Raw genomic sequence first — 56,720 nt, 5'->3', positions numbered from 1 at the left:
CCCGCCCGTGACAGCCGATGGTTATTGGCAGGTCGCAACCGCCAACGGAGACACCACCGCGGCCAGGAGAATCGATGTCAAGACGGCATACCGGTAGCCCCTCACGTGACAGGTGCGGAGAGAAGTAAAACTTTTCCCCCTCACCCGGCTACAAAGCAACGAGAAGCCCGAGGCGGTGGCAGCGAAGCTTTGGCGCCTGTTCGACGCCGGGAAGGACGGTGGCTGATGGCCCGGCCACCCTCATCCATCTGGCCTCGCGCTACATCCTCAGGAACGCCGCGACCGTTTGACCTCGGGCAAGACCCATGCGATGTCTTCATCGGCGTCCCATACTTCCTGTCCCCCGACTGCAAGTACAACCCCGCTAGCAAGATCACTCTGCTCTACCCCCGCAGGACGGCGCCCGCGTCGACACTGAGGAAGGGTTGAACCGACTCCGGCAGATCCCGGGCAGGGCACGGATCGATTCGATGCGTCAATCCAGTCCTGGGTCGCGGCCGGGCCACGGTTCAAGCCGACCCCGCGCGCGAAACGGTTCCAGCCCTCCTGTTAGGGCCGGACGCCTATTTCGCCTCGTTCAGGACCACGTCCAGCCCGGTATTCGGGTGGTAGGTCCAGCTGGCACTGATCTTGTCCCAGCTTGCGTGTTGGGTGCCGTCCAGAGCCCGGGTGCTGCCCATTTGTGACCGTACGTAATCCGGTGTCTTGGCGGCCTTCAGAATGCAGTCGAACATACTGTCCGGCAGGCCGGTGAGAAGGTCCTCCTTGCCTTTTCCATTAAGGGTGAGGCTGGTGTCATTGTCGCCGAGCTTGGCATCAGCATCGTGCGGTACGCCGCAGTGGGTGGCGGCCTCCTTGAGGATATATGCGGCTGCGACGGTGGTTATCGGGGTGGCCGACGATTCGGCAGCAGCGGTTGCATTAGACCCAACCATGGACCCAGCCAGGAGGGTTCCGGCTGCGCCGAGTACGACCCCGGCAACCAGGGCGGCGGTGGCTGCGATTGCTGTCTTCCGTTGCGGCTTTCGGGACCTGCCTGGCAGCAGGCGAGCCCGTACCTCCTCCGCAGGTGTTGCTGGCTGCACTGGTGGCCGGTTGGGTATCTCGGGCATCGTCATTGTCTCCCCCAGGTGATCGTGAGAAACCGCCCTCCCGAGCGGTTGCGAGATAATACACACAGCCCCCGCAACATTGGCTCAAGATCAACCAAGGGCTTCCGTGGTGACGGTTTGACCTGTGCCCCACACATAGGGCGCATGGAAACTGATCCGAACCAGAAGAGCGCGTACATCGACACTGTCCGCTCCTAGGGTGTACTGAGTCAGGACGTTGGTTACATCGTGAATAGGTGAAGACCTCTTAGGTTGGTGGTTACCACACACAGCCAACGACTAAGAGGTCTTCATGGTCCACCGTAATGCCCGTTTGACTCCGGATGGTAGGTGGATCATCGTCGAGCGCGTCCTCGCCGGCCGTCCAGTAGCTCACGTGGCCAAAGAACTGGGCATCTCAAGGACCTGCGCGCACCGCTGGATCAGCAGGTACCGGACCCACGGCTGGGCCGGCCTTGAGGACCGCAGCTCCCGTCCGAGGTCGTGCCCGCATGCGACCTCCGCGGAAGTCGTTGACGATGTCCTGACCCAGCGCATGAAACACCGCGAAGGCCCAACGGACCTGGCCTTGCGCTGCGGCACGAGCGCCAGGACGGTCTCCCGGATCCTGGCTAGGGTCGGGATGCCCAGGTTGTGGGACCTTGACCCGGTCACCGGGGAACGGATCCAGGCTTCCCGGGCCACCGACCGCCGCTACGAACGCGACGTTCCCGGCGACATGATCCACATTGAGGTCAAGAAACTTGGCCGTATCCCCGACGGTGGCGGCTGGCGGGCCGACCCTTCGCAGAGCCCGGCCAATCACCGCTCCTCCGGCAAAAACCTGGGCTTTGACTACGTCCATGTCGCTGTCGATGACCACTCCCGCTTCGCTTACGCCGAGGTCTTGTGGACGAGAAAGGCCCGACCTGCGCCGGGTTCCTCACCCGGTCAGCCGCCGCCATGGCAGCCCAGGGCGCACCGGTGGTACGGGTCATGACGGACAACGCTTTCGCCTATCGGCTCTCCCGCGACTTCCAAACCGCCTTGACAGCTTTGGGGGCCACACACATCCTCATCAAGCCCAGGCATCCCTGGCAGAACGGCAAAGCAGAACGCTTCAACCGCACCCTCCAAGAAGGCTGGGCCTACCGTCAACCCTTCACATCCAACCAAGCCCGGACAGATGCCCTGCAACCATGGCTAGACTTCTACAACAACCACCGGCACCACGGCAGCCTCAGAGGCAAGCCACCAATCAGCAGGTGCAACCAACCTACTGACTGAGTACACCTAGGCGCGGGACCTGCTCGACTACCTGAACAAGGTCGGCATCGAACCGGGCGGCTTCACGACCAAGCTGTTGGAGCTCTGGGCCAAGGCCGACTTTGTCAACAAGGCGATCATCGCCCAAGCATGCCGAATGTCGCTCTGGTTCCTCGGGCCAACGATGACGGCGGCGAAGCGGCCGTCCGCGACATCGGCGGAATCTAGGGCCACCACGACTACTCACATCACGCTCCCCGAGATCACACCGCTGGAGGACCAGCCATCCGCCGGTTCGAGCACGGCCGCGAGCTCTACCTCCGCAGTTACGCCCGGGCGAACAGCTGGAGGGGATCCGGCAGGCAACCGAGCCCTTGGAGTACACAGCAGACCTCAGTGGGCGCCCACAGGACGCCATGCGCGAGCGACGGCGGCCAGCTCCGCACTCCTTTAAGCCGGATGGACGGGATGAACTATTGGCAGGAGTACCCGTTGGATGAGGGCGAATCCAGCTCCACCGAACTGCTGCCCCACTTCGCAAAGATCGGAGCCGAGCCGACGTTCACGCTTATCAGGGGGGAGCCGGCCAGTCCAAAAAAGGGATTTCCAAGAGCAGGCGTCCTCAAAATCGGCCGTATAGCCTTTGACTGGCGGCGGGTTCCTCCACTACGAGGGGAGCCTTGGCACTACCTAATTAACTGGGTCGCGAATACCTAATGCTCGAGATTTGAAGGGGGCCAGTGGGGGTGTACAAGCTGTTGCCCCATCGGACTAGGCTCCGTATCGTTGGTCCCACTCTCGTCAAAGAGCAGAGCCGTAGCCTGCCTCTTTTCCTGGTCCTCCAGACGATTCTTCATCCTTTGATCACATGAGGAAATTCCATGAACAAGGCATCTCGTCTTCTTGCCTCTGCTGCACTCACTGTCGGTCTGGTCCTCGGCGGAATTGTACTGGCAGCAGGCCCTTCATCCGCTGACAGCACGAAATCGAAAGACAACAAAGTATGCACAGTGGTCCGAATTGATGACCGAGTGACGGTGGTCTGTAAGAACGAGCACCATAAGCAAAACCAGGTGTAGGCAGTCCTGCCTCGGCTCAATGGCACAGACTCACCCCCAGAACTATGCGGACGTTGTCGAACACATGGGGGCCCATGACGCTTCACCAGGCCGTTGAACAGGTCATCGCCGAAATCGGCTGGTTCTGCTGACCCCGACAAAATCGGTATGAGGGGGTACTGGCTCACGAGCCCTAATGCCTTCTCCGCGTTGAGGGCTGGGATAGCGTCCGCACACATGACGTCCATAACAGACCAGCTTGCCACCCTGGCAGACGGTGCCCCGGCCGCGGATCCCCGACTGAACTGGAGTGAATGGGCCATGGGCCTAGCGACGGCCGTCGCTGCCCGCGCCGACTGCTCGCGTGCCCACGCCGGCGCCGTCATCATGACCGCCGACATGCGGATCGTCGCGACCGGCTTCAAGGGGCTCCGTCGGGCACGCCCGGCTGCCTGACCAGCGGCGCCTGCCCGCGGGCCACGGTCGGCAAAGATTACCCCAGCTCCTACGACACAGGTCCGGGTGCCTGCATCAGCGTACACGCCGAGGCCAACGCCATCATCCGTGACAGCTGGACGGACATGGACGGCTCACTGCTCACCACCACGAAGAAGCCGTGTGACGGGTGCTGGAAGCTGATTCGGGCAACACCGCTGGCACGGCCGAGCACGTCCTCTCCGAGGAGTTCCTCAACCTGACCGCCGCCTTCGCCCTGGGTGCCGGCACCGGCCCTGACCGCTGGGTCCAGCGCCACCTGCTCTCCGACTACGACTTCACCCCATGGGAAACGTTCGACCCGATTGCCGTCGGGGACGACGCTCCGCTGCTCGCTGCGAGCCCGCACTGGTTGCGCACCGGCGACCACACCCACCTGATCGGATCGCCGTTAGGGCGATCCGGCACCGGCGTCCCGCACCCGGCGCCGCTCCCGCCCGAGTTGGTCAGGGGCCTCCCGGTCGGGCAGCGGCGCCCGCGCCAGACTCCCGCCACGCCTGCGCATCGAATACTGACGGCTGAGCGGTACGCGAGTCGGTCCCGAACTTCATTCTGCGCCGGTGCATACTGCAGTGATGACAGGGAGCTCCGCTGGCGACGCGCAAGGGAACAGTGACGGCCAGATCGCAACTTCACCGCAGAACAAGCGTCGAGCTCTGCGGGTGGATGTTGCCTGGCTGGGTGCAGCCGGAGTAGCGCTGTACGTCTTCCTGCGCATTCCATTTGCAATCTTTTACGAGCATCTAGGAACCTCCCCTGAGGAAGTTGGACTGGGATACGCGCAGCTCCTCGCCCAGTCTTCGGTGCTGGTCGTCGTCGTCGCAGCGGCAGCAAGCATCCTTTCCTTCTACCTGCTCTTTGGCCCCGTCCCCACCGCTGTAAACATTGGAGCCAGCTACCGTAAGTGGAACGGCGGCGGACGCGCAGCTCTGGCGCGAATGACCGATTCTGAATTCGATGCATACGTGGTTGCCGCACAAGCCGCTAATGAGTCGAGATTTTTCGGCCGCAAGCTGATGGCCTACGCGCTCCGCCGCCAATCCCGGCTCCGCGAACTGGACCGGAAGGACATCCTGGACCGGGATGAGGTCAAAGAGCGCCGCAGACTCTACTACGGCATCGCTGCGATCGTCAGCCGCCCTCTCCTTGGCTTTGTCTACGAGGCGAATGAAAAGAGGTACCGGCTTCTCGCACTGTTCCTCTTCTGGACTCTTGCGATCATGGCGGTCGGACTGCCGCTGCTGGCGAACGAAGAAGCACTCTCCGTCAAGGATTGCCAGACCCCGGATACCGTTCCCGGGATGAACTATAGCGGCACCAAAGTGGAACTGCTCGACAGCACAACGCTGAGCCCCCGGTTCCCGGAACGGAACCTCCTGCTGCTCGGCGGGGACTCGAACCGGTACGTGCTGTTTGACTGCACGGATGACACCACACTCAGGCTGCCAACCTCCAGCTATGTAGCCATCCACCGGGGCCAGTAGTAGGTTCGGCCAGCCGCGCCAAGCTCCCAGCCCTGCTCCGCATCGATTCCTAAGATCAATGCCGGGCGTGGAACTGCAAGGCCTCCACTAGGGTCTTCTTATTGGTGACGAGCGGGCCACGGAACGAGCCGTCCGACTTGACCCGCACGTATTGAAGGCTTGCGTCTCCGCCGTTGTAGGCCATAACGTCCGCGCTGAAGGCAATGTCTTCCAGCTGGAACTCCACCCCGGCCAGAGATGAAGCCGCCTGGGCCTCGAAGTTGCCCAAGTCTTCACGACGGTTCAATCACTGCCTGGGGGTAGGCAATCGGCCTCAATACGAGGCCGTGCTGTCCCGACTGCCACCGTTGCGACAACGAAGTCGCATCATCACAGGGCAACCGGCGGCATCCGGACCCCTCCAGGGGCCGACGCGCCGCGTATTGGCATGTAACCGATCGACGGTGTTGACTGCTTGGCTTATCGCTTCTTCTCCACTGAAGCTGAACCGGCGGAGCCGTGTTCAGCGGGTGACCCTCTTTTATAGTGACATTTGGCCCAGGACTGGGCCGCCTCCGGGGACCATATCGCTCGCGCAGCTCGGAACCGATGAATGCTTATGTCTGTCTGCCAGATCCAGCCTGAGTCCGGGGCGACCAACATTGGGCTCCGTGTGGCATCGAGCTATTTCTTGATCGCGCTCTTCCCATTAAAGGGCAGACAAAGGGGATAGCCCGTGCTTGGCCGACGGCAGGCAAGCACGGGCTACTTAAGGGGCTTAGCCGTTGATGACCTGGGGGACGCCGAGGGCTTTGAATCCGTCGACGCCGAACTCGAGGCCGTAGCCGGACTGTTTGGCTCTGCCGAAGGGGATGCGGGGGTCGACGGCGCCGTGTTTGTTGATCCATACGGTGCCCGATTGGACAAGGACGTCGGGGATCTGTTCTCCCTCACCGAGGACGACATCGCGGGCATCCAGACCGGTGTCAGCACCGCCAAGGGCAAAGAGGGCCAGCCCCCTCTACTACGGCTCCCTCAAGGCCAAGAGCACCACTCCCCTGGCCGATTATGGCTTCGCCGACGGCTTCCTTGCCTCGGAATCCGACCTTCAGGGGTGTCGGCCGGCCAAGATCGTCGCCGTGGCCGTCGAAGTGCTCACAGGGCTGGCAGTCTCCATGCCCGACCGGGAAAATGCACCCCCTCCGCGGCCGTGTCACCGGCACCTCCACCTGAGTGGAGGACCCCAGCTCAGGACCGCTTGGCGGGTCGCGCTCCAGGTCAAAACCGCTTCAGCCCGGCGCATACAGCTCTGGGGCGGCACCGACGGCCGGATTGTGTTCGCCACCGTCGGACTGCATCACGACATGGGGATCTGAGAGGGTAGCTCCCCCTATACCGCGCACATCTTTGGCCGCGTACTCTGATGCCAACCAGGGGCTGCAGGGTGGCCCGTCCGCAAGGCAAGAGTGGAGGAAGGCCATGGACTCCTATGCGACGATCGTTGGCGATCTCGTGAAGGTCGTCGAGCGGGAGGGCTATAAGGGACTCCTCGGGGCAGCGGCCCTCGACAACGACCCAGACCCCAACAGCCCAAACGCCGACTGCATCTCTGCATCCGACAAAGGCATGGATTCAGCGTCCAGCAACGAGGACTTCTGGGGTGCCGCCCTTGGGATGGCGTACTGCTTGAGAACCTCGCCTCCCGTTCTTGCTCCAGTCGACCCAGGGCAGCCCGAGGACCCGCCACCGCCCGACCCGCCAGAAGACCCAGAACCGCCTGACAAGCCCTCCCTGGGGGACGTCGTTCTGGCCGCTCTACTCGCTCATCTTCGAGGCGGACCAGAGTCGAAGTAGCGCGGCGGGAAGCTGGGCCCCGCGGTCCGCACACATGGCTGCGATGAGAACTTACCCACCCCCGGCGGGGAACCCGCCATCTTCGAGGTAAACATCAAAGTACCGAGTCGGTGGCCGTTCCTAACAACCCAGACGGACCCGCAGGTTATCCTGAGGGCCACCGGGGACACCTACCGCAACCTGCTGGGCATACCTAGCTAGCTCCAACGTGTCGACGCTGGCCAGAACATCGTGATGCTCGAGATCGAAAACGCCGACGAACGCAAGATGGCCGAGTTCGAAACCATCGTTGACGCAGGGCTTTACCTCCCTAGGCCACCCAAGTCCGGCCGGCCACTCTACTTGGAGCCACGAAACTTAGGGCATGCCCTCATACTTGGTAGACGCGGGTGCAGTCATGTCGGCTAATGGCCATTGCCAGGCTGATCCCGGTGAGTCGAATACGGGGATGGCGTGCACGACTTTTCCTATCCCCGGCCGTGCTGGCGGGTAGCCATAAGACTTAGCTGACGATATTTCGAAACCCTGCTTGCTGGCCGACGAACGCATATAGGGTTGCTCACAGGCGCTTCGGGCTTCAACCGAACGCCGAAAATGTCAAGCTTTGTCAACACAAAAGAGACAAAAAGCCCCTGACCTGCGGAAACACTGTGCCCGAGGTGGGACTCGAAACTACATTCTCTGCCTTGAAAAGACTGGGAAGCCACGAAAACATGCGGAATCCGGAGCAGTCCGAGAGCTCTACGAAGCAGTCCGAGACGAAAAGTGTGGACATTGTCCACACCCAACTTCTACCCCCTTATCCGAACAGCCACGCCGGCCAACTTCGAGCGCACCGATATCCCCGATAGCAGGAAACCAGGTCGCTACGTTCCGCCGCCTTCCCCCTTCTACTTGTTGAGGGATTAGAGTCGCTCTTGACTACGAAGGAGCAGCGCATGGGCTACACCCACTACTTCCATGGCCTCACCGCCACGTCCCAAGTCGTCGCCGATGCCACGAAAATCATCGAAGCTTCCGGTGTCACAATCTGCGGACCCCAGGGTGAAGGGCTGCCGCTCCTCAGCGAAACCCACGGGATCAAGCTGAACGGCTTCGCCGCAGCAGGCGAAGCCTACGAAACTTTCTCCCTCCCTAGCGCAAACGCTGCCGGCCGTGGAAACCATGCTTGGTTCTGCAAAACAGAGAACAAACCCTACGACCTCGTCGTCACCGCAATCCTCACCGCCGCCGCCCTCCGCCACCCGGGGATACTGCGCAGCGACGGCCATTGGGAGAGCTGGACTGCGGGGCTCGCCCTCTACGAAGCGGCCGTCCGTCCCCTCTCCCTGGACCAGAAGATTGCGCTCGAACTCGACATCGAAGCCATGCGCCCAGAACATCGCTGACGCCACAAACCCCCAGCCGCGCCGCTCCCTTTGCCGTTCCTAAGGGTCCGCGAACTGCTTGCAGCTCCGCCACGTGGAGTAGTCATGCTGTTTGGTCTGCCTTGTCCGATGGATGAGTGGAAGCTGTATCGCTGCTTGTCATTCTGATATGTCCCATGATCGCTGGGCGGGTCCTCCGCGCAACCAGGGCGCTACCGCGCCGACCCCGGAACCGAAAACTTCTCCATAGTCGCAGTGGAATCAGTCCCTGCGGGTGAAGTTTTCGCCCCCGGCGCCGGTTCCCCAAGTTGCACTCCGGCCCCTCGACCCAGCGGATGGTCCCCTACCAGAACGACGCCCACCACCAACAACCGGAGAGACAAGGCCATAAAGGGCCAAGGAGAACAGGGATCATGGAAAAACTCACCATCAAGACACCCCCGGATGTCCTCAGCTTCATCGGACACACACTGGGCTTCTGGCCGAAGGAGAGCCTGGTCTGCATCACCCTGAACGAGAACAGCGTTGGCGCTACCCTGCGGATCGACCTTCCCCGGCAACCAGGTCAGGAACTCCCCTACGCACGCACCGTCGCCCACTACCTCACCAGCGACACCACGGCCACGTCCCTGCTCTTCGCCATCTACACCAGCGAACTTTGCCAATCCGGACAGCCGAAACCCCACGCCGCGACCATCGCAGCCCTCACCGGAGTCCTCGCAGAACAAGGCATCACCATCCGCGACGGACTCTTCGTCGGCGACGACACCTTCTCCCCCTACGACGGCGAACCCGATCACGAACTCGCCCTGCCCGTCAGCGCCACCCAGACCAGCGCCATCAACGCCGAATTCATCTACCGCGGCAGCGCTGTCCAACCCACCGACCAGGTCACCCTCCCCGTCACCAGTGAGGCGCTCGCCAATGCAGCCGCCGTCGAACACCACATGGACGCCATCCGATCCATGTCCCCCAACACTGCAACAAGGCAAGCCCGGGAACTCTGGGGCGGCATGCTGGACACTGGTTCCTTCCCCAGCGACGACGACTCTCATGCCCTGGTAGCCAACCTTCAGTTCCCGGCCATCCGCGACCGCCTCATTGCCGACATCCCGGACTTGGAAGAGCCAATGCAGCACATCCTCTTCGCGCAAACGGACGGCGCTCCGAAGTGGTCGCGTATCGAGTGGGCACAGCAACTGCTCCTGCATGCCTACACCCGCACCAGCCCGCAACACGCAGCACCCGTCCTAACCACCATCGGCTACATCAACTGGTGGGAAGGCCGAGGAAGCAAAGCACACCAATTCCTCCAACTCGCCCTCGACACCGACCCCGCCTACCGCCTCGCCCGCCTCAGTGACCAGATGATCGGCTCCGGCCTCGTCGCGAGCTGGAACATGAACAAAGAAACCGCCTACAAAGCACTGCCATTCGATTAACGAACACTGAGGCTAGAGGATTTGACCCCACAGGACTGGTTCGACACTGTGCCCGCGCGACCTCTGCAGCTTTACGAAAGTACGTTATCGGCCTTGGAAAATGGCAGGGGAGAAGTCACGAAAGAGACCCGGATTCTGTCTCGCCAACGTGGGCGGCTGGTGATGGCGTGACAAGCTTTTGAGTTCTTAGGGCAACGTGTTGTCCCAATGGTCGCGCCAGTTTCCGGACATTCCATCCGCAATTTTAAGCGCCCTTCGAGGCTCGGCGTCGACGTGACGTCTCAGGCCGCACTCCAGCGGGCTTTGATCAGCGCGGGTTCAGCTCGTCGGCCATGTTGTTAACAATGAGGTCGAAGTCGGTGTTTGCCACGGCGCTTGCAAGCAGTCTGGGTTTCCGCGCTAGGTCGGCGACGAGAAGCGCCTCCGGTTGCATGTAGAGCCAGTCGTACTTTTCCACGTAGTCTTCAGCTCCGTACGCATGCTCGCTAAAGACCTTCCGGATCCGGTCCCCGTCTTGGTTAACGAGGTCTTGTATCTTGGCGTCTAAAGTCTTCCGGTCGTCTTCGCTATAGACGCTGAGCAGTATCTCGAACAAGCCTTCAGGTTTGAGAGCAGGAGCATGAGATTGGGTGAAATCCGTGAAGATCTTTCGCACCTTGTTGAACAGGCCGGCGGACGTTTCGGATTCAAATTTGTTTACATCTTTGATCAACGAAGCCACCTCCGAATCGAACAACTCGGTTAATACGATCAAACGGAGGACCCGGCGCTGCAGGTCACTCGGCAACTTGGTCGCATTTTTATATCTCAGCCGGTGGTCGATCATATACCAGGCGTCACCGGCGACTGTTCGAACCTGTACCTCCACCTTTAGACCGTTGCCTTGACCATCACAGATCTCGGGATCGCACAGATCAAACTGGTCTGAACTGTACTCCAGTTTCTCGGGCGAGGGTCTCCTCCGATCTAGTTCACAGGATATGCTCCGGGTCTGACACTCTGACTCCAGCAGGTCCGAGAAGGCTGCGGCGCCTCCGACAGTAGGAAATATAGCCTTAAGTGCAACCAGATCACCGAATGCCTCCCAAGGTCGCGCATTCTCCGGTCCATTCTTATAGGCCTTGGTCAGAAGACTCGGCAACTTCTTGACTCGGCCGTCGACATGAGCATTTGGGTCGATTTCGTGGGCCAGTTTCAGAAGGTTTTCCTTCCACCGTTCCAACCCGACCTGAAGGTGGGGCAGCTCCTCCATATAGCGATCGCTGAGGACGTTCACGTTAGTCAAGTGCCGCTGCCTTAGGCACGGAACCGAATCGAATCTGCCGCAAGTCTCCGCTAAGCCGTATGACAGTTGCCCCATTCTCATCTCTGGAGACATCAATATTCCCCGATTCAAAGGCCTCGTTGCTTGCGGTGACGGTAAATCCTTGGCCGATGAACCTCACCCCGGAACCGCCTCCGGCGATCAGCTTCATGTCTTTGCGGATTACCGCGTCGCCAACCGTGTCAGGTATTGCATCCAGAAAGTCGTCCCGATCTCGTGCCTCAAGGAACTCATCTGCGAAAACACTCGGCTGGAAGTCTTCGCCAGGAGCATTCATGTAGGCCGTTAGAGCACCCGCATATCTTGCGCCCTTTACGGTGTCAGCCAGCGTCTCATTAAAGAAGGCCATAGCGGAATCCATGAAGACTTTCGTCTGGATTTCCGAGCGGTCCGCAAGCTGACACCCAAGAAAGTCTGCCAGAAAGAAGTCTGCATACATCGCACCGTTCTGCTGATCTACCATCTGTCCGATCACTGTTCCGTCGTCGGCAAGCTCCATGAGTGCGACCTTGTAGATCCGGGAATTTTGGCCGACAATCAGCTCATTAAGATGTTCAAGATCCAAACGGCCTGAAACAGGGTCCCGTTGCAGTCTCATTCCTTCCTGGTGTTCAGCCTTCATCAGAAGGACGGAGTCCCGACCATCCCTCTCGACGCGAGCGATGACGAGGATCCCCGAAGGGCTAGTTGCTGTCTGACTGCGAAATAGTGCCTTCGCCAGCTCCTGTGACGCCTCTACAAAAGGACCGTCATCGCTGTCCTTGATTATTCTTTCCACGAGACTAGTAGTTTTCGAAGCAAGGCTGTCATCCGCTTTGATGTCGCGGGGGTGCTTCAGCGCAAACTTGACCATGTTGTCGAGGATGAATCGACGCGTCTCTGGCGCAAGCGGTGTAAGTTCCGTGCTTAGGGTGGCATCGACGTCGGTTTTCGTCGAATGTTTACCCTTCGGCACCTCGTGAACAATGGCTTTGGACAGATTGATGGCCAAGGAGAACTCCTGGATGCGAAAAGAAATAGATTTGTTCCAATGAATTTATCAGCTGCAAACGAGCGCTTGCGCCGAAAACGCGCAGCCTTCTTGTTATCGGGGGCACGCCGCGCACGTTCGAAGGGCCGAGTTTGGCGTCCCTAAGTGTTTGGCGTTTCCGTCAGGTGGTGCGTGGGAATTCTGTCTCTGTCGTAGGTGATTTCCGTGTAGCCGTGGGGCTCGGGCCTGCCCTCGCCGTTCAGGTTCACAAACACAATCTCCTCGATTGTGAGGATGCTTTGCCGAGTGATCATGTTTCGCACTTCCGCTCGCATGGTCAGTGAGGTTCGGCCAAATTTAGTTGCTGTCAGGCCCATCTCGATGAGGTCGCCTTGGACTGCAGAGCTGACAAAGTTGATTTCCGATATGTACTTTGTAACCGCCCTGCCATTGCCGAGCTGGAGGATCGCATAGATTGCTGCTTCTTCATCGATCCACTTGAGGAGACTCCCACCGAACAAGGTTCCGTTGGCATTGAGGTCTTCTGGCCGAACCCACTTTCGGGTGCGGAAGGATATGTCGGAGGATTCCATGGTGAGACCTTACTTTTGGGTGAAAAGGAATTAGGGCAGGGTATGGCCTAATGCTGGTTGCGCTAGTGCTCCGCGCCGGCGCTGTGGGCCGAGCCCGGCCGGACCTGTTTGGCAAGCGAGAAGACCGGAGGTAGGGCAGGGTTGTTCGAGTCTCCGGGCAAGACCCATCGGCAGCTATATCGGCAGGGTCCCATCAAGCACCCGTACGAACCGCACATGGGGGTCAGTAACATTCTCTGCAACAGAATCCGTTAGCGAATACGCGACTTCGGCTCCGACCAGGGCCAGTGTGGTCCAGGATCCGGCGCCCTTTGCACGATATCAGGATCGAAGCGGCGCCTAGGCTTAATCGGCGCTGGGGGTCACTCAGGACTGAGTCTTCGTGCGGGGGTAGCGCCACGAAAGGTCCACCAGCAGATTCCTCCACATGGATGCCCTCTCGCGAGGCAAGAGGGTGCGACGCGGGGACGACCAGCACGGGGTTTTCCCCCACGCTGACGCGGGACCTGACGCCCCCGGGCACGTCCGTTTGTTTCCATCAATGAGTAGATGGAACCGGGGCGACCGAATCCATAATACGACCGCCTTCACTGCTAGCTCCGGATAAGCCTCCGAACCCATGTCAGTTGTTTCCGGCCTGGCCAGTGCCGAGGCCAACAAGCCGACATCGCGGCTATGAAACCCGTACCGATCGACAACTTGAAGCGCACCGGCAATGTCCAGGTACGCTGTCACGCGTCCTCAAGGCGCCTCAGCAACTCAGCATCACGGCTCATAACAAAGTCGAGGCCCTCGCTGATCTCACGGCGGCGCGCGTGGCGCTGCAGAACCAACTCGGCCCCCTGCAACAGAAGCGCAGACTTGGACGTGTGTTCCTCGGCAGCCAACTTCTCCAGCCACCGCCCGTCATGACCGCACCGCGACTGTCTTGGCCCCCCGCGGGCGGCCACAGACGAAGGGCGCATCCTTGGTTGACTACCTCTGGGGCCGAGCCGCTCCTGGCCCAGTTCATCAGCGCCTGCACTTCCATGGCTGCCCCGGCGACCGCGGCATCGAACCATTTGGCCACAGTAGGCGGAGCCCTGTTGGCCAGCCTCCTCCAGGACTATGAGCCCGACTCCGAGGATATGGCTGAGGTGCTTCGGCATGAATTCGAAGCCCATATTAATCGAAACCTGCAGAACCCAGGCCTCGGATGGAAGCAGATTGCTTCCATCCACCACGTATCCGTGCAAACAGTTCAGCGCCTGTTCGCAGGAACGGGACACGGGCTTACCGGCCTGATCCGGAAGGCCCATTTGCGGGCTGTCCATCGTGACCTTGCTGATTACGGCACTGCGCATCTCACCATCACCGAGGCGGGGGCAAAATGGTGTATTCACGACGCCCAATGGCTCGCCAAAGCGTTCAAGACCGAGTTCGGCTTGACCCCTTCGGAGTTTCGAAAATCCGCTGCGGCAGGAATTTCCCCGGACACCGGATTAGTGAACCATGGACCCAAGGCAATGCGTCAGTCATAGGCTTACCGCGCAACCCGTGCGTCGATGGACGTGCCTGAACACTGCATGAGACTCCGTTATAGGGGTGCGCGGCTATATCACGGGTTCGGCACCGAAAGCCCTACCAGCAGCAGGTTTGCGCCTATCGGCTCTTCGTTGTCGGTGCGGAACCGGGCTCAGTACCTGCCCTCGTCTCATGAAGCGTCTTTGCACTACCCGGGGACCGCAACAGGGCCGGACGCATGGGCTCTTCCTCGCGTAGCGGCTCTGTTTCAGTGAGCTGATCGCCTGAGACATGCGTGAGCCAGTGGTACGTCGCGGTTCCATCAGCCTTCCAGGCCAACTCGGCCCGAGTCAGTTCACGGACCACACGTGCGGGACTACCATGAGCGAGGTGTCGGGCTGGGATCTCTATGTTCGAGGTAACCAACGATCCAGCGCCCACAAACGCTTGTCTGCCGATGACCGCGCCATCAAGGACAATAGCGCCAATACCGATGAGGACATCATCGCCCACGTGGCAGCCGTGCAGGACGGCACCATGTCCCACGTGCCCGTTCATGCCTAGTTCCGTTAGGCGTCCTGGAAAAGTATGGACAATACACCCGTCTTGCAGGTTTGCCCCTTCCTTCATAACGAACCGCCCGAGATCTCCCCTTAAGGAAGCTTGTGGACCGACATAACACCCGGGGCCCACAATAATGTCTCCGATGAGACTCGCGGTCGGGTGGACATATGCCGTGGGGTGCACAACGGGCACAACATCACCAAAAGCGTAAACTGGCGGGGCCATGAAGGACTCCTCTTTATAGTGCTGTTCGCCCCTGCTGGACGGGGCCAGTGATACTGAGAAGTTTAGGGAATCGCGATCGCGCAACCGGATCCGCGTCGGCCCCGGAAACTACCAAGACTCCCACTCCAGCAGCAATGGAGCGGCCTGCAACGCTGCTGGAGTCCCTCACCCCTGGGCGCACGCGGAAAATCATGCCGTTTGCCTTGCTGACTCCGATGGAGAGGTAAACGTTCCACCGCTGCTTGTCATTCTGACATGGCCCATGATCGCTGGGCGGGTCCTTCGCGTAACCAGGGCGCTAACGCGCCGGCCCCGAAAACAAAAACTTCGGCAAGACACCGCATGGATGGAGTCCCCACGGATGAAGTTTTCGCCTCCGTTGCCGGTCCCCCAAGTTGCACTACGGCCCCACAACCCAGCGGCTGGTCCCCTATCAGAACGACGCCCACAAACCAACAACCGCAAAAGTCACGGCCGCACACAGCGTGAAGGGAAACCCGGGATCATGGAAAAGCTCACGATCAATGCACCGCCAGACGTACTCAGCTTCATTGGGCATACCCTAGGCTTTTGGCCAAGGGAAAGCCTGGTCTGCATCACCCTGAACGAAGACAGCATCGGAGCCACGCTCCGCATCGACCTCCCCCGCCAGGCTGGCCAGGAACTCCCCTACGCGCGCACCGTCGCCCACTACCTGGCCAGCGACACTGCCGCAACGTCCATCCTGTTCGCGTAGAACAGGGGGCCCGGGCTTTGGGGTGCCGATACCGTCCCCAGATCAGCCGCGCGTGATGCTCAGATTGGAGAAGAACGCCTCGGTTCCAATGTCGACCCACAGGCCAATCTTCCCGCTGGCCGGCATGGCCTTGGTTTCAGCCCCAGCCAGGGCCTCCACCCCATTGATGCCGACGCGAAGGCGCTGGTCCTCCACTTCGACGCGCAGGTGCATCCACTCGTCCGGGCCGATGTCGGCCCGAGCCTCATAGCGGCCATCGGGGTATTCAACGCGAAGGCGTTCGAAGTCCCATTCGGGATAGGCGAAATACTGCACGCCGCGATTCACACGTGGACCTGGTGGATTGAGCTTCGCGCCATTTAGCGGTCGGACATAGACAGACTCAAAGCGGTCGGCGTCGTCGGAAATTCGGTAGGCGATACCGGCGAAGGCACGCGCGTAGTCGGGGGCGTCCGCAGTCAGGCGGCTCAATATGTCGACCTCAATGACACCGTTCTCAAATGCAGCCGGCAGCAGGACAAAGGTGGGCTGGTCGATGTAATCGACTCCGGGGACCCCCGCTGCCGCCTCGCCGGTCAGTCCCACCCGGAGGCCCTTGCGGCCCTCGATCTCGCCGGCAAATGCCGTAACGGATCTCAGCGAAGCTCCCCCTGGCAGTCTGTCCAAAGGCAGAAAAGTGCTGCCCGCGTTGACGTCAGTCATGAATATGTCCCTCCACTGTGACCACAAGCTTGCCGGATACGGACCCATCCTCCATGTCCTGGTGCGCTTGGACGATCTCGTCGAACCTGTAAACCTTGCCGATGGGGACTGAGACGCGTCCGGCTTCCACGGCATCCAGGAATTCCTGCAGGACAGGTGCAGGAAGGTCGCTGGCGCCACCGGAGTAGGCGGTCAACCGCACCCCGTTCGGAATGAAATCAATCGGATAGAAGTCCTTGACCGTCCATTCGTCTGAAAGCATTCCGGTGAAGCAGACAGTCCCGTGGACGGCGGTGGCCCTTAGCGTGTCTTGAAGTGTCGGTGTCCCGACCAGCTCCACTGCGCCGCCGACCCCGCCCGGGAAGATTCCGCGTACCTGTTCGGCAATCGAACCGGAATCAATCACCACGTGATCCGTGCCTGCGTCCAGGAGCGCCTGCGTTTTGGCTGGATTCCTAGTGGTGGCCACCACGGTGATGCCTTGGCGTTTGGCGAGGACGGCCAGGGCCATCCCTATGGATGAAGTGCCGCCGCGGATCAGCAGGCTGCTGCCAGGGGCGGCGTTTACGCCGACTGTCAGGGAGCCGTGTGCGGTTTGCAGCATCTCAGGCACGGCACCCAAAGTGGACCAGTCAAGGCTGCTTCTAAACGGGACCACGCTGGAGGCCGGCACGCTCACGTACTCGGCATAGCCGCCGTCGAAAGTTCTGCCCATGCCGCCCATCAGCGCGGCGACCTGAGTGCCTTCGGCCACCTCACCGCCCGGAGCCTCTACTACAACACCGGTTGCTTCAAGCCCGGGGATGCGCGGGAAGGATCCGAATGAGCCCAGTCCCCTGCGGAAATGAAGCTCCGAGCGGTTAAGGCCAAAAGCGTGGACTTTGATCAGCACCCAACCAGGCCTGGCAACAGGCCGGGGCACTACCCGGATCTTGAGAGCTTCGGGCGCTCCCGGGCCGTCAAGGACGATTGCGTGCATGTGCTCAGGCATGGTTGTGTGCTCCCTTTGATTCGGTTTGCAGGTCACCCAGCTCAGGTGAACTGTCCGCCGCCGACATGTCGGAATGCCCTCCCGCGGTTTCAGGCCCGCGGCGAATTGCGGGTATCGCGGCAACGCCGACGGCTGCAATCAGTACTCCGGGTACCAGTGGCCACGCGCTGGTTTCAGTCAGCGACTGAACCACATAGGGCGCGATGCCGCCGAATATGGTGGTGGCAATGGTCCCGCCGATTGCCAGCGCGGTGAGGCGGCCCCTGACGACAAACTGCTCCGGAATTGCTGATGCGCCCACTGCACTCAGGCTGCCGGCCAGGCACGAAAGAACCACGACGGCGGCAATGGCCAAGGGTGCGGTGGGGTAACCGGCGGCAGCGAACATGGGAACGGGCAGAAGAACGGCCGCCACCGCTAGGACGAGCAGGGTCCGGCGACGCCCGTATCGGTCGGACAACCAGCCGGCGGCCGGCGAGGCAACAACCACGACGGCGGCGGAAAGCGTTGCCAGGGCAAGCGCGGAAGATTCGGCCCAGCCCTGAACGGAAACCAGGTATGTGGGCAGGTAGACAATGCCTACGTAGTACGTTGCGGAAACAAGCCCGGAGATGACGAAGGTGCGGATAATGGCCCGCCATTGCCGCCCCACAACCTGTGGAATCGATTCCCGGGTTTCCTCTGCGCGGCTCTGCGCAAAGAGCGGGGTTTCGTGGAGGCCGGTGCGCAGCAAGAGGATCAAGGCAGCGAGTAGACCGCCGACAATGAATGGAATCCGCCAACCCCACGCATCCATCTGTGCCGCAGGAAGGGCAGCGATGGTGGCCGCTGCGACACCGGCAGCGAGCAGCGCTCCGATTTCGCTCGCCGCGGCGGCCAGTGAGGTGACGAGCCCACGCTTTCCCGGGCTGCTGCTTTCCAGGAGATAGGTCATGACGCCCGTGTATTCACCACCCACCGAAAATGACATCAGGCATCTCAGTGCGAGAAGCCAGGCCGCGGCGGATTCACCAATCTGCGCGTAGGTCGGCAGGACAGCAGTGCCCAGTGTGGCCAGCAGCATCAACGCCATGGATGCCAGCAGAACGGGCCGGCGGCCCCAACGGTCCCCCACGTATCCAAAGACGAGGCCGCCTATCGGCCGGAGGAGGTAGGAAACGGCAAACGTTGCAAGTGTCATAAGGACCCCCGTGGGGCTGTCACCGAAGAACACCCGTGAAAGGACGGCGCTGAGGTAAAGGAACAACGTGAAGTCGTACCATTCCACCACGGTGGAGACAACAGCGATAGCGAGCCGGCCCCGGGGAACGGTGGCTTGAGCCACAAGGGGCATGGGCGAAGACGGCATGGGAGGATCCTTCGACGGCGAAAACGGAGCAATACCTCTAAACGAGGTATGCATCAGGGAACGTTACCTCGTTTCGATGTATTCCCATCCGCTAGCATTGTTGTCGTGCTCGAACTGATGATCCTGGGCTTCCTCGCCGAAGGCCCCCTCCATGGTTACCAACTCCGGCGCAAGATGAATGAACTCTACGGTTTCGCAAAGGAGATCAGTGACGGGAGCCTGTATCCCGCCATTCAAAGGCTCATCAAAGCGGGTGCCATTGTGCAGCGCATCGAGAACGGGCGCGCGGCCCAGCGCCACACACTCGAACTCACCCCTAAGGGCCGGGAAGACCTTCAGCAACGGCTTCGCAGCGCTTCGGGCGGAGATGTCAGCGACCTGGGGCGGTTTATGGTGATCCTTGCCTTCCTGTCCCAACTTCCCGACGTCGAAGACCAGCACGAGGTACTCGAGCGGCGGCTGAAATTCCTCGAGGCACCCGCCAGCTTCTTCTACGAAAACGGCAAACCTTTGCGAAGCGCGGATATCCAGGACATCTACCGCCAAGGAATGCTGGCCATTGGCAAAGCAGCGAGCCGGGCGGAAATAGCTTGGCTCCGCCGTACCCTGGGTGCCTCCGCGAAATAGGAGCCCTCACAATGGGTGTTTCTACCGCTCCCTAAACGGTCATGTTTATTGCCCGATATGCATCAATACGGCCAATTTTGGTATTTCCCCTCGGGCAACCTGGCGCAATACCGTGAAGACTCACGGGAAACGCCATCGGATTACCCACGGCGGCCAACATCCGAGGTGGGATTACGGTGGCCTCCCTCCCGGTTCCGACAAGCGGCACGACTGATGCAGCTGCTACGGACAAGCCGGGAAGGACTCCCGCAGGTCACGGGCACCCAAACAAAGGAGTTTTGAGCAATGGCTGGACGAGTTGACGGTAAAAGGATATTGATCAGCGGCGCAGGTAGCGGAATGGGCCGGTCGGTTGCCCGGCGCCTGGCGGAAGAGGGGGCCAAGCTGACGATCTTTGACCTCAACGCTGAGGCGGCCAATCAAGCAAGGGATGAAATCGTTTCCGCAGGCGGCACAGCAATTTCGACTTCCGGCAACGTGGTCAATCGGGCGGACGTTGCGGCCGCAGTCGCAGCGGGCGTTGAGGCATACGGCGGCTTGGATGTCATGTTCGCTATTGCCGGCATCATCAAACCCCTCCATTTCCTGGATGTGACGGAGGAAAACTGGCGGGCTACCCTCGATGTCAACGGCCTCGGCTCCTTGATCTGCCAGCAGGAAGCGGCCAAACAAATGATTTCGCAGGGGACCGGGGGCAAGCTCATCCTCACGTCATCGATCGCAGGTCGCCAGGGATACCCAAACTTCGCCGCTTACTGCGCCAGCAAGTTCGCGGTCAACGCGCTGGTGCAGGCAGCAGCCCGGGGACTGGCCGAACACCAGATCACGTGCAACGCCTTTGCACCGGGCGTGGTGGACACGCCACTGTGGCGCAAGCTCGACCTCGACATCATGGAGCTCGGAGACACCTCCGCGCCCGGGCAGGCCTTCAACGAATTTTCAGGGTCGATACTTGCCGGTCGCGCCGGCACACCCGAGGACGTCACCGGAACGGCACTCTACTTGGCATCGGAGGATTCCGATTACATGACCGGCCAGGTCGTCATGATCGACGGCGGCATGGTCCTCGTGTAGCTTCCCAGAGCAAAGCCAACGCACCAACGACAGAGGCATCACCGAGCCACGGTTCGGTGATGCCCTTGTCGTTAGAAGCGGCAGTCAATTATTCCCAACAGAACATCAATACAGCCCGGAATAAGTATTGGACCAGAGGTAATGCCTGGTGGGATGGTTGATGCATCGACGAGCATTCAAAGGAGAGCCGTGACGATTCAAACCAGCCCTAACCTCGACTGGCCCCAGATGGCCGGCAGCCACACGTCCCTTGACGAGGTGCCGGCTTCCGACGTCTTCGGCCGTAAGGGAAGCGGCCCCCTGTCCAGTGTACTGGTTGCTGATTTCGGCCGCGTACTGGCCGGTCCCTACTGCACCATGCTGCTGGCAGACATGGGCGCAACGGTGGTCAAGATCGAGAGCCCTGACGGCGACGAAACCCGGGCGTGGAAGCCTCCTGTCAGGGACGGCGAGTCCACGTATTACCTGTCGATCAACCGCAACAAGGGATCTATCGCCCTGGACCTAAGGGACGAGGATGATCGCAGGATTGCCCAGGACATCGCCCAGCGGGCCGACGTCATGGTTGAGAACTTCAAACCTAACTGCCTGGAACGGTACGGCCTGGATTATGATTCCGTGGCAAAAACGAATCCAGAAGTGATTTATGCATCCATCACCGGCTTCGGTACGGCAGGAGGTGCTTCACTTCCGGGATATGACCTGCTTGTCCAGGCGCTGTCCGGCCTGATGAGCCTTACGGGCGCACCCGATACCCCGGCATACCGCTCGGGTGTTGCCGTGTTCGACGTGATCACCGGCCTGCACGCGGCCATCGGGATACTCGCCGCCCTTCATGAGCGGTCGCAAACGGGCCGGGGGCAGCAGATCGAAGTCAACCTCATGTCATCCGCGCTGTCCGGAATGGTGAACCAGACCGCCGGCTATCTGTTGAGCGGCACCCTCCCGACAAGGCTGGGAAACGAACATCCCAGCATCTACCCCTACGAGCCGCTGCCCACGGGCGAAGGCGACATCGTCATTGCCATCGGCAACGATCCCCAGTTCCGCAAGCTGTGCCAAACCCTTGACCTCCCGCAGGTGAGCCTCGATGCCCGGTTCGCAACGGCGCCGGCCCGCAGCCTGAACCGCGAAGAACTCCGGCCTGTGTTGCAGGCGGCCCTTAGCAAAGCATCTTCTACACAGTGGTTCGACGTTCTCACCCGGGCTGGAATTCCCTGCGCCCCGATCAACGACGTTCGCCAAGGGCTCGATTTCGCTGAACGCATTGGACTGGAGCCCGTCGTCACCATTGGTCAAGGCAGGGATGCCATCCCCACCGTCCGGAATCCGATCACTTTCTCGGAGACACCCGTCAGCTACGACCTCGTTCCCCCAGCTCATGACGGGAACCGGGACCAGGTTCTTGCCTGGCTTGAGACGGGAAAGCAAACCAAAACACACCGGCGGCCTGCATCCGCATCACAACGAAAGGTTCAACGATGACCACCACAGCCGACCGGCAGACGGCAACCTCTGATTACTTCCGTTTGGACGACGATCTCACTGCTGACGAGATCGCTATCCGCGACAAGGTCCGCGCGTTTGCCGAGAACCGTGTACTTCCGGTTATCAACGCCTACTGGGAAAAAGCCGAATTTCCCGAGGAACTGCTCGAACCGTTGGCTGGGCTGGGTATCATAGGAACCACGATCAAGGGCTACGGTTGCCCCGGTATGAGCCGCAAAGCCGCCGGAATGGTGGCACGCGAAATGGCCCGCGCCGATGGGAGCCTCAACACGTTCCTCGGGATCCATTCAAACCTCTGCATGGGCGCCCTTAACCTCCTGGGCAGCGCCGAGCAGCGGGAACGCTGGCTCCCGCCCCTGGCCAGGATTGAAAAGACCGGCGCCTTCGCACTGACCGAACCGGAACACGGTTCGGATTCCGTGGCTCTGGAGACCGCGGCCCGGCGCGACGGAGACTCCTGGGTGCTCACGGGCCGCAAACGCTGGATCGGCAACGGCCACGCCGCCGACGTCATCGTCCTGTTCGCTCGAAACACGGCAGATGGAAACGTCAACGCATTCGTTATCGAAAAGGACGCCGCGGGCCGGTACCCCGAGGGCTACTCCCCCACAGTCATCTCTGGCAAGGTTGGCAAGCGTGCCATCCTCCAGGCCGACATCGAAATCACGGAAATGCGGATCCCCGACGCCAACAGGCTGGAATTGTGCCATTCCTTCCGCGATGTCTCCCGGGTGCTCCAGGCAACACGGGGCGGCGCGGCATGGGAGGCGGTGGGCCACGCCATGGCAGCCTTCGAGATTGCAGCGGATTACGCGCTCAGCCGCCACCAGTTCGGAAAACCGATCGCTTCCTACCAACTGGTCCAGCACCGGCTGGCCAACATGCTCAGCGAACTGACCACCATGCAACTGCTCTGTACCCGCATGGCCGAACTCGCCGACCAGGACAAGCTCACCAACGCCATGGCCTCGATGGTGAAGATGGCCACCGCCCAAAAGGGCAAGTGGATCTGCAACGAAGCACGGGACTTGCTGGGCGGCAATGGACTGCTGCTGGAAAACCATGTTGTCCGCCACATGACCGACATGGAAGTCGTCTCAACCTATGAAGGCACCGACTCGATGCAGGCCCTCATCGTAGGCCGCGACATCACCGGAATTTCCGCGTTCAACTAGACCGTAATCCGGCACAAAACAGCACATCACACACCCATGATTGGAACACCCATGCCTGAGGCCTTCTTGATCGGCGGGGCACGCACCCCCGTCGGCCGCTACGGCGGCGCCCTGTCCTCCATCCGCCCCGACGACCTCGCCGCACTCACCGTGCGCGCCGCCGTCGAACGCGCCGGCATTGACCCGGGCGCCGTGGACGAGGTGATTCTCGGCAACGCCAACGGCGCCGGCGAGGAGAACCGCAACGTGGCCCGCATGGCATGGCTCCTCGCGGGGTTCCCGGACACCGTCCCCGGCATCACCGTCAACCGCCTCTGTGCCTCTGGGCTGAGCGCCATCATCATGGCGTCCCACATGGTCAAGGCAGGAGCGGCGGACATCGTGGTGGCCGGCGGCGTCGAATCCATGTCCCGCGCACCGTGGGTGATGGACAAGCCAGACAAGGCGTTCGCCAAGCCAGGCCCCGTCGTCGATACGTCCATCGGCTGGCGCTTCCCCAACCCCGCCTTCGTCTCCGGCGAACTCTCACGCGACGGCAAGGCCACCTACTCCATGCCGGAAACCGCCGAAGAAGTGGCCCGGGTCTACGGCATCTCCCGCGACGATTGCGACGAGTTCGCCGTCCGCTCCCACGAGCGCGCCCTGGCCGCCATCACCGCCGGGCACTTCGCTGACGAGATCGTCCCCGTGACGGTCAAGGGCCGCAAGGGCGCCGAAACTATCGTGGACACGGACGAAGGCCCCCGCCCCGGAACCACCCGCGACGTCCTGGCCGGGCTGCGGCCCGTGGTGAAGGGCGGCAGTGTAGTCACCGCCGGCAACGCCTCCACGCTCAACGACGGCGCCTCCGCGATCATCGTCGCATCCGAGGCCGCCGTCCAGAAGTACGGCCTCACGCCCCGGGCTCGCATCCTCGGCGGCGCGTCAGCGGGCGTGGCCCAGGAAATCATGGGCATCGGCCCGGTCCCGGCAACCCGCAAGGTCCTGGACCGGACCGGACTCGCTGTGGGCGACCTGGCCGCCGTCGAACTCAATGAAGCGTTCGCTTCGCAGGCGCTTGCCTGCATGCGCGAATTGAAGCTTGAGCCCGGCATCGTGAACAACGATGGCGGCGCCATCGCCCTGGGACATCCCCTCGGCTCGTCCGGGTCGCGGCTGGTCATCACCCTCCTGGGGCGCCTCGATCGCGAAGTCACCGAGGGCCGGAAGCTGGGCCTCGCCACCATGTGCGTGGGTGTCGGGCAGGGCACGGCGCTGCTGCTGGAGGGGCTGTGATGACGGAATTGACGTACGCCGCCGGCGCGGAGTTGGGTGCCGCGGGTTTCGCAACGCTGCAGATTGAGGAGCGGGAAGACCGATTGGCGGTGCGGCTCCACCGGCCGGACGTCCGCAATGCCATCGACCAGGCCATGGTGGATGAGCTGCACCTGGTGTGCGCGTACCTGGAGCGGACCCCGAAAATCCTGATCCTTTCAGGCACGCCCGGGAACCCGGATACCGGAGCCAAAGGCATCTTCGCCTCCGGCGCCGACATTGCGCAGCTGCGTGAACGCCGCCGGGACGACGCACTGGCCGGAATCAACTCCGGCATCTTCGACCGGATCGCAGGACTGCCCATGCCCGTCGTCGCCGCCTTGGACGGGTACGCCCTTGGCGGTGGCGCCGAACTTGCCTACGCGGCCGACTTCCGCATCGGCACGCCCGATTTGAGGATGGGCAACCCCGAGACGAACCTGGGCATCCTTGCAGCCGCGGGCGCCACCTGGCGCCTGAAGGAACTCGTCGGCGAGCCGCTCGCCAAGCACATCCTGCTCGCCGGCAAGGTCCTCACCGGCCAGGAATGCCTTGCCGTTGGACTGATCACCGAGCTCGTTGATCCGGACACCCTGATGGACGCCGCGCACGCGTTGGCAGATTCCATCGCCGCCCAGGACCCGCTGGCGGTCCGCATCACCAAATCCGTGTTCCACACCCCGCGGGAAGTCCACCCCGTCATCGACACCCTGGCCCAGGGCATGCTCTTCGAATCCCCGGCCAAGTTTGACCGCATGCAGGCATTCCTCGACCGGAAGAAGAAGTAGATATGAGCATCCCCGCAATTCCCGCCGGACTCCCCTCAAAGGTTGGTGTCCTCGGCGGCGGCCGGATGGGCGCCGGCATCGCCCACGCCTTCCTGGTCAAGGGTTCCGACGTCATTGTCGTTGAGCGTGACCAGGAAGCTGCGGACGCGGCCCGCGGGCGCGTCGAGGACGCCGTCGACAGGTCCCTGGCCCGCGGCCTGGCAGGCGAGGCGGCCGACTACACCTCCCGCTTGTCGGTGACCACGGACTACGCCTCCTTCGGTGACCGGGAACTGGTGGTGGAGGCCGTGCCCGAATTGTGGGACCTCAAAGTCTCATCCCTGCGCGCCGTCGAGGCCGAACTCGGCAACGGTGCCGTGCTGGCCTCCAACACGTCGTCCCTGTCCGTGAACGGCCTGGCTGACGAACTCGACCGTCCGCAGGACTTCCTCGGGCTGCACTTCTTCAACCCGGTCCCGGCCTCCACGCTCATCGAGGTGGTCGTGGGGAAGAAGACCTCCGAGCCGCTGGCGGCCGCGGCGCGCGACTGGGTGGAGGCACTCGGCAAGACCGCCGTCGTCGTCAATGATGCCCCAGGGTTCGCCTCATCCCGCCTGGGCGTGGCCATCTCCCTGGAAGCGATGCGGATGGTCGAAGAAGGCGTGGCCTCCGCCGAGGACATCGACAACGCTATGGTGCTGGGCTACAAGCACCCCACCGGGCCGCTGAGGACCACGGACATCGTGGGCCTGGACGTCCGGCTCGGCATCGCCGAATACCTGCATGAGACCCTCGGGGAACGGTTCGCACCCCCGCAGATCCTGCGCGAGAAGGTGGCCCGCGGCGAGCTCGGCCGCAAGACCGGAACGGGGTTCTTCAACTGGAGTTAGAGAACCGTTTCACCGCTCGATTCTTACTTTCCGTCTGCCTGGGCAAGCTCGAGTGATACTCTAAACTCAATAATGAGGGAAGGGATGCTGTGGAAATCAACCAGCTAGTCGCCTTTCTTGCCGTGGCGGAAGAACTGCATTTCGGCCGGGCCGCGGAGAGGCTCCACGTCGCGCAACCGCCCCTGAGCCGGACCATAAAGCAACTCGAAAATGAGCTGAATACGAGGCTGTTGGACCGGACAACCCGATCTGTGAAACTGACGTCCAGCGGTCGGGCGCTTGTGGGTCCGGCTACGGAAGTCCTCGATGCCCTGCGCCGCGCCGAAGACGCGGTCCGGTCGGCGGATGGCGGCGAATCCGGGCTCGTTCGCATAGCCTTCGCGGGCGCCTCCACGCATCAACTGGTTGCGCGGTTGGCACGTTTGGTGAGGGCACAACGGCCAGGCATACAGCTGGACCTTTCCAGCCAAAACTTCGCCCAACCCGCCATGACAAAGCTGGTGCAGGGCGAGACCGATGTCGCTTTCGGACGGTGGGATGTGATTCCGGCCGAAATCGCATCGGAAGTTGTGCTGCGGGACTCCCTGGTGATCGCACTCCCCGACACGCATCCGCTGGCAGGAGCGCGCCGGTTAGCGATCGCAAAGTTGGCCGCGGAAGCGTTCATCTCCTTGCCGTCCTACGAAGGCGCGGTGTTGCCCGACCGGCTTCGTCGGCTCGCACGCGACAACGGCTTTGTTCCCAATGTCATCCAGGTGGCACCCGACACGCAGACAGCGTTGGCTCTTGTCAGCGCGGAAGTGGGGTGCCACCTGACGTTGGCATCGGTGGCAGACAGTGCGACCGATCCACACGTAGTCTTCGTTCCCCTGGCGGACGCCACCGCAGACGTCGACCTCAGAGCCGCCTGGCGCCCGAACGATACGAATCCTGCAGTCAAGGCTGTTCTGCACGAAGTCATGAACCTGAGTAAGGTTTCCAGAAACCAGATCACCACAGGTGAAGCTGAATTCTCACATAGTCGCCTCGCCTGAATCGAGACCGAGCTGACGGAGACGGCGGTAAAGCGTCGTCCTGCCCATTCCTAGCAAATCCGCTGCCTCCGACTTGTTACCACCGGTGGCATCAAGGGCCTTGATAATGGCATCGCGCTCAGCAGTCTTCATCAGCGACAGGGGGCGCCGGGGAGGCGCCTGCTGAAGATGCTTTGGCAGATGCCGTCTTTCGATGACCGAAGCATTGACCGAGCGAACCAGATCGGTGACAGTCCTTGCCAACTCGGCCACATTGCCGGGCCAGTTCCACTGAACCAAGGACTGCAACGCAGCCGGGGACATCGTGTGCCGCGACCCAGCGTCGACTTCATTGAGAATCCTTGTCACCATCCCCGGAATGCGTTCCGGAGTTTGAGCCAGTGGCGCCGTCCGCACACTAATCCCCAAGGCGTCTATGAAGGCCTGGACTCCTTGGGACGCGTCTTCGCTGAACACCGTGACCAAAAGGCTTCCGGAACGATCACCAACTGTCCATCTCCTCTGCACCGCATCCACGATCCTGGAGAACACACTGAAGTCGTCGCCGCCGGCGTGTTCAAGCCTGCGTAGGAGGACATCCTTGCCTTGCTGCAAAAGTGACTCGACCTGGTCCCAGGGCGTAGGCACTTCAGCCGACATTACGAATACTTCGACTGGGCCCGATTTGCCCCACGTCGCTCGAAGGTCCAGGGCTGCCGTCGCCCGTCCGGTGCCGACTGGCCCCTCGACGACAGCGATCGCTTGCCCTGGGGCGGCCACGAGGGGACCGGACACGGAACGCGCACCGTTATTCAACAGGCCGGGCGCGGCTGGTCCGCCGCGCAGTGATGGCTCCAGCTCAGAGAAGTGAACAACAAAATGAACCCGCGGCCCGTCACTGACCCTGCGTGCCGCGATTTCGAGCATCGTTCCCTCGAGTTCGCGCCTGAGCGTCGGCGAGGAAGACCAGTTATGGGCGTTGAGCACTTCCCAAAGCATGACGTGGGAAGCAACATTCACATACGGCAGGCCCGGGGTATTGGCCAGGATCGATTCGTGGTCCAGCACGACCGTGGGCCGCTGGGAACTGGTAAAGCGCATGAACGACATCGCCAGCGCAAGGTCCTGGGGCCGCGCAGAGGTTCGAAGCCTCTCCTCGATCTGCTGGCTGATCTCCCGCGCCAGCGAGAGCATGATCGGATTTGCCGCTTGTATTGGCCCACCTAAGGCGATCGAACCCACCACAAGACCAGCCGGCGTATAGATGGGGGCGGCCGCGCAGGCGTTCGTTGCCAACGCGTCGCTGTAGTGCTGGCTTCCCTTGACGAACACTGGCCGCTTTTCCACCATCGACGTGCCCAGGGCATTCGTACCGATGGCGTCCTCGGAGTAGTCGAACCCCTCAGCTGCATGCATGTTGTCCAAGCGCCGGCGCTCACTGCTGTCGCTCGTCCGCCTGTCGACGATGCTGCCGCCGCGATCGCTCAGGAACAGGGTAGTTCCGGTGTCTTCCAGTTGATGCTGCCAGCGGTCAAGTACCGGCACAGCAGCCTTGCCCAGGAGTGTGTCGGTATCTACGTCGCGGTACCGTTGTGCAGGCCCTGAGGCTTCAACGGCGCTGCCGATCGATCGGCGCCAACTGCGGACGATAAGGTCCGGAACCGATTCGTCTGCCTGGTAGACCCCCGTTAGTCCGGCACGAATTAGTTTTTCACGTGCCTCCCGCACTGGATCAGTCATGTTGCACCTTTGCAGTTTCATCCCTCCCGGGCAAGCGAGCAGCGACAATTATTGCTCTCCGGGTATCAAAGCCGGTATTTCGGGCCCCGTCCCAGTGTTTCAAGTTGAAACACTCAGCCCCTCTTCCGCCGCCGCAGACTGGTTACACGAAGTGAATTATCTCACACCGTCCTATTAGCCGGAGGAGCACCATCATGGACAAAGTCGTCCCTAACGAGACCCAGCAGCTCGACGCACTCGTCGTAGGAGCCGGCTTCGGCGGCATCTACATGCTGCACAAGCTTCGCAACGAGCTCGGCCTTAACGCTGTGGCCATTGACCGGGCCGGAGGCGTTGGCGGCACCTGGTACTGGAACAAGTACCCGGGAGCCCTTTCCGATTCTGAAAGTTTTGTCTACCAGTACTCTTTTGACCGTGAGCTGTACCAGCAGACTCCGTGGGACACCAAGTACGTCCCCCAGGCTCAAATTCTCAAATACCTGAACGGGGTCGTCGACCGATACAGCCTCCGCCGCCATATCCAGCTTGAAACCGGAATGACGGAGGCCGAGTTCGACGAGGCTGCAGGAATCTGGACCGTTCGCACGGACCGCGGGGTTACCTTCCAGTCGCGATTCCTTGTCACGGGGCTGGGCCTGCTCTCTGCCACCAACCTGCCGAAGTTTCCGGGCATGGAAACCTTCAAAGGCCGCTTGGTCCACACGGGCGCTTGGCCCGAGGACCTGGATCTCACCGGCAAGCGGGTAGGTGTCATCGGCAACGGCTCCACAGGCAACCAAGTCATCACGGCCACGGCTCCGATCGCAGCTCATCTGACGTCATTCCAGCGCACGCCGCAGTACAGCGTTCCCGCAGGCAACCGCAAGCTCACGGAAGAGGAGCAGAGGGCCCACCGGGAGAACTTCGAGGCCAACTGGGATCAGGTCCGGAACTCTACCGTTGCCATGGGCTTCGAAGAAAGCACGGTCCCGACCTTCAGCGTTTCCCCCGAAGAACGGGAGCGGATTTACCAGCGGGTCTGGGAGGAAGGAGGCGGTTTCCGCTTCATGTTCGAGACCTTCTCGGATATTGCCACGGACCCTGAGGCCAACGAAGAAGCCGCGAAATTCATTCGTCGCAAGATTGCCGAGATCGTCAAGGATCCGGAAACACGCCGTAAGCTGACGCCGACCGACCTCTACGCCCGCAGGCCATTGTGCGATTCCGGATACTACGAAACGTTCAACCGGCCGAACGTATCCCTTGTCAACGTCAAGGAAAACCCCATCGAGCGGGTAACTGAAGAGGGCATCGTCACAGCTGATGGCGTCCTTCACGAACTGGACGTACTCATCTGCGCAACGGGCTTCGACGCCGTGGACGGCAACTACGTGCGCGTCAATATCCGCGGACGTGGGGGCGAAACCCTGAAGGAACATTGGGCTGACGGACCGACCAGCTACCTCGGCATGGCAACCAACGGCTTCCCCAACATGTTCATGATCCTGGGACCGAACGGCCCCTTCACCAACCTGCCGCCGTCAATCGAGGCGCAGGTCGAGTGGATCAGCGAAACCATCGATCACGTCTCGACCTCGGGAAGGGTATGGATTGAGGCCAAGGCCCAGACGGAGTCCGACTGGACTGAAACCTGCTCCGACATTGCCCACCAGACGCTCTTCCCCCAGGCAGCATCATGGATCTTCGGCGCTAACATTCCGGGCAAAAAGCGCGCCGTCATGTTCTACCTCGGCGGGATCAAGCAGTACCGGTCCATCCTCTCCGACGAAGCTTCGAACAAGTACCCGAACTTCGCAACCGATGCGGACATCCTGGCTCCTGCCTGAAAAGGTCGCTGGCAGCCCGGGAAGGACAAGGCCAGCCACCCTTCCCGGGCTGCCCCAACATGATGAAAGTCTTTCAATGAAGAAATATGCAACTGTTGATCCGACGAGTGGCATCGTGGTTCAGGAATTTGACACCATGACCGACTCGGAGGTGGCGGCTTCCCTGAAGCGCTCCTACAAGGCCTATCAGTCCTGGCATGCAAAGGACCTCGCCGAACGCTGCGCCCTCCTGCAACGGATAGCGGACCTGCACCGGCAGCACTCCATCGACCTTGCCAAGCTCATGGCGCTGGAGATGGGCAAGCCCATCTCGCAGGCAAGAACCGAAGTCGAATTGTCCGCCGCCATTTTTGAGTACTACGCCACCTCCGGAGAACAACTCCTCGCAGACGAGGAACTGGATATCGCGGGAGCCGGCCGGGCCCTGGTTCGAACAGCGCCCATTGGGCCGCTCCTTGGCGTCATGCCGTGGAACTTCCCTTACTACCAGGCAGCACGGTTCATCGCCCCTAATTTGCTGCTGGGAAACACGATTCTGCTCAAGCATGCGAGCAACTGCCCGCAGCAGGCATTGCGGATCGAGGACATCATCCGTGCCGCCGGTGCGCCTGACGGGGTCTACCAGAACATATTCGCCACGTCGGGTCAGGTGGCGGACCTCATCGCCAGCCCGGAACTGCAAGGCGTATCCCTCACCGGTTCCGAAAAGGCCGGCAGCGCCATCGGCGCGCTGGCGGGACAGCACCTGAAGAAATGCGTCCTTGAGCTCGGAGGGTCAGACCCGTTCCTGGTGCTTCCCTCAGCCGACGTGGACAAGGCTGCCGCCGCGGCTGCCGCAGGCCGGTTCGGGAATGCCGGCCAGGCGTGCACATCCTCGAAGAGGCTGATCGTCGACTCCGCCAATTGGGATTCTTTCCTTGACGCGTTCCTTGCAAAGGCAGCGGAATGGCAAATCGGTGACCCCATGAGCGAGGACACCCGTCTTGGTCCGATGTCTTCCGCCCAAGCGAGGGCAGAACTCGCCGAACAGGTCGACGATGCGGTAGCCAAGGGGGCCACCGTCCACCTTGGCGGGTATATCCCCGAAGGCCGCGGTTCTTTCTACCCGGCCACCGTGCTGTCCGGCGTCACTCCGGACATGCGCGCGTACCGCGAAGAACTGTTCGGACCAGTAGCCGTACTCCACCGGGTCAACTCCGTCGATGAAGCAATCGCACTGGCCAACGACTCGCCCTACGGCCTCGGCAGCGCCGTGTTCACAAACGACGACAAGCAGGCCGCCTACGTCACCGACCGCCTGGAAGTGGGCATGGTGGGAATCAACACCACTATCAAGAGTGCTCCCGACCTGCCCTTCGGTGGCGTCAAGAGCTCGGGCATTGGCCGGGAATTGGGCAAGTACGGCCTGAACGAGTTCGCCAATAAAAAGCTTGTCCGCACCATCTAGAACTGGACACACATTCGAGGAGGCGCTATGCGCGCAGCGGTGTACTACGGCAAGAACAAAGTTGAAATCGAGGACGTCCCGGAACCCACTCCGGGCGAGGGCCAGGTAAAGATCAAAGTCAGCCGTAACGGCATCTGTGGCACTGACCTCCACGAGTATTACGACGGCCCCATCTTCATCCCGCCCAGCGCGCCACATCCGCTCACAGGCAAATGCCTGCCCCTTACACTGGGCCACGAATTCTCAGGGGTGGTCACGGAAGTCGGCCGGGGTGTCACCGAAGTCCATCAAGGTGACCGCGTCGTCGTGGAGCCCATCTACCGGTGCGGCGAATGTCGGCCCTGCAGGACGGGCCTTTACAACCTGTGCAACGTGATCGGTTTCCATGGACTGATGGCAGATGGTGGCATGGCTGAATACACCGTCGTCCCCGTCAACCAAGTCCATAAGCTTCCCGACAATGTCACCCTTGAGATGGGGGCACTCGTCGAACCGATGTCCGTTGCCTACCACGCAGCCACCCTGGGAGAAGTCAACGATCAAAGCAGGGCACTCATTTACGGAGCAGGACCCATCGGCATCGGCCTCTGGTTTGCCCTGTGCGGAATGGGACTCACAGAAATTGACGTCGTCGAACCCTCCGAGACGCGCCGCAAGTCAATCGAGGCCCTCGGTGCCCGCACCCTGGACCCAACAAAGGAGGACGTCACGGCGCTCATAGCCGACCGGACCAACGGCGACGGAGTAGACGCCGCCTTTGACGCCGCAGGAGTCGCCCCCGCTGTTAAGTCAGCCCTCGAATGCCTCGGGGAACGCCGCCCCCTCATCAGCGTGGCCATCTACGAAAAGCCGCTGCCAACCCCCCTGATCAATCTTGTCCTCAGGGAACGCCGCATCCAAGGCACCATCTGCTACACCAGCGCCGACTACTCCGCCGTCATCGACCTCATGGCCAAGGACCACTACAACACCACAGGATGGGTCGAAGACATACCCCTCACCGGAGTCGTCGAACACGGCTTCGAGCAACTCCGCGCAGGCAGAAAAATGAAACTACTCGTGGACCCCGCGGGCTGAACCCAGCGCCACGCGTTGCGTTGATAGAGGATGACCAAAGCTGGGCCCGCCACTGCGGGCCCAGCTTTTCCTCTGCGCGGGAATAAAATACCTCGAATCGAGGGTTTCAGACTAAGGTATTCCAACCGATCCCCCGAGCAATACGAAACAGGAGACTCCATGGCCAACGTTCCCCCTACTGCCGGCAATACAGCACTACTGCTGGTAGATCTTCAGAATGACAACGCCCATCCGGAGGGCGCTTTCGCCTCCTTTGGGGCAGCCGACCACGCCCGTGAGCAGGGCCTGGTCCCCCACGTGCGGCAGCTGCTCGAGTGGGCACGAGGCAATTCAATGCCGGTCATCCACAACCGCATCGTGTTCTACCCTGGCGGCAAGTATGGCGGCACCAATGCCCCCATCTTCCAGATGATCGGCCCGGAGTCACTGAAACTGGGGTCCTGGGGCGCAGATGCTTTGGAAGGCTTAGAGGCACTTCCGGACGAGCCCGTCTTAATCCGCAACAGAATGAGCAGCTTCAACGGCACCGGCCTGGACGTGCTGCTGCGGAACGCGGGAGTGAATACGGTTGTCGTGGCAGGAGTTTGGACCAACATGGCCGTGGAACACACGGTGCGTGACGCGGCAGACCACGGCTATCGAGCGGTCCTCGCGACGGACGCAACATCAAGCATCAACGCAGACTGGCACGCGGCGGCACTGTCCTATGCCTTGACGAACATCGCCGAGTTCCGGACGACCGCGGAGATTACCGGGGCAATGCTCCACGCATAGGGCCTGGCCCCTCAGCAGCTCCACCGCCCGGCTTTCCGGGCCAGGGTAAAACCTTGGGCGCCGGGCTTACGACCGTTTTGCCGCGGAACAAGGAGGGTGGCCAGCCAAGGGCGGGCCACCCTTCTTCGCGCCTTGAGGTTTTCGTCACAAAATGTCACCGACCAGAGCTTGTGGCGAAGCGCACAGTACCGTAATAATGAATAGTCACTATTAGCTATTTAGCTACGGCAAACCTTGCACTTCGCCTTCCGGCGCCCAAATCTCGGAGACATAGATGTCCATCGGAAACCACAACGTCCTTGCCCCCCGCACGCGCGGGCAGCGTCCCACCGGCCTAGCATGCGGAGAAAGGCCTACAGAACCCAAAGGACCGTTGTTCATAGCGGCCCTGGCACTTGCCCAACTGACCCTGTTCATTGCCCTCCTGGGACCCGTCATGGTCTCGATGGCCTTGAAAGTCTCAACGCTTACCGAAGATCCCACGTCGCGGACAAGCATCGTCGGTTCCGTCCTGGGTATTGGTGCCCTCGCCGCCGTCATTGGCAATGCTGTGTTCGGCCGACTCTCTGACCGCACGACGTCCCGGTTCGGCCGCCGCCGGCCGTGGTTGATCGGCGGCACCCTTGTCATGGCTGCAGCGCTGTTCGTGATCAGCCAGGCCACCAGCCCTGAGGTACTAATGCTCGGCTGGTTCGTCGCACAGCTCGGAGCCAACGCAGCCATCAGCCCGTTTGTCGCCACCCTGGCAGATCAGTTGCCCGAAAAGCAGTATGCCAGTGTTTCTGCCACTATCGGCGTGATGCAAAACGTCGGAATCCTGGCGGCCACGTGGTTCGCATCCCTCTTCGCGACCGACATGCTGCTGCTCTTCATGGCACCTGCTGCCGTTGGCGTCGTCGGTATGGTGATCTACGCACTCGTCCTGCCAGACCCCGTTCTGGAAACACGCCCGGCAAAATTCACTGCCAAGGAGCTCGTACAGTCCTTTTGGGTCAACCCGATAAAGCACCGCGATTACGGTTTTGCCTGGTGGTCAAGGTTCCTGATCTTCCTGTCCAGCTTCATGTTCACTTCATTCCGCCTTCCCTTCATCGTGGACCGGCTGCACCTTGAAACAGCCCAGGCAGCCGGCGCAGTCTTCATGGGAGTGCTCGTATATACGGTGGCCCTGGTGCCGGCGAGCTACCTGGCCGGATGGTTGTCCGACCGCACCGGCCACCGAAAGCTCCCGGTCGCTGTGGCTACCGCCCTTTTCGCCGTCGGTACGTATGTCCTCGTCCACGTGGAAAGCGTTGAACAGTTCTACCTCGTCGAGGCTTTGCTGGGTGTCGCCTTCGGCATTTACGCAAGCGTGGATATGGCATTGGTACTGGAAGTCCTCCCTAACGCCAACAGCACCGCGAAGGATCTGGGCGTCTTCAACATGGCCAATGCAGCGCCGCAGTCCCTGGCGCCTTTTGCAGGCGCCTGGCTCCTGACCGTTGGGGCAGCGGCAACACCCAACTATGGCCTGCTGCTGGGTGCTGCTGCAGCAGCAGCGCTCGCCGGAGCTCTCGTCATCCTGCCCATCAAGGGAGTTAGGTAGCACCGCCCTGTACGCCCCGGCATCCATCCGGCCGTAGGCTGTTATGGATTGCACGCGTACCGGACTTTCTTTGAGAGTTTTTCCGGCGCCTCCCGCGTGGCAATCCTCAAGTCCATTCCAGAAACGGTGGCGGTCCGCTGAAGCAGCGGCCCGCCACCGTTGCGGCACATCCAGGAGACATCATGCAGGCTGCCACCGCTGCCCGTCCGCCACGCCGCCCGAGCGGCCGTCCGAAGGGAGCTGATGGCACCATTCGCCGTGAGGAGATCCTCACGGCGGCCACCCAGCTGTTCTCCGTAGAGGGCTTCAGGGGGCTAACAATGAGCGCAATTGCCCGCGGGTGCGGAATGAGTCTCTCCGGCTTGGTGCACTACTTCCCCACCAAGGATCTCCTATTGCAGGCCACCATGGACCGCCGCGATGAAGTGGACCAGGCCCGCATTGCGCAACCTGGGCAGGCCCACCCTCGGGGCTGGGCGTATCTTGAATCCCTCGTCGAACTCGTACGGCTCAACCAGCAACAGCAAGGAATTGTCCGGCTGTTTACCACGGTTGCGGCTGAGGCAGTGGACCCCCAGCATCCAGCAAACGCCTGGCTGCGGAGCCATCATCAAAGCTCGGCCCAGCGAATCCGGCAGGCGCTTGGCGAAGCCGCGGAGGACGGGACACTGGCCGAGGACGCGCCCGTCGATTCAATTGCCCGCAGCCTCATAGCTGCCATGGATGGGCTGCAGATTCAGTGGTTGTCTGATCCGGGCTACCCGGATATGGCTGAAGATTTCGAGATGTTGGTGTCCACAATCCGCAACCGCTGGGGACTACCGCACACCCCGAACTCCTAGCTTTGGCAGCAAACGGAAGTGGGCGACGACGGTCGGAACCGCCGCCGCCCACCGGCATGATCCGGATCAGAAGATGATGACTGGTTTGATTGTCTTCCCGCTCTTGGAGTCCTCGAAGCCCTGGTTGATGTCCTCAAGGCTGTAGTCGCCGACGAGCTTTTCGAAGGGAAAGCGTCCCGCCCTCCACAGCTGGATGAGCCGCGGAATGAACGCCTGGGGCACGGAACTGCCCTGAACCACGGTCTTGAAGGTCCAGCCTTTGACCAGCGATGCGCCTACTTCGAAGGCGACCTCGGTGCCGGGTTTCGCCGCGCCGACGAGCGCGACTGTTCCACGGACGCCCAAAGCGTCGGCCGCCTGGCGAAGCAGCGCAGGAATTCCAGTGGTATCCACAACATAGTCGACACCGGCACCTGCTGTGATCTCACGCAGCCGTTCCGCCACGTCCTCGGTCTTCGAGTTAATGACGTGTGTTGCCCCAAGTTCCCGGGCGAGTTCCAAGCGCGAGTCGTGGATGTCCACGGCGACAATGGTGGCACAGTCCGCCACTTGCGCTGCCATGACTGCCGCGCAACCTACTGCCCCCGTGCCGAAGACAACGAGCGAGGATCCGATTTCCGGTTTGAGTTCATTCAGGACGGTGCCGGCACCTGTGTTAATGCCACAGCCAAGGGGGCCGAGATGCTCCAGGGGGATGTCCTTATCAACACGGACAACCGACTCTTCGACGACGTTTGCATAGGTGGCAAAGGACGACTGTCCAAAGAAGTGGGATGAGATGACTTCGTCGTCCCTGGTTAGCGACGTAGCACCGTCGGCGCGACGCCCACCGAAGTCCGCGGCCATCAAATTTTCGCAGTAGGCCATCTGGCCATTGCGGCATCGCTTGCAGTGGCCGCAGTACGCAGCCGCCAGGACCACGTGGTCGCCAGGCACCACCGAAAGGACGAGTCACCGACCGCCTCGACAATCCCCGCACCTTCGTGGCCCAGGACGGCCGGCAGCGGGGTGGGGTAGACGCCGTCTCGGACAAGGGTATCGGTATGGCATATTCCGGTCGCCACCATGCGGACCCGGACTTCATTGTGGCGCAGATCGTCCAGCTCGAGCTGTTCAATCGTGAATGGAGCGCCGTTCTCACGTGCTACAGCAGCAGTTATCTGCACTGCAATCTCCTTGTCATGGTCACGGGGATGGAATGCATCCCCGGTTGCGGAACCGCTATATGCGTTTCGCACGGCGCTGCACTCTGGTGCGCCTCGCCCTTCCGAGTTGTGTTTGAAGCAGGAGGAGCCGGGGCACCGCGAAGTACACCGCGATGGGGACCACCACCAGGGTTAGAACGAACGCGCGCAGCACAGGGTGCAGCTGCGGAGCCAGCGCCCCCAGGGCGCACATGCCTGCTGCGGCCATCGGAAATATGGCCAGCCACGTTACGACCGCACGGACATGCACGGATGCAATGCCGGTTGCGTGACGGTGATGCATGTCCGTTTCATCGGCGGCAAGAGCCCTGCCCTCGTGTTCCATCCAGTCTCCAAACGTTCGGTTGGACTAACCGTAGGCCTACCACCCCTTAAATTGCAAACAGTCAGTTGGAGTTACGATAGACGCATGGCATGGGACACGGACGCAACAAAGGCGAAGCTCCTCGACGCAGCTGTATCCGAGTTCTCCGAACGCGGCTTTTCGGGTGCACGTGTGGACGACATAGCCAAAAGGGCGGGATGCAACAAAGAGCGGATCTATTTCTACTTTGGGAACAAGGCAAAACTCTTTGAGGCGGCACTTACACGGGAGCTCGGTTCAGCGCTGGGCGATCTACCCATACGTGAGTCTGGACCAGTGGCCGTTGCCGAGTTCGCAGGACGGTACTTCGACTTTGTTACGAGCCATCCATGCCTGGCGCGCCTTGCCGCCTGGGAGGGCCTGGAGCGGGACCAGCCGGTCGGTGCAGAGAAACGGGCCGTTCATGCGGCCGGCAAGGTAACGGAGATCCGCGCCGCACTTTCCGGCATAAGCGAGTCTTACGCAGAGGATCTCCTGCTCACTATCATCACCTTGTGCCACGCGTGGATGACGAGCCAGAACGTTCATGTCGTCATCACGGGCACGCCTGATCAAACCCGGCGGCGCTCAGCGATCATGCGGACCACAGAACTCCTCGCACGTGACGCCTCCGGCGTGAACTAGGGGTCGCATCAGCCCTGCTGGCTGGCAGGACTGAACACAGAAGAGGTCGACGGCGGGTGGAAAACCGCCGTCGACCTCTTCTGTGCGAGGTGACGAACCTCAGGCAGTAGGACCGCTGATCACTGCTGGAACACAATGACCGGTTTGATGACCGTTCCCTTGGCCGAGTCCTCGAAGCCCTGGTTAATCTCCTCAAGGCCGTAGTTGCGCATGAGCTTGTCCATCGGGAAGCGGCCTTCCTTCCACAGTTCGATGAGCTTGGGAATGAACACCTGGGGCACGGAGCTGCCTTGAATGATGGTTTTGAACGTCCAGCCCTTCACGAGTGATAGGCCGATCTCGAAAGTAACCTCGGTCCCCGGCTTCGCCGCCCCGACCAGGGCAAGGGTGCCCCGTAGGGCCAAGGCGTCGGCCGCTTTGCGGAGCAACTCCGGCCGCGCCGTGGTGTCAACCACATAATCGGCGCCACGGCCGTCCGTCAGGCGAAGGATCTCGTCCGTAAGGTCGAGTTCCTTGGTGTTGATCGCGTCCGTCGCACCCAGCTCCTTTGCGAGATCAAGCCGCGAGGTGTGGATGTCCACGGCAATAATGCGGGCGCATCCTGCTACCTTCCCGGCCATAATGGCGCCGGACCCGACCGCACCAGTACCAATGACAAGAAGAGTGCTGTTCAATGCTGGCTTCAACTCGTTGAGCACCGCCCCGGCTCCCGTTTGGATACCGCAACCGAGTGGTGCCACGATCTCCAGTGGGACGTCCGCGCCAATCCGGACGACGCTTTCCTCCACGACATTCGCGTACGTTGCGAAGGACGACTGGCCGAAGAAATGGGACGAAATGACCTCCCCGTCCTTGCTCAACGCAGTAGTTCCGTCCGCCCGCCGGCCTCCGAAGTCAGCGGCGAAGAGATTTTCGCAGTACGCCATTTGACCGGAACGGCAACGATCGCATTTCCCGCAATACGCAGCAGCGAGCAGCACATGGTCTCCCGGCTGAACCGTCGTTACTGAAGCCCCTACTTTTTCGACAATTCCGGCTCCTTCATGCCCAAGAACTGCCGGCAATGGGGTCGGATACACCTGGTCGCGGACAATGGCGTCCGTATGGCACACACCGGTGGCCACCATCTTTACGAGCACTTCACTTGGCCGGAGCTCATCAAGCTCAAGTTCTTCAATCGTGAGCGGCTGCCTGGGCTCGCGTGCCACTGCTGCGGTTACCTGCATGGTCATGACTTCCTTGGATATTGTTCTGATTCGTTGCCAGGGTGATTTGGGCTTAAAAGGGGTACTGCTGATCAGACTGCTCTATGGTGATCCACTTGAGTTCTGTGAATTCGTTGATGACCGCCCGGCCGTCGAACCGGCCGTAGCCGCTGTTCTTCATGCCGCCGTAGGGGGCCTGCGCCTCATTTTGGACGGTGGCCCCGTTGACGTGGACGTGGCCGGCCTGGATCCGCATGGCCACCTGCAGTGCCCGGGTGCTGTCGGCTCCAAAGACTGCGGCCGCCAGACCGTACTCGGTATCGTTGGCCACCTGGACCGCCTCTTCCACGCCGGATACGCGGACTACGGTGGTTATCGGACCGAATGTTTCCTGATCGTAGATCGACATCTCCGGCCGGACCCTGTCCACAATGGTGGCAGGCATGGAGGCACCGTTTGCACGGTCACCGACTACGAGTTCAGCGCCCTTGGCCAGGGCGTCCTCGATGAGCCCGTTGATTCGCGTACCGGATTCTTCCCGGATCATCGGACCCACAATGCAGGCTTCGTCCGTCAAGGGATCCCCCGCACCCAACTCCGCTGCACGTGCTGCGAACTTTGCAACGAACTCGTCCGCAACCTTGTCATCGACCACGAAGCGTTCGGTGGACATGCAGATTTGGCCCTGGTAGAGGAAAGATCCAAAGACCGCTGCATTGACCGCGCCATCAATGTCAGCGTCGTCAAGGACTACGAAAGGTGCTTTGCCGCCCAGTTCAAGCAGAACCGGCTTGAGGTGGCGGGCTGCCTTTTCGGCGATGATGCGGCCGACTGATGTCGACCCGGTGAAGTTGATGCGGCGAACTGACGGGTGGGCGATGATGGCCTCAACCACCGCATCCGAGTCTTCTGCGGTGCTGGTGATGAAGTTGAGGACACCAGCGGGGACTCCGGCCTCATGCAGCACCTCGGCGATGATGGCGTGGGTACGTGGACTCGTTTCCGACGCGCGGAAGACCACCGTGTTGCCGCAGACAATGGGGTAAGCGATGGCCCGCGCGGCAAGCACGCCTGCTCCGTTCCACGGCGCCATGCTGAGCACCACGCCGGCAGGCTGCCGAACGGTCATTGACAGGGTGCCGGGCTTGTCGGTGGGAAGCGTCTCGCCCTGGATCTGGGTAGCAAGGCCAGCTGCCTCCCGGAACAGTTGGGCCGTGAGGAAGACGTTGAAACCGGCCCAGAGCTGGGCTGCACCAACTTCGGACATCATGGTCTCAATGAATTCCGGGCCGCGACGTTCCATGATGTCGGCGGCCTTGAGCATCACTGCCCGCCGCTCGCTGGGACCCGAGGTGGACCAGGTGGTGAATGCCTTGGCGGCCGATTCCACCGCGTCGAGTGCGTCGTTCACGTCAGCTGCTGCACTCTCCGTCACGAGAGCACCCGTGACAGGGTGACGACGTTCAAACGTCCTGCCTTCGCGGCCGCTCCGGGGCTCGTTGTCAATGATGAGTTGCGTCTGCAAGGTGACTCCTTAATAGATGTGATTCGGCACGAGCGGCAGGGCCGCATGAATGACGGTGGTTAGTGAGGAATGGTGTTGGAAGCGGCAGCCGGAGCGGACGCGTCTTCATCCGCAGTTGCTGAACGGCGCGGCACGGCCAGGATGGCAACGACGCCGATGGCTGCGGCCACTGCCCAGATGGAGAAATTGATGAAGTTGCCCAGGGCGGCCGCCACCAGCACCCCACCACCGGAGATGGCCAGTACGGCGCCGATACGCCCGACGCCCAACGTGATCCCGAGGGCGGTGGCCCGGGTGGCACCCGAGAAATACGTGGCCACGAAGCCGTTGACGAGGATCTGCGCGCCAACTGAACCGAAGCCCACCACTGCGACCAGGAAGTACATGGCGAACAGGGGCATGATCCCAGTACCCATAAGAACCAATGCAACACCGGAGCAGGCAAAAGAAATCGCCGTGACGTTGCGGGGGCCGAACTTGTCTGCCATCCGGGAGGACACAAGAACGCCCACCACGGCACCGATGTTGACCGTGAGAAGGAAGGTCAAGGACGAAGCCAGTGAGTACTTGGCGATGACCATGAGCTGCGGAAGCCAGGTGTTCAAGCCGTACACGAGGGTCTGCCCGCAGATACCGGCCAATGAGAAAAGGATCGTTGCGACGAGGAGCTTACCCGTCAAGAGGGTGCGGAACCTGCCCTTCTCAGGCGCGTCTCCCGCAGCCCGGACTGGCGGCAATGGCTCAAGGCCGTAGTCGGCAATGATTTGCTCGGCCTGCGCCCTGTCACCTCTGGCCGCAAGGTAGGCCGGCGACTCCGGGAGTAGCTTGAAGAGCAGGGGAACAACCACGACCAGGGGGATACCGCCGAGGGCCAGCATGCCCTGGAAGCCCAGCGACGACAGGAAAGCAAGAGAAAGCAGGGCAGCCAGGATGCCGCCCACGGCGTATCCGGAGAACATCAGGGCATTATTGAAGTTGCGGCGGTGGGACTGGGAGAACTCGACTGTCAACGCGATTGCGGTGGGAATGACGCCGCCCAGGCCCAGGCCTGCCAGGAAGCGGAAAAGGCCGAACAGTTCCGGGCTCGGAGCCCAGGCGGTCAGCAGCATCAGGAGTGAGAAGGCCGCGATGGAGGCCATCATGACCTTGCGGCGGCCGACGATGTCAGTGAGATAACCGATGAGAATAGCGCCGATGAACATCCCCGCCAGAGCGTAACTGCCGATTGCTCCCGTCTCGACGGGGGTCAGTCCCCATGGCTTGTAGGCCAGAAGCTTGGGAACGATGGCGCCGTACACGACCAGGTCGTAGCCGTCGAAAACGATGGCCAGGAAACAAAGGAAAATGACTACAGCCGCAGATTTGCGGGGGCGAACCGAGGATGGGGCTGGCGATTGAAAAGCCATGAGGACTCCAGGTGGGATACACGACATTGTGGTGGTTCCAGAGAATGTGGGGGGCAGTTGTGACCTGACCCACAAGTAAATGTAACATTAAACCGTTGGGCGTCAAGATGCAGTTGCATAACTCCTGGCAGTCCCACCAACAGGAAAGGTCGGATCCTATGCGGCTGATGCACCGTTACCCCTTCCTATACTGGTTGCACATTGGCTCGAGCCGCCCGAACAGTGCGGCGCTTAGATATGGAGGGTTCCATGCAGTGGAAACCCAGAGCACTAATCCTGGACCTTTTCGGGGATTACCTCCGGTATGCAGGCAGTGAGGTGAAACTTGCTGACATCACGGCACTACTGGCGGTTTTCGACATCGAGCCTGCGACTGTGCGCGTCAACCTTTCCCGCCTGCGGAAGGAAGGCTGGTTCACCACCCGGCGCGAAGGCAGGGAGACGGTCTATGCACTCACGCCGCACATGCTCGACATCCTCAATGAGGGGCGCGAACGGATCTTCCGTCGCCGGGACGACAGCTGGAATGGTCGGTGGACGATGGCCATCTACCAGGTTCCCGAGTCGGAACGCTCAGTCCGGGAGCAACTGCGGAAACAGCTCGCCTGGCATGGCTTCGGGCAGCTTTCACCCTCCACGTGGCTCAGCCCTCACGACCTGATGGCCGAGGTCCGGGAAATTGCCGGCGAAAACCCCTCCGCAAAAGTCGATGCCCTCTGGTGCGGGACCGGAGATCCCGCCAAAGACCGCGAGCTTGCCGCGCGCTGCTGGGACTTGGACCAGCTCGGGACGGACTACGAGCAGTTCCTGAGGACCTACGCGTCCCTCAACGACGAGGCCGGCAATACTGCAAAAGATGGCCGCACGGCCCTTATCGACCGGATGCGCATCATCGGAGACTATCGCCGCTTCCTCTTCCGGGACCCATACCTGCCCGCCGAGCTCCAGCCCGAAAGGTGGCCGAGCAGTGATGCGTACCGGCTCTTCGGAGCTGCCCACAGGCAATTGGGCCCGGCCGCCACCGAATACGTTTCGCGCATTCTCGGGCAGTCAGTCGGCCCCGGCCAGGAAGTCGTTGAGATAGCAACTGCCGACATGTAACAAATACTTGACGGTGCACGCCGATTGGTTACATACTTGTTGCCGAGACCTCTCTCACCGAATTCCCAATCCTTAGAAGGTGGCATCGATGGCACTTCGCGTAGCCTGCATTGGCGGCGGTCCCGGCGGACTGTTCTTCTCAACCCTGTTCAAGCAGACCGTCCCGGACGCCGAGGTCGTACTTTTTGAACGCAACCAGGCCACCGACGCCTTCGGCTTTGGTGTGGTGTTTTCCGATGCCACGCTGAACCGCATTAACGATGCGGACCCTGTAGTCCGGGATGGACTCCGCGACTACGGCACCCACTGGGAGGACATCGAAGTCTGGCTCAAGGGTGAACAGAAATCCTTCGGCGGCAACGGCATGGCCGCCATCTACCGCAAGACCCTGCTTAAGCTGATGCAGGAACGCGCCGCCGAAGTTGGTGTCGACATGCGTTTTGGCCAGTACGTCCCCGACCTGCAGCAACTGGCGGACTTCGACCTTATCGTCGGTGCAGATGGCGCCAATTCGTCCACTCGCGAACAACTTGGCGAAAGCTTGGGTCACACCACCGAGACAGCAACCGCCAAGTTCATCTGGTTCGGTACCACGTACATGTTCAAGGGACTCACCTTCGTTCATCGGCAGAGCGAATTCGGCAATTTCGCTGTGCACGCTTACCCGATCAGCGAAGACCTCAGCACTTTCATTGTTGAAACAGACGAAGACACGTGGCGGAAGGCAGGCCTGGACGAGTTCGATGCGAGCCAGCCTCCGGGCCCCTCGGACCTGAAGACGCAGCGGTTCCTCGAAAAACTGTTCGCCGAAGACATTGCCGGCGAGCCGCTGGTCGCCAACAACTCCCGCTGGGCCAATTTCCGCACCCGACGCACCCGCACATGGCACAAAGACAACGTCGTCCTGCTGGGGGACGCCGTCCATACGGCACACTTCTCCGTGGGATCAGGCACCAAGATGGCCATGGAAGATGCCATCACACTGGTACGTGAAGTAGCGGCGCATCAGGACGATCTTGAGCTCGCCTTCACAAACTATGAGGCCGAGCGCCAGCCGCAGGTGGCAAAGATCCAAAACCGGGCCCGTGGCGGCCTGAGCTGGTGGGAACACTTCGCCAGGTACTACAACTCCTTCGACCCCACACAGTTCACCTTCCATTTCTTCTCCCGCAGCATCGACATCGACAAGATCCGCATGCGGGATCCGGAGCTCGTTGCCTCCGCGGAACAGGACTGGCTGGACAGGCACGGGCATGCGCCCCTTGAAACTCCGCTTCGCGCGGGAACGACGCAGTTTGGCGGCCGCTCGTTGACCCTCTCCACCGAGGGCACGGATATGGCGCTGTCCGGACCGGGCGGAAGCATCGCACTGGTTACTGATCCGGCTCGCGCCAACATCAACACTGCCTTGCTGATCACCGCGCCGGAAACGGAATCCGGGCTTAGCGCCGCCTTCGCGAAGTTGCCTGCAGAAGCTGCGGCTGTTGTAATCCAGGGCGGCAACGCATTCACCCGGATCCTCCTGTCAGAGGAGGCACGCCTCGGACGCGGCCTGATCAGTATCATCGTTGATGATCGGGGGCCGGCATCCAACCTGACTTTGGTGCTCTCAGGCCGTGCTGACGCTGTTGCTGCGGCAAATGTGGGGGCCACCGATGCATAACCTGTCTGCCCTCTTCGCTCCCCGGGGCATCATCGTAGTCGGTGCATCGTCAAGCCCTGAGAAGCTGGGCGCTGTCATGGCGCAATCCCTCTCAAGCTACAGCGCACCCGTTGAGCTAGTGAACAGCAGGGGCGAGAACGGCATGCACACCAGCATCGCCGAGGCTGCTGCTGCGATTCCCGGCGGCCCTGACCTCGCAGTGCTTTGTGTGCCAGCCGCAGCTACCGCCCAGGCGCTGCGGGACAGTGCAGCAAGCGGCGCCAAAGCAGCGCTGGTATGCGCTGGGGGTTTTGCTGAAGCCGGCGGCCCGGGTCTCGAGTACGCGGTCCAGGTCGAAGCCGCGGTACGGGAAACAGGTATCCGCCTGCTGGGTCCCAACACCTCCGGATTCTTCGTTCCCCACCGCAATCTCCGGGCCAGCTTTGTCCCTGGAGTAGCAGAGCTGGAGCCCGGATCGGTTGCTGTCGTCGCGGCCAGCGGCGGTGTCAACCATGTCCTTGCGTTCCACCTCGAGCACTCCGGCGCCGGAGTCAGCCTTGCGGCCGGAATCGGTGCAGGTACCGACATCACAGCTCCCGATGTGCTGGAATACCTGATAACTGACGAGCAGACCAAGGCAGTTGCGCTGCACTTGGAAACCGTTTCAGATGGTCCTGCCCTCATCGACGCCGTCTCCCGCCTCAGCGCCGTGAAGCCCGTTGTCGCATTGGTGGTGGGCCGCAACGATGTTTCCGAATTCGCCCAGTCCCACACCGGTGCGCTGGCTACATCCTGGCGCACCACGCGTTCGGTCCTCAAGCAGGCAGGCGCAGTAATCGTCGACGACGAGAACCAGTTGGTTGCCGCCGTCACTGCCTTGGCTGGGCGCCGGTTGAAGCCTTCTGCGGACCCTGGAGTAGGCCTCATCACGGGGCAAGCGGGACCCGGCCTGCTGATCGCGGATGCTTTGCACAGCGCCGGCGTGGCACTCCCCCGGCTTGCACAGAGCAGCCAGGACACGATCAGCACCTTGCTCCCGCCACTGACGTTCCAGGCAAACCCCGTTGACACTGGCCGCCCCGGACCAGGCTACGAGCAGATAGTGGCCGCCGTGGCACAAGACCCGTCGATCGACGTCGTCGCTCTTTATGGCCTGACCGAACCCGTGACCGACCTGCCGCTCGCCGTAGCCAACTCAGGTGTAGCCGACACGATGCCGTTCCTTGTAGGGGTGGACGGCCCTGAAGGGGACCAGGAGCGGGCCCGCAAATCCGCGCGGCAACACGATCTTCCACTAATCTCTGGACCAACCTCGCTTGCCCAGGGTGTTTCCGCCCTCGTGCATGATGCCAGGGGTCAGTTCGAGAAGGCCGAACATCCTGCCGGCACCGTCGCATGGCCAAACATTGAAGGCCCGTGGGATGAAAATCGTTCCAAAGAACTCCTGGGAGCGCTTGGCATTCCGACGCCGGAACGCCGCGTGTGCAGCAGCCGCACCGCAGCGCAGGAGGCGCTCGCGGAGCTTGGCGGTCCGGTAGCTGTGAAGCTCCTCGACGCAGCCGTTCTGCACAAGACGGAGATCGGCGGAGTGCACCTCGGCGTCGCGTCCTCCGACGAGATGGACCGCGCCTTGGCAGCACTTGAGTCCGCCGGCGCCCGTGAATTCCTCGTTGAGGCGATGGCGCCCTCCGGCGTCGACCTTGTTGTCGGCGTCCGGCGCGACCCCGTCTTTGGACCGATCGTGGTTTTGGGCCTCGGCGGCACCGCAGCCGAAGTATTTGCGGACATCTCCATCCGGACTGCGCCACTGGCACCGAGGGCAGCCGAGGGAATGCCGGCCGAATTGCAGGCACGGGACCTCTTGTACGGCTTCCGTTCCGGCCCAATGCTGGATACAGCAGAACTGGCGGGCCTCCTGGTCCGGCTGGGTGATGCGCTCGTCTCCAACGAGTCCATCGCGGAAATCGAGATCAATCCCCTGCGCTTAACCCACCGAGGGCTGTTGGCGCTGGATGCCGTAGTGATCAATGTCGAGGAGGACATGAAATGACAAGCCACACCAGCGAGGGAACTACCCCCTGGCCGGCAGACCTTGCGGCCGAATTCCGCGCCAGGGGCTACTGGGAGGACCGCGCCCTGGGAAGCTACATTCTCGAAACGGCCGACCGCTTGCCTGACAAGGTCGCGATCGTCGATGGTGACATGCGGCTCACCTACGCCGACCTAGCCAACCGGATGGATGCCGGCGCGGAGCGGCTTCTGCAGCTCGGCCTCCGGCCGGATGACCGTGTGATGGTCCAATTGCCCAACGGCTGGCAATTCGCGTTGCTGACCCTGGCGTGTTTCCGTGCCGGCATCATCCCGGTAATGGCGCTGCCGGCCCACAGGCAGTACGAGCTCTCCTTCCTGTCGGAGCTTTCCGAATCGCGTGCCATCGCCGTCCCGGACAAGATCAAGGACTTTGACCATCAGGCGCTGGCAGAGGATCTGGTTGCTGCAATCCCTTCGCTGGAGACGGTCCTCGTTTCTGGTGCTGCCAATCCCCTGAATGTCCGGCTTGAGGAAATCCTGGCCCCTGGCAAAGATCCACAGGCTGCCCGCGCAAGACTTGATCAAAACGCACCCTCGCCTGACTCTCCTGCGTTGTTCCTTCTCTCAGGTGGCACGACCGGCCTGCCAAAACTGATCACCCGGACCCACAACGACTATGCCTACAACATCAAGGCGACGTCCGTGCCGACAGGCGTCACTGAAGACACCGTCTACCTGGGGACCCTACCAGCGAGCCATAACTTCCCGCTTGCCTGCCCCGGCATACTTGGGATTCTTTTCGCCGGCGGCCGCGTTGTTATGCTTCCCAGCCCGGAACCGCGGAAGGCTTTCGCCGCGATCGAACGGGAGAAGGTTACGCTTTCAACGGCTGTTCCGGCGGTGGCCCAACGCTGGATCGAGTACCAGGAGGAAACAGGCGGCACCCAGCTGGCCAGCCTTGAGGTGATTCAGGTTGGCGGTTCCAGGCTCCCGGATGAGATTGCCCGAAAGGTAAAGCCAGTCCTCGGCGCAACGCTGCAGCAGGTTTTCGGGATGGCTGAAGGGCTGATTAACACAACACGATTGGATGATCCGGAAGACGTTATCTGCACTACGCAGGGCCGCCCCGTGTCCGAAGCCGACGAAATCCGAATCGTGGACGAAGTTGGCAATGACCTTCCCGACGGTGTGGCAGGGTCCATCTTGACCCGCGGTCCCTACACGCCGAGGGGCTATTACAAGGCTCCTGAAGCAAATGCCCGTGCCTTCACCCCGGACGGTTGGTATGCGAGTGGGGATATCGTGGAGCGCCGGCCTGACGGAAACCTCATTGTCCAGGGCCGTGACAAGGACATGATCAACCGTGGCGGGGAAAAGATCTCGGCTGAGGAAATCGAAAGCCTCGTCTATCGAATCGAGGACATCACCATGGCGGCAGCGGTCGCGATGCCCGATCCGGTGCTGGGCGAAAAGCTCTGTCTCTACATCACGGTGAAACCGGGCACGGAGGTAACGCTTGAACAGATCCAGCAGATGCTCCGCGAAACTGGCATCGCTGCGTTTAAGATCCCCGAACGCCTGGTGGTCGTAGACGAACTGCCGGCCACAAAGGTCGGCAAGATCAATAAGAAGGAACTCCGCGCGGATATAGCAGAACGGCTTGCCACCGCCAGCGCCAACTCAAAGTAGAGGATTGCCATGACTGAAAACATCACCCATGAATCAGTTGCTGCCAGCCACGCATTGCCGGAGCCAACTCCGGAGGAGGCTGCCCAGCTTGAGCAGCTGTACCGGGATTTCGATAAGGAGAACCTGATTCCGTTGTGGACGGAGATCGGGGACCTGATGCCCATGGTCCCGTCCCCCAAGGCGGTACCGCACGTCTGGCGGTGGGATGACCTGTACCCGCTCGCCGCCCGCGCCGGCGACCTGGTACCCGTGGGCCGCGGCGGGGAACGGCGGGCCATCGCCCTGGCCAACCCCGGCCTGGCCGGGACCCCGTACGCCACCCCCACCCTCTGGGCCGCCATCCAGTACCTGGGCGGCCGCGAAACCGCCCCCGAGCACCGCCACTCCCAGAACGCCTTCCGCTTCGTCGTCGAAGGCGAAGGCGTGTGGACCGTGGTGAACGGCGATCCCGTACGCATGTCCCGCGGCGACTTCCTGCTCACCCCGGGCTGGAACTTCCATGGCCACCACAACGACACCGATGAGCCCATGGCCTGGATCGACGGCCTGGACATCCCGTTCGTGCATTACGCCGATGCCGGGTTCTTCGAGTTCGGTACCGAGCGCGTCACCGACGAGGCGACCCCGGACATTTCCCGTTCCGAGCGGCTTTGGGCCCACCCGGGCCTGCGCCCGCTCTCCGGCCTGGATGACACCACCAACTCCCCGATCGCCGCGTACCGGTGGAAGTACACCGACGCCGCCCTGCGCGAGCAGCTGCTCCTGGAGGACGAGGGCCACCCGGCCACCGTGTCCCAGGGCCACGCCGCCATCCGGTACACCAACCCCACCACCGGCGGGGATGTCATGCCCACCATCCGCGCGGAGTTCCACCGCCTGCGGGCCGGCGCCTGGACCGAGACTGTCCGCGAGGTGGGCTCCAGCGTCTGGCAGGTCTTCGACGGCACCGGCACCGTGACCCTGAACGGCGAAACCAGGGTCCTGGCCAAGGGCGACCTGTTCGTGGTTCCGTCCTGGGCCGCCTGGTCCCTGCAGGCCGAGTCCGAGTTTGATCTGTTCCGGTTCAGCGACGCCCCCATCTTTGAGCGCCTGAACTTTAACCGCACCTACATCGAAGGACGCACCAAGTAATGAAACTCCTCACCCTCCGCACCGCTGACGGCACCAAGGCGGTCCGCCAGGACGGCGACACCCTCACCGAGATCCCGGGCTTCTCCGACGTCGGGGCCCTGCTGAAGGACCCCGCCTGGGAAACCATCGCGCAGGCGGCCAACGGCGCAACCCACGCCCTGGACGGCGCCGACCTTGCCGCCGTCGTGCCCTCCCCGGGCAAGATCATCTGCGTGGGCCACAACTACCGCAACCACATCAAGGAAATGGGCCGCGAAGTCCCCGAGCACCCCACCCTGTTCGCCAAGTACGCAGAATCCCTGATCGGCCCCAACGACGACCTGGCCCTGCCGCAGGAATCGGACGCCGTGGACTGGGAAGCCGAACTCGCCGTCGTCATCGGCAAGGCCGGCCGCCGCATTCCCGAATCCGAAGCCGCTGAGCACATCGCAGGGTACTCCGTGCTGAACGACGTCTCCATGCGCGACTACCAGTTCCGCACTATCCAGTGGCTGCAGGGCAAGACCTGGGAGAAGTCCACCCCGTTCGGGCCGGCCCTGGTCACCAAGGACGAGTTCACCGCGGGCCCGCTGATGACCTCCGCCGTGGACGGCGAAGTCCAGCAGTCCACCCCCACCTCGGACCTGGTGTTCACCCCGGAATACCTGGTCTCCTACATCTCCACCATCATCACCCTCAACCCGGGCGACGTGATTGCTACCGGCACCCCCGGCGGCGTGGGCCACGCACAGGATCCCAAGCGCTACCTGCAGGAGGGCCAGGTCCTGGTCACCACCATCGAGGGCCTGGGCCAGCTGACCAACCGCGTGGTCAAGGAAGCCTGATGGTCGCCCGCCACGACCAAACCACAGACCCGCGCCTGCAGGAAGACCTCCTGCAGGCGCGGCGTGGCACCGCGTTCTTCGCCCGCAAGCTCAACGAGCTCACCGACGCGGACCTGGACGGGAACTCGCTGCTGCCGGGCTGGACCCGCCGGCACGTCGTCGCGCACGTGGGCTACAACGCCCGGGCCATCGCGAGGCTGGTCGAATGGGCCGCCACCGGAGTCGAAACCCCCATGTACTCTTCCCCCGAGGCCCGCAACCATGAAATCGACTTCGGCGCCACCCTGTCCCCCATCGCCCTGCGGAACCTGTTCGACCACTCCGCCGTGCACCTGAACGTCGAATGGCGCGACCTGCCCGCCGACAACTGGCACCACAAGGTCAAAACCGCCCAAGGCCGAACCGTCCCCGCCGAAGAAACCGTCTGGATGCGCACCCGCGAAGTCTGGATGCACGCCGTGGACCTGGACAACGGAGCCAGCTTCAGCGACATCCCCGAGCCCGTCCTGGCCCGGCTGCTCAAAGACATCACCGGCGCCTGGCACACCCGCGGCACCGACACCGGACTCCTCATCAAGGTGGACGGTACGGACCTGGCGTTTGGCGATGCGGGCACCGCTGACCCAACGATCATCAGCGGGCCGCTGCCCGCCGTCGTCGAATGGGCCGCCGGCCGCGGCAACAGCGGTGTCACCCCCACCGGCCCGGGCACCACCGAAGGCACCACCGCAGCACCGAAATGGATCTAGGGCGAGGGGCTTTTGCGATGACGAGAATGCTGATTATTGGACCTCCCGGTTCCGGAAAAGGAACGCAGGCGGAGCGGATTTCAGAACGCCTCGGCGTTGTGGCCATCTCCACCGGCGACATCTTCCGTACCAACGTGAAGAGTGGCACCCCGCTGGGCATCAAGGCAAAGAAGTACATGGACAACGGTGACTTCGTCCCGGACAGCGTAACCAACAAGATGGTCCGCGACCGCCTGGGCGAACCCGACGTCGAAAATGGCTTCCTGCTGGACGGCTACCCGCGCACCACCGCGCAGGTGGACTACCTTGACGAGATCCTCGCCGACGCTGACGAGAAGCTCGACGTAGTCCTGCAGCTCACCGCCGACGACGAAGAGCTGGTGCACCGCCTCCTGGGCCGCGCCAAGGAAACGGGCCGGAGCGACGACAACGAAGCCGTCATCCGCCACCGCCTGGACCTGTACCACGAGCAGACCGAAGCCGTGGTGGCCAAGTACGCCGACCGCGGCATCCTCGCCCAAGTCGACGGCGTCGGCGGCATCGATGAGGTCACGGATCGCGTCATGCTGGCCATCAAGGCAGTACAGGCCATCTAGCCTTTAAGCGAAATGGCGCCGGCATCCGCTTATGCGGGTGCCGGCGCCATTCGTCGTTTATGAGTTTGGCTGCCGCTTAGGCCAGGGCTGCCAGGGTACGGTTGCCGTTACGGCCAAAGAGCAAAGCGTCGACGGAGAAACGGCCTGCCCCGACGATGGCGAGGGCTGCGGCGCCGGCAGCAAGGACGAGTACGAGTTCGTAACCACCTTTGTCAGCGAAGATTCCGGCCGGGGCGTGCACCAGGAAGAGGGCGCCAAGCATGTCCAGTGCCAGGAGGATGGCTACGGGACGAACCAGCACGCCGACAATGATGGCGGCGCCCCCAAGGAGTTCCAGGAAGCCGATCGCCGGAGCAACCAGCTCCGCCGCCGGTACCCCCATCTGCGCGAAGGCTGCCTGGGTGCCGGGGATGGTGTAGTCGAAGATCTTCTGCCAGCCATGGGCGAAGAAGATAACGCCCACAACGAGGCGCAGGACTGTGCGGGCGATGTTGGACTGGGTGGCAGCGGGCTGGATGGGAGAAGTCATGGTGCGGTCCTTTTTCTCGCCTTCTGAAGCCTGCAGTAGCGGTCTTCAAAAGGAATAAGTTGATGTTTCAAGTAATAGCCTATGCGCCATTACTTGTCGCGTCAACTATTTTGCGGGCCTACTTTGGCGCCGCCTCCCATGGCAAAACTCACTCAGATCCGTCATGCCGGCGGTACAGAGGGGCCATCGCTGCGTCAGGGTCGAGCTTCTCCAACAAGGCATCGGCAATCCCCCGCAACTGACCGAGCTGCTCCGGAGTTAGTGCGTCGATAACGTTCCGCCGCACGTTTTCCACATGGCCGGGTGCGGTTTCGACAATTTTGCGCTGCCCCTCGTCGGTGAGGCGCGCGTTGGTTGCGCGTCGATCCTCGGGGCACGGAAAGCGCTCCACCAGGCCGCGTGCCTCAAGACGCTTTACGACGTGGGACAGGCGCGCCAGCGTGGCGCTCGTCTGCGCTGCCAGATCTGTCATCCTCAGCGTCTGCCGGGGAGCTTCCGAAAGCATGGCGAGCACGTAGTACTCAAAGTTCGTCAGATCCGCGTCGCGGCGGAGCTGGGAGTCGAGCGCATTCGGCAACAGTTCGACCACCGTATACAGCCGTACCCAGGCAGCCAATTCATCCCTTGTGAGCCATCGTGTCTCCATACTTTCATTCTTCCCCAAATTGGTTGTTGCAACAACTAAGTTTGGGCGCTACTATTTAGTTGAAGCCTCAACTAATGAGGGTTACACACAAAGGAGACCGTCATGACTGCAGTAAGCATCCTCGGACAAGGCAACATGGGCTCGGCTATCGCCGGTATCGCAGAGAAGGGCGGCAATACCGTCCAGGTCCTCGGCAGCGGGGACACCGACAAGACCATTACCGGAGAGATTGTCGTCCTGGCTGTTCCCTACCCGGCCGTGCAGGAGATCCTGGCCCAGCGTGCCGAGCAGCTCGCCGGCAAGATCGTCGTCGACATCACGAATCCGCTGAACTTCGAAACCTTCGACTCCCTGACCGTGCCGGCCGATTCCTCAGCCACCGCCCAGATCCAGGCCGCGCTTCCCAACTCCAGCGTAGTGAAGGCGTTCAACACCACCTTCGCGGCCACCTTGGCCTCGGGCGAAATCGCCGGGCAGCCCACTACAGTGCTGATCGCCGGGGACGACGCGGACGCGAAGACCCGGCTTGCAGGGCTCATCTCCGCCGCCGGGCTGCGCGCCATCGACGCCGGATCGCTGCGCCGGGCACGGGAGCTGGAGGCAACGGGCTTCCTGCAGATCGCCCTTGCCGCCGGTGAAAAGATCGCTTGGACCGGCGGCTTCGCCGTCAAGGCCTAAACAGGCAGACCACCCGACTCCGCACCGCCGTACTTTCCGGGAACCGGCCGGCTAACAGGCCGGCTCCCGGACCACGGGCGCGGCTTCCGTACCGAGAAAGAACCACCTTCCGATGCCAGTCTCACCCGTCCGGCTGAACCATGCCGTACTCTTCGTCACCGACCTTGCCCGGGCCGAACGCTTTTATACCCAGCTCTTTGGAATGGAAGTCGTCGCCCGCGAACCGCGCGCCAACGCGTCCTTCCTGAGGCTTCCGCGCTCCGGTAACCACCACGACCTCGGCCTCTTCGGGGTAGGCGACACCGCGCCGCCCAAGGTGCGTGGCGCCGTCGGGCTCTACCACCTTGCCTGGCAGCTGGACACCATCGAAGAGCTGGCGGAAGCCCGAAGGACCTTAGAAGAAGCCGGCGCGTACACAGGTCAATCCAGCCACGGGGCCACGAAAAGCGTCTACGGGGTGGATCCGGACGGCAACGAGTTCGAACTTATGTGGATGCTTCCCCGCCAGCATTGGGGCGAGTACGCGAACACCGCGCCCGTTGAGCCGCTGGAGCTCGACGACGAACTGCGCAGATGGTCCGGTGTACCCACCGCTGGCCGAATCACCGAAACTAATCCTGATGAGGACAACCAATGAATGACGCCTTCGACGAACCCACGGTTGTCTGGCACACCCCTGACACCACCGACCGTCCCCTGGTGGTGCTGCTGCATGGACGCGGCGCGGACGAGACCGGCATCATCGGTTTGGCCGGACACTTGCCAGCGGGCCCGTCGTACGCCGCTGTCCGCGCACCGATTCCGGCCGGAGGCGGCTACGCCTGGTTTGCCAACCGTGGAATCGGCCGTCCGGTGGCGGAGTCCCTCAATCAGACGATGGCTTGGTTCCGCAAGTGGCTCGACAATGTGGCACCCTCGGGTCGCCAGGTGATACTCGTCGGCTTCAGCGGCGGCGCAGCCTTTGCCGGAGGTCTGCTCCTGTCCGATCCACAACGTTTCGCAGGCGCTGCCATCCTCTACGGAACATTACCGTTCGACGCCGGCGTCCCAACTTCACCTGCCCGCCTGGCCGGGGTGCCAGTCTTCGTAGCCCAAGGCGAAACGGACACTGTCATCCCCCGCGAGCTCCTCGACCGAACGTGGACCTACCTGCTCGGTGGTTCCGGCGCACCCAGCTACGCCCGCCGCGATCCCGGCGGCCACGGCCTCACCAATGCCACCGTTGCGGAGCTTGGCGGCTGGATCGCGGAGCGTTTGCACTTCCTCGCCTCCCGCGGCACTCTGCCGTCCGACGATCGCACCTGGAGTGCCTTACCAGACGGCGCGCTCCCGGTTCGCTCCGGCGCTCGCCCCGATGTTTCCTGGTCGATACCGCAGGAGCAGCGCTCCGACAATAGCCCGCGCCACGTCCGGGAGCGGCTCCTGGACCGTGTCCTCGCCTTGCCCGGGGTAACTGCACGCCAGTCAGCCATCTCCGTGCCCGGTGCATCCGGCTTCATGGTCGAACGCGACGCACGGGCGCCGCTTGACGCATTCCTCGTTCCACAGGCTGGAGAGTTTGCGCACCTCCACCCCGAGTACGATGGATCACTGCATACGGCCCTGCCTCCGGCTCTTGCCCGCGATGCCATAGCCAAAGGTTGGGGCGTGGCTCATCCCCTGGCCGGGATCCGGCTTGCCCGGGGAATGGTCATGATCTATGGACCGCGGAATGACGCTGAGCTTGATGTCGTCACCGGAATCCTGCAGACAAGCCACGCCTACGCCACGCTCCCCGCAGGCAGCGGGAACGCCTGACATTCCGCGGAGCCATGGCCAGAGACGGCCATGGCTCCCTTGCGCCTAGCTCTGGCGGACAGCAGCCCTCACGGTTTGCGAGAGGTGGATCGCCCTCGCATCCGCGCCGCCCGGCAGTTGCATCTGGAGCGGGATATAGCCAAAGCTGATGCCGTACAGCGGGTCAGCGTACCCGAGCGCCCCACCGGCACCATCATGGCCAAACGCCTGGTAGCTGCCAAAATCAGAGCCTGGGTGGGGCTTCATGAAAACGACACCGAACGACGCCGGGAAATTCAGGACCCTGTCCACTCCCCACACCTGCTGCTGCCCCATTGCCGCAACAGTATCGGAGTCTACGAGGGCAT

Annotated in this window: 56 protein-coding genes and 2 pseudogenes (2 of these 58 running past the window's edge); 37 read left to right on the top strand and 21 right to left on the bottom strand. The window is 61.9% G+C overall.

The genetic code is table 11. The features are described from left to right. Positions 1-97, top strand: the 3' portion of a protein-coding gene (locus ACR65K_RS09850) for a hypothetical protein (protein ID WP_440152536.1). Its footprint begins 1,763 nt before the window's first position; the window shows 97 of its 1,860 coding nt (coding positions 1,764-1,860); the start codon falls outside the window, past its left edge; the stop codon is at positions 95-97. Between the two features lie 466 nt (positions 98-563). Here ACR65K_RS09850 and ACR65K_RS09845 read toward each other — a convergent pair whose 3' ends face one another. Further along, the gene (locus ACR65K_RS09845) at positions 564-935 is read right to left on the bottom strand and encodes a hypothetical protein (RefSeq protein ID WP_440152535.1); all 372 of its coding nucleotides are present in this window, start codon (positions 933-935) and stop codon (positions 564-566) included. 469 nt (positions 936-1,404) lie between these two features. Between ACR65K_RS09845 and ACR65K_RS09840 the strand changes: the two are divergent. The 4 genes and pseudogenes from ACR65K_RS09840 (at position 1,405) to ACR65K_RS09825 (ending at position 5,394) form a co-directional block, all read left to right on the top strand. Further along, a pseudogene (locus ACR65K_RS09840) lies at positions 1,405-2,378 on the top strand (IS481 family transposase). A gap of 1,274 nt (positions 2,379-3,652) precedes the next feature. Beyond that, positions 3,653-3,871: a cytidine/deoxycytidylate deaminase family protein gene (locus tag ACR65K_RS09835; RefSeq protein WP_440152533.1), complete on the top strand. Its 219-nt coding sequence runs from the start codon at positions 3,653-3,655 to the stop codon at positions 3,869-3,871. 169 nt (positions 3,872-4,040) lie between these two features. Continuing rightward, on the top strand, positions 4,041-4,526 hold the full coding sequence (locus ACR65K_RS09830) for a hypothetical protein (protein ID WP_440152532.1): 486 nt from the start codon (positions 4,041-4,043) through the stop codon (positions 4,524-4,526). Further along, complete coding sequence (locus tag ACR65K_RS09825; RefSeq protein ID WP_440152531.1) at positions 4,486-5,394, top strand: hypothetical protein; 909 nt, start codon at positions 4,486-4,488, stop codon at positions 5,392-5,394. The genes ACR65K_RS09830 and ACR65K_RS09825 overlap by 41 nt, the downstream gene beginning before the upstream one ends. Before the next feature lie 55 nt (positions 5,395-5,449). Here the strand turns inward: ACR65K_RS09825 and ACR65K_RS09820 are convergent, their stop codons facing one another. Both ACR65K_RS09820 and ACR65K_RS09815 read right to left on the bottom strand, forming a co-directional pair. After that, the gene (locus tag ACR65K_RS09820; RefSeq protein ID WP_440152530.1) at positions 5,450-5,662 is read right to left on the bottom strand and encodes a hypothetical protein; all 213 of its coding nucleotides are present in this window, start codon (positions 5,660-5,662) and stop codon (positions 5,450-5,452) included. A 489-nt stretch (positions 5,663-6,151) separates the two neighbouring features. Next, positions 6,152-6,298: pseudogene (locus ACR65K_RS09815) on the bottom strand (aldehyde dehydrogenase family protein); the annotation flags it as partial. Positions 6,299-6,356: 58 nt separating this feature from the next. Between ACR65K_RS09815 and ACR65K_RS09810 the strand changes: the two are divergent. From ACR65K_RS09810 to ACR65K_RS09795, 4 genes are all read left to right on the top strand, one after another. Beyond that, entirely contained in the window at positions 6,357-6,749 is a 393-nt protein-coding gene (locus ACR65K_RS09810) for a hypothetical protein (RefSeq protein ID WP_440152529.1), read from the top strand. Positions 6,750-6,852: 103 nt separating this feature from the next. Further along, positions 6,853-7,227, top strand: a complete 375-nt coding sequence (locus tag ACR65K_RS09805) for a hypothetical protein (RefSeq protein WP_440152528.1) — start codon at positions 6,853-6,855, stop codon at positions 7,225-7,227. 938 nt (positions 7,228-8,165) lie between these two features. After that, positions 8,166-8,615, top strand: a complete 450-nt coding sequence (locus ACR65K_RS09800) for a hypothetical protein (RefSeq protein ID WP_440152527.1) — start codon at positions 8,166-8,168, stop codon at positions 8,613-8,615. Positions 8,616-9,007: 392 nt separating this feature from the next. Further along, the gene (locus tag ACR65K_RS09795) at positions 9,008-10,036 is read left to right on the top strand and encodes a DUF4192 domain-containing protein (protein ID WP_440152526.1); all 1,029 of its coding nucleotides are present in this window, start codon (positions 9,008-9,010) and stop codon (positions 10,034-10,036) included. A 307-nt stretch (positions 10,037-10,343) separates the two neighbouring features. Here ACR65K_RS09795 and ACR65K_RS09790 read toward each other — a convergent pair whose 3' ends face one another. The 4 genes from ACR65K_RS09790 to ACR65K_RS09775 form a co-directional block, all read right to left on the bottom strand. Then, the gene (locus ACR65K_RS09790) at positions 10,344-11,312 is read right to left on the bottom strand and encodes a RelA/SpoT-related domain-containing protein (RefSeq protein WP_440152630.1); all 969 of its coding nucleotides are present in this window, start codon (positions 11,310-11,312) and stop codon (positions 10,344-10,346) included. 1 nt (position 11,313) lies between these two features. Continuing rightward, on the bottom strand, positions 11,314-12,351 hold the full coding sequence (locus tag ACR65K_RS09785; RefSeq protein WP_440152525.1) for a nucleoid-associated protein: 1,038 nt from the start codon (positions 12,349-12,351) through the stop codon (positions 11,314-11,316). Positions 12,352-12,491: 140 nt separating this feature from the next. Next, entirely contained in the window at positions 12,492-12,923 is a 432-nt protein-coding gene (locus ACR65K_RS09780; protein ID WP_440152524.1) for an acyl-CoA thioesterase, read from the bottom strand. A 366-nt stretch (positions 12,924-13,289) separates the two neighbouring features. Beyond that, a complete protein-coding gene (locus ACR65K_RS09775) occupies positions 13,290-13,658 on the bottom strand; it encodes a Fic family protein (RefSeq protein ID WP_440152523.1) in 369 nt (122 codons plus the stop codon). A gap of 350 nt (positions 13,659-14,008) precedes the next feature. Between ACR65K_RS09775 and ACR65K_RS09770 the strand changes: the two genes are divergently transcribed. Beyond that, positions 14,009-14,443, top strand: a complete 435-nt coding sequence (locus ACR65K_RS09770) for a helix-turn-helix domain-containing protein (RefSeq protein ID WP_440152522.1) — start codon at positions 14,009-14,011, stop codon at positions 14,441-14,443. Between the two features lie 121 nt (positions 14,444-14,564). Here ACR65K_RS09770 and ACR65K_RS09765 read toward each other — a convergent pair whose 3' ends face one another. Then, on the bottom strand, positions 14,565-14,906 hold the full coding sequence (locus ACR65K_RS09765) for an LbetaH domain-containing protein (RefSeq protein WP_440152629.1): 342 nt from the start codon (positions 14,904-14,906) through the stop codon (positions 14,565-14,567). Between the two features lie 814 nt (positions 14,907-15,720). Between ACR65K_RS09765 and ACR65K_RS09760 the strand changes: the two genes are divergently transcribed. Further along, positions 15,721-15,951 carry a DUF4192 family protein gene (locus ACR65K_RS09760; RefSeq protein WP_440152521.1) on the top strand — a complete coding sequence of 77 codons (231 nt, stop codon included), beginning with the start codon at positions 15,721-15,723 and terminating at the stop codon, positions 15,949-15,951. 42 nt (positions 15,952-15,993) lie between these two features. Here ACR65K_RS09760 and ACR65K_RS09755 read toward each other — a convergent pair whose 3' ends face one another. From ACR65K_RS09755 to ACR65K_RS09745, 3 genes are read right to left on the bottom strand one after another with little or no spacing between them, the layout of a single operon-like run. Continuing rightward, positions 15,994-16,653, bottom strand: a complete 660-nt coding sequence (locus tag ACR65K_RS09755; RefSeq protein WP_440152520.1) for a 3-keto-alpha-glucoside-1,2-lyase-like domain-containing protein — start codon at positions 16,651-16,653, stop codon at positions 15,994-15,996. Then, on the bottom strand, positions 16,646-17,644 hold the full coding sequence (locus tag ACR65K_RS09750) for a zinc-binding alcohol dehydrogenase family protein (protein ID WP_440152519.1): 999 nt from the start codon (positions 17,642-17,644) through the stop codon (positions 16,646-16,648). Before ACR65K_RS09750 ends, ACR65K_RS09755 begins: the two co-directional genes overlap by 8 nt. Beyond that, on the bottom strand, positions 17,637-18,992 hold the full coding sequence (locus ACR65K_RS09745; RefSeq protein WP_440152518.1) for an MFS transporter: 1,356 nt from the start codon (positions 18,990-18,992) through the stop codon (positions 17,637-17,639). Before ACR65K_RS09745 ends, ACR65K_RS09750 begins: the two co-directional genes overlap by 8 nt. 48 nt (positions 18,993-19,040) lie before the next feature. On the opposite strand from ACR65K_RS09745, the gene ACR65K_RS09740 reads away from it, so the two are divergent. The 8 genes from ACR65K_RS09740 (at position 19,041) to ACR65K_RS09705 (ending at position 27,361) form a co-directional block, all read left to right on the top strand. Further along, a complete protein-coding gene (locus ACR65K_RS09740; RefSeq protein ID WP_440152517.1) occupies positions 19,041-19,619 on the top strand; it encodes a PadR family transcriptional regulator in 579 nt (192 codons plus the stop codon). A 315-nt stretch (positions 19,620-19,934) separates the two neighbouring features. Continuing rightward, positions 19,935-20,693, top strand: coding sequence for an SDR family oxidoreductase (locus ACR65K_RS09735; protein ID WP_440152516.1), 759 nt, complete (start codon positions 19,935-19,937; stop codon positions 20,691-20,693). Between the two features lie 189 nt (positions 20,694-20,882). Continuing rightward, entirely contained in the window at positions 20,883-22,178 is a 1,296-nt protein-coding gene (locus tag ACR65K_RS09730; protein ID WP_440152514.1) for a CaiB/BaiF CoA transferase family protein, read from the top strand. Next, positions 22,175-23,377 (top strand): acyl-CoA dehydrogenase family protein, encoded by a 1,203-nt coding sequence (locus ACR65K_RS09725; RefSeq protein WP_440152513.1) that lies wholly within the window; start codon positions 22,175-22,177, stop codon positions 23,375-23,377. Before ACR65K_RS09730 ends, ACR65K_RS09725 begins: the two co-directional genes overlap by 4 nt. A 51-nt stretch (positions 23,378-23,428) precedes the next feature. Beyond that, positions 23,429-24,652 (top strand): thiolase family protein, encoded by a 1,224-nt coding sequence (locus tag ACR65K_RS09720; RefSeq protein WP_440152512.1) that lies wholly within the window; start codon positions 23,429-23,431, stop codon positions 24,650-24,652. Then, positions 24,652-25,458: an enoyl-CoA hydratase/isomerase family protein gene (locus ACR65K_RS09715; RefSeq protein WP_440152510.1), complete on the top strand. Its 807-nt coding sequence runs from the start codon at positions 24,652-24,654 to the stop codon at positions 25,456-25,458. The genes ACR65K_RS09720 and ACR65K_RS09715 overlap by 1 nt, the downstream gene beginning before the upstream one ends. Positions 25,459-25,460: 2 nt before the next feature. Continuing rightward, on the top strand, positions 25,461-26,327 hold the full coding sequence (locus tag ACR65K_RS09710; protein WP_440152509.1) for a 3-hydroxyacyl-CoA dehydrogenase family protein: 867 nt from the start codon (positions 25,461-25,463) through the stop codon (positions 26,325-26,327). A gap of 89 nt (positions 26,328-26,416) precedes the next feature. Further along, positions 26,417-27,361: a LysR family transcriptional regulator gene (locus ACR65K_RS09705; protein WP_440152508.1), complete on the top strand. Its 945-nt coding sequence runs from the start codon at positions 26,417-26,419 to the stop codon at positions 27,359-27,361. Here ACR65K_RS09705 and ACR65K_RS09700 read toward each other — a convergent pair. Next, the gene (locus tag ACR65K_RS09700; RefSeq protein ID WP_440152506.1) at positions 27,341-29,080 is read right to left on the bottom strand and encodes a helix-turn-helix domain-containing protein; all 1,740 of its coding nucleotides are present in this window, start codon (positions 29,078-29,080) and stop codon (positions 27,341-27,343) included. The genes ACR65K_RS09705 and ACR65K_RS09700 overlap by 21 nt on opposite strands. A 194-nt stretch (positions 29,081-29,274) precedes the next feature. Between ACR65K_RS09700 and ACR65K_RS09695 the strand changes: the two genes are divergently transcribed. The 6 genes from ACR65K_RS09695 (at position 29,275) to ACR65K_RS09670 (ending at position 36,631) form a co-directional block, all read left to right on the top strand. Next, positions 29,275-30,906, top strand: a complete 1,632-nt coding sequence (locus tag ACR65K_RS09695) for a flavin-containing monooxygenase (RefSeq protein WP_440152504.1) — start codon at positions 29,275-29,277, stop codon at positions 30,904-30,906. Positions 30,907-30,982: 76 nt separating this feature from the next. Then, positions 30,983-32,353, top strand: a complete 1,371-nt coding sequence (locus ACR65K_RS09690; protein WP_440152503.1) for an NAD-dependent succinate-semialdehyde dehydrogenase — start codon at positions 30,983-30,985, stop codon at positions 32,351-32,353. 27 nt (positions 32,354-32,380) lie between these two features. Further along, positions 32,381-33,430, top strand: coding sequence for a 2,3-butanediol dehydrogenase (locus ACR65K_RS09685; RefSeq protein WP_440152502.1), 1,050 nt, complete (start codon positions 32,381-32,383; stop codon positions 33,428-33,430). 159 nt (positions 33,431-33,589) lie between these two features. Next, positions 33,590-34,204 (top strand): cysteine hydrolase family protein, encoded by a 615-nt coding sequence (locus tag ACR65K_RS09680; protein ID WP_440152501.1) that lies wholly within the window; start codon positions 33,590-33,592, stop codon positions 34,202-34,204. A 373-nt stretch (positions 34,205-34,577) separates the two neighbouring features. Beyond that, the gene (locus ACR65K_RS09675) at positions 34,578-35,789 is read left to right on the top strand and encodes an MFS transporter (protein WP_440152500.1); all 1,212 of its coding nucleotides are present in this window, start codon (positions 34,578-34,580) and stop codon (positions 35,787-35,789) included. Between the two features lie 182 nt (positions 35,790-35,971). Further along, positions 35,972-36,631 (top strand): TetR/AcrR family transcriptional regulator, encoded by a 660-nt coding sequence (locus ACR65K_RS09670; RefSeq protein WP_440152498.1) that lies wholly within the window; start codon positions 35,972-35,974, stop codon positions 36,629-36,631. 66 nt (positions 36,632-36,697) lie between these two features. Here ACR65K_RS09670 and ACR65K_RS09665 read toward each other — a convergent pair whose 3' ends face one another. From ACR65K_RS09665 to ACR65K_RS09655, 3 genes are read right to left on the bottom strand one after another with little or no spacing between them, the layout of a single operon-like run. Next, on the bottom strand, positions 36,698-37,498 hold the full coding sequence (locus tag ACR65K_RS09665; RefSeq protein ID WP_440152496.1) for an NAD(P)-dependent alcohol dehydrogenase: 801 nt from the start codon (positions 37,496-37,498) through the stop codon (positions 36,698-36,700). Next, entirely contained in the window at positions 37,477-37,797 is a 321-nt protein-coding gene (locus ACR65K_RS09660; protein WP_440152494.1) for an alcohol dehydrogenase catalytic domain-containing protein, read from the bottom strand. Before ACR65K_RS09660 ends, ACR65K_RS09665 begins: the two co-directional genes overlap by 22 nt. A 55-nt stretch (positions 37,798-37,852) precedes the next feature. After that, entirely contained in the window at positions 37,853-38,119 is a 267-nt protein-coding gene (locus tag ACR65K_RS09655; protein WP_494568035.1) for a hypothetical protein, read from the bottom strand. Positions 38,120-38,245: 126 nt separating this feature from the next. On the opposite strand from ACR65K_RS09655, the gene ACR65K_RS09650 reads away from it, so the two are divergent. Beyond that, positions 38,246-38,824: a TetR/AcrR family transcriptional regulator gene (locus ACR65K_RS09650; protein WP_440152492.1), complete on the top strand. Its 579-nt coding sequence runs from the start codon at positions 38,246-38,248 to the stop codon at positions 38,822-38,824. Between the two features lie 119 nt (positions 38,825-38,943). On the opposite strand, the gene ACR65K_RS09645 is transcribed toward ACR65K_RS09650, so the two are convergent. From ACR65K_RS09645 to ACR65K_RS09635, 3 genes are read right to left on the bottom strand one after another with little or no spacing between them, the layout of a single operon-like run. Further along, a complete protein-coding gene (locus ACR65K_RS09645; RefSeq protein ID WP_440152490.1) occupies positions 38,944-40,056 on the bottom strand; it encodes an NAD(P)-dependent alcohol dehydrogenase in 1,113 nt (370 codons plus the stop codon). 46 nt (positions 40,057-40,102) lie between these two features. Continuing rightward, on the bottom strand, positions 40,103-41,554 hold the full coding sequence (locus tag ACR65K_RS09640) for an aldehyde dehydrogenase (RefSeq protein WP_440152488.1): 1,452 nt from the start codon (positions 41,552-41,554) through the stop codon (positions 40,103-40,105). 59 nt (positions 41,555-41,613) lie between these two features. Continuing rightward, positions 41,614-42,960 carry an MFS transporter gene (locus ACR65K_RS09635; protein ID WP_440152487.1) on the bottom strand — a complete coding sequence of 449 codons (1,347 nt, stop codon included), beginning with the start codon at positions 42,958-42,960 and terminating at the stop codon, positions 41,614-41,616. A gap of 249 nt (positions 42,961-43,209) precedes the next feature. On the opposite strand from ACR65K_RS09635, the gene ACR65K_RS09630 reads away from it, so the two are divergent. From ACR65K_RS09630 to ACR65K_RS09595, 8 genes are all read left to right on the top strand, one after another. Then, complete coding sequence (locus tag ACR65K_RS09630; protein WP_440152485.1) at positions 43,210-44,061, top strand: PaaX family transcriptional regulator; 852 nt, start codon at positions 43,210-43,212, stop codon at positions 44,059-44,061. Positions 44,062-44,149: 88 nt separating this feature from the next. Then, positions 44,150-45,724 (top strand): FAD-dependent monooxygenase, encoded by a 1,575-nt coding sequence (locus ACR65K_RS09625; protein ID WP_440152484.1) that lies wholly within the window; start codon positions 44,150-44,152, stop codon positions 45,722-45,724. Beyond that, positions 45,717-47,753: an acetate--CoA ligase family protein gene (locus tag ACR65K_RS09620; RefSeq protein ID WP_440152483.1), complete on the top strand. Its 2,037-nt coding sequence runs from the start codon at positions 45,717-45,719 to the stop codon at positions 47,751-47,753. Before ACR65K_RS09625 ends, ACR65K_RS09620 begins: the two co-directional genes overlap by 8 nt. After that, entirely contained in the window at positions 47,750-49,423 is a 1,674-nt protein-coding gene (locus ACR65K_RS09615; protein WP_440152481.1) for a (2,3-dihydroxybenzoyl)adenylate synthase, read from the top strand. The genes ACR65K_RS09620 and ACR65K_RS09615 overlap by 4 nt, the downstream gene beginning before the upstream one ends. Positions 49,424-49,432: 9 nt before the next feature. Then, a complete protein-coding gene (locus ACR65K_RS09610; RefSeq protein WP_440152480.1) occupies positions 49,433-50,554 on the top strand; it encodes a cupin domain-containing protein in 1,122 nt (373 codons plus the stop codon). Further along, positions 50,554-51,378: a fumarylacetoacetate hydrolase family protein gene (locus ACR65K_RS09605; protein ID WP_440152479.1), complete on the top strand. Its 825-nt coding sequence runs from the start codon at positions 50,554-50,556 to the stop codon at positions 51,376-51,378. The genes ACR65K_RS09610 and ACR65K_RS09605 overlap by 1 nt, the downstream gene beginning before the upstream one ends. Then, entirely contained in the window at positions 51,378-52,127 is a 750-nt protein-coding gene (locus ACR65K_RS09600) for a maleylpyruvate isomerase family mycothiol-dependent enzyme (RefSeq protein WP_440152478.1), read from the top strand. Before ACR65K_RS09605 ends, ACR65K_RS09600 begins: the two co-directional genes overlap by 1 nt. A 26-nt stretch (positions 52,128-52,153) precedes the next feature. Then, positions 52,154-52,723 carry an adenylate kinase gene (locus tag ACR65K_RS09595; RefSeq protein ID WP_440152476.1) on the top strand — a complete coding sequence of 190 codons (570 nt, stop codon included), beginning with the start codon at positions 52,154-52,156 and terminating at the stop codon, positions 52,721-52,723. 76 nt (positions 52,724-52,799) lie between these two features. Here ACR65K_RS09595 and ACR65K_RS09590 read toward each other — a convergent pair whose 3' ends face one another. Further along, entirely contained in the window at positions 52,800-53,252 is a 453-nt protein-coding gene (locus tag ACR65K_RS09590; RefSeq protein WP_440152474.1) for a DoxX family protein, read from the bottom strand. A 148-nt stretch (positions 53,253-53,400) separates the two neighbouring features. Continuing rightward, on the bottom strand, positions 53,401-53,898 hold the full coding sequence (locus ACR65K_RS09585; protein WP_440152473.1) for a MarR family winged helix-turn-helix transcriptional regulator: 498 nt from the start codon (positions 53,896-53,898) through the stop codon (positions 53,401-53,403). 102 nt (positions 53,899-54,000) lie between these two features. Between ACR65K_RS09585 and ACR65K_RS09580 the strand changes: the two genes are divergently transcribed. From ACR65K_RS09580 to ACR65K_RS09570, 3 genes are all read left to right on the top strand, one after another. After that, positions 54,001-54,576, top strand: coding sequence for an NADPH-dependent F420 reductase (locus ACR65K_RS09580; RefSeq protein WP_440152472.1), 576 nt, complete (start codon positions 54,001-54,003; stop codon positions 54,574-54,576). A 112-nt stretch (positions 54,577-54,688) separates the two neighbouring features. Continuing rightward, positions 54,689-55,213, top strand: a complete 525-nt coding sequence (locus tag ACR65K_RS09575) for a VOC family protein (RefSeq protein WP_440152471.1) — start codon at positions 54,689-54,691, stop codon at positions 55,211-55,213. Continuing rightward, on the top strand, positions 55,210-56,373 hold the full coding sequence (locus ACR65K_RS09570) for a luciferase domain-containing protein (RefSeq protein ID WP_440152469.1): 1,164 nt from the start codon (positions 55,210-55,212) through the stop codon (positions 56,371-56,373). Before ACR65K_RS09575 ends, ACR65K_RS09570 begins: the two co-directional genes overlap by 4 nt. A 45-nt stretch (positions 56,374-56,418) precedes the next feature. Here the strand turns inward: ACR65K_RS09570 and ACR65K_RS09565 are convergent, their stop codons facing one another. Further along, on the bottom strand, positions 56,419-56,720 hold the 3' portion of the coding sequence (locus tag ACR65K_RS09565; RefSeq protein ID WP_440152467.1) for a serine hydrolase domain-containing protein. The gene runs 865 nt beyond the window's last position; the window shows 302 of its 1,167 coding nt (coding positions 866-1,167); the start codon falls outside the window, past its right edge; the stop codon is at positions 56,419-56,421.

This window comes from Arthrobacter sp. SAFR-179 (assembly GCF_059414945.1).
This window is presented reverse-complemented; position numbering and strand designations above follow the sequence as displayed.

Excerpts from the sequence above, each read along its gene's own strand:
- ACR65K_RS09780 (WP_440152524.1), bottom strand. The coding sequence starts at position 12,923 with ATGGAATCCTCCGACATATCCTTCCGCACCCGAAAGTGGGTTCGGCCA.
- ACR65K_RS09710 (WP_440152509.1), top strand. The coding sequence starts at position 25,461 with ATGAGCATCCCCGCAATTCCCGCCGGACTCCCCTCAAAGGTTGGTGTC.
- ACR65K_RS09665 (WP_440152496.1), bottom strand. The coding sequence starts at position 37,498 with ATGGCCTACTGCGAAAATTTGATGGCCGCGGACTTCGGTGGGCGTCGC.
- ACR65K_RS09750 (WP_440152519.1), bottom strand. The coding sequence starts at position 17,644 with ATGCCTGAGCACATGCACGCAATCGTCCTTGACGGCCCGGGAGCGCCC.
- ACR65K_RS09700 (WP_440152506.1), bottom strand. The coding sequence starts at position 29,080 with ATGACTGATCCAGTGCGGGAGGCACGTGAAAAACTAATTCGTGCCGGA.
- ACR65K_RS09630 (WP_440152485.1), top strand. The coding sequence starts at position 43,210 with ATGCAGTGGAAACCCAGAGCACTAATCCTGGACCTTTTCGGGGATTAC.
- ACR65K_RS09645 (WP_440152490.1), bottom strand. The coding sequence starts at position 40,056 with ATGACCATGCAGGTAACCGCAGCAGTGGCACGCGAGCCCAGGCAGCCG.
- ACR65K_RS09635 (WP_440152487.1), bottom strand. The coding sequence starts at position 42,960 with ATGGCTTTTCAATCGCCAGCCCCATCCTCGGTTCGCCCCCGCAAATCT.
- ACR65K_RS09615 (WP_440152481.1), top strand. The coding sequence starts at position 47,750 with ATGACAAGCCACACCAGCGAGGGAACTACCCCCTGGCCGGCAGACCTT.
- ACR65K_RS09590 (WP_440152474.1), bottom strand. The coding sequence starts at position 53,252 with ATGACTTCTCCCATCCAGCCCGCTGCCACCCAGTCCAACATCGCCCGC.
- ACR65K_RS09795 (WP_440152526.1), top strand. The coding sequence starts at position 9,008 with ATGGAAAAACTCACCATCAAGACACCCCCGGATGTCCTCAGCTTCATC.
- ACR65K_RS09670 (WP_440152498.1), top strand. The coding sequence starts at position 35,972 with ATGCAGGCTGCCACCGCTGCCCGTCCGCCACGCCGCCCGAGCGGCCGT.
- ACR65K_RS09570 (WP_440152469.1), top strand. The coding sequence starts at position 55,210 with ATGAATGACGCCTTCGACGAACCCACGGTTGTCTGGCACACCCCTGAC.
- ACR65K_RS09585 (WP_440152473.1), bottom strand. The coding sequence starts at position 53,898 with ATGGAGACACGATGGCTCACAAGGGATGAATTGGCTGCCTGGGTACGG.
- ACR65K_RS09845 (WP_440152535.1), bottom strand. The coding sequence starts at position 935 with ATGGTTGGGTCTAATGCAACCGCTGCTGCCGAATCGTCGGCCACCCCG.
- ACR65K_RS09800 (WP_440152527.1), top strand. The coding sequence starts at position 8,166 with ATGGGCTACACCCACTACTTCCATGGCCTCACCGCCACGTCCCAAGTC.
- ACR65K_RS09695 (WP_440152504.1), top strand. The coding sequence starts at position 29,275 with ATGGACAAAGTCGTCCCTAACGAGACCCAGCAGCTCGACGCACTCGTC.
- ACR65K_RS09655 (WP_494568035.1), bottom strand. The coding sequence starts at position 38,119 with ATGCATCACCGTCACGCAACCGGCATTGCATCCGTGCATGTCCGTGCG.
- ACR65K_RS09755 (WP_440152520.1), bottom strand. The coding sequence starts at position 16,653 with ATGACTGACGTCAACGCGGGCAGCACTTTTCTGCCTTTGGACAGACTG.
- ACR65K_RS09650 (WP_440152492.1), top strand. The coding sequence starts at position 38,246 with ATGGCATGGGACACGGACGCAACAAAGGCGAAGCTCCTCGACGCAGCT.
- ACR65K_RS09745 (WP_440152518.1), bottom strand. The coding sequence starts at position 18,992 with ATGCCGTCTTCGCCCATGCCCCTTGTGGCTCAAGCCACCGTTCCCCGG.
- ACR65K_RS09805 (WP_440152528.1), top strand. The coding sequence starts at position 6,853 with ATGGACTCCTATGCGACGATCGTTGGCGATCTCGTGAAGGTCGTCGAG.
- ACR65K_RS09620 (WP_440152483.1), top strand. The coding sequence starts at position 45,717 with ATGCATAACCTGTCTGCCCTCTTCGCTCCCCGGGGCATCATCGTAGTC.
- ACR65K_RS09625 (WP_440152484.1), top strand. The coding sequence starts at position 44,150 with ATGGCACTTCGCGTAGCCTGCATTGGCGGCGGTCCCGGCGGACTGTTC.
- ACR65K_RS09595 (WP_440152476.1), top strand. The coding sequence starts at position 52,154 with ATGCTGATTATTGGACCTCCCGGTTCCGGAAAAGGAACGCAGGCGGAG.
- ACR65K_RS09575 (WP_440152471.1), top strand. The coding sequence starts at position 54,689 with ATGCCAGTCTCACCCGTCCGGCTGAACCATGCCGTACTCTTCGTCACC.
- ACR65K_RS09760 (WP_440152521.1), top strand. The coding sequence starts at position 15,721 with ATGGAAAAGCTCACGATCAATGCACCGCCAGACGTACTCAGCTTCATT.
- ACR65K_RS09720 (WP_440152512.1), top strand. The coding sequence starts at position 23,429 with ATGCCTGAGGCCTTCTTGATCGGCGGGGCACGCACCCCCGTCGGCCGC.
- ACR65K_RS09715 (WP_440152510.1), top strand. The coding sequence starts at position 24,652 with ATGACGGAATTGACGTACGCCGCCGGCGCGGAGTTGGGTGCCGCGGGT.
- ACR65K_RS09740 (WP_440152517.1), top strand. The coding sequence starts at position 19,041 with ATGCATCAGGGAACGTTACCTCGTTTCGATGTATTCCCATCCGCTAGC.
- ACR65K_RS09685 (WP_440152502.1), top strand. The coding sequence starts at position 32,381 with ATGCGCGCAGCGGTGTACTACGGCAAGAACAAAGTTGAAATCGAGGAC.
- ACR65K_RS09600 (WP_440152478.1), top strand. The coding sequence starts at position 51,378 with ATGGTCGCCCGCCACGACCAAACCACAGACCCGCGCCTGCAGGAAGAC.
- ACR65K_RS09605 (WP_440152479.1), top strand. The coding sequence starts at position 50,554 with ATGAAACTCCTCACCCTCCGCACCGCTGACGGCACCAAGGCGGTCCGC.
- ACR65K_RS09610 (WP_440152480.1), top strand. The coding sequence starts at position 49,433 with ATGACTGAAAACATCACCCATGAATCAGTTGCTGCCAGCCACGCATTG.
- ACR65K_RS09825 (WP_440152531.1), top strand. The coding sequence starts at position 4,486 with ATGACAGGGAGCTCCGCTGGCGACGCGCAAGGGAACAGTGACGGCCAG.
- ACR65K_RS09680 (WP_440152501.1), top strand. The coding sequence starts at position 33,590 with ATGGCCAACGTTCCCCCTACTGCCGGCAATACAGCACTACTGCTGGTA.
- ACR65K_RS09835 (WP_440152533.1), top strand. The coding sequence starts at position 3,653 with ATGACGTCCATAACAGACCAGCTTGCCACCCTGGCAGACGGTGCCCCG.
- ACR65K_RS09725 (WP_440152513.1), top strand. The coding sequence starts at position 22,175 with ATGACCACCACAGCCGACCGGCAGACGGCAACCTCTGATTACTTCCGT.
- ACR65K_RS09690 (WP_440152503.1), top strand. The coding sequence starts at position 30,983 with ATGAAGAAATATGCAACTGTTGATCCGACGAGTGGCATCGTGGTTCAG.
- ACR65K_RS09580 (WP_440152472.1), top strand. The coding sequence starts at position 54,001 with ATGACTGCAGTAAGCATCCTCGGACAAGGCAACATGGGCTCGGCTATC.